This is a genomic window from Pseudomonas ulcerans (assembly GCF_036324125.1).
GTDB classification, from domain to species: Bacteria; Pseudomonadota; Gammaproteobacteria; order Pseudomonadales; family Pseudomonadaceae; genus Aquipseudomonas; species Aquipseudomonas ulcerans.
This window is the reverse complement of record NZ_JAZDQN010000036.1, coordinates 1-56,338: the sequence shown is the minus strand read 5'-3', so window position 1 is coordinate 56,338 and position 56,338 is coordinate 1. Positions and strand designations below refer to the sequence as shown.

Sequence of the window (56,338 nt, the reverse complement as noted above, 5' to 3'; positions counted from 1 at the left end):
GATGTCCTACCTGGACTGGGCCCGCCAGGACCTCGCCGCCGCCGTCGACCTGCTGGCCACGGACCAGTTGCCACTGTACTGGGTCGGTCACTCCTTCGGTGGCCACGCCATCGGCCTGCTTCCCGAGCCCTCGGCCATCACCGCCTGCTACAGCTTCGGCAGCGGTGCCGGCTGGGCCGGCTGGATGCCGCCGGGCGAAGCACTCAAGGTACGCCTGCTATGGAACTGCGTCCTGCCGGCGATCGTCGCCGCCAAGGGCTACATGGCCTGGAGCGTGCTGGGGATGGGCGACGACCTGCCGCTGGGGGTGTATCGCGACTGGAAGCGTTGGTGCCGCTACCCGCACTACTACTTCGACGATCCGGACATGCAGCCCCTGCACGAGGCCTACGCCAGGGTGCGCATGCCCTGCGTCTTCGCCACGGCGCTGGACGATCCCTGGGCCCCGCCCCGCTCGCGGGACGCCTTCGTCAAGGCGTATCGCAATGCCCCGCTGACCCTGCGTGACCTGCGCCCGGCGACAGGACGCGGGCTGGGGCACATGGGCTATTTCCGCGAAGGCGCCGAGCCGCTGTGGGACGACGCGCTGGGCTGGCTGCTGGGTCACGGCTAGACGATTCACCCGGCAAACACGATCCCCGAGCGCGCCGCTGCATTGCGGATATGCTCCTGCATGGCCTTCTGCGCCGCCCCCGGGGCATGCCGGGCCAGGGCGCGGAGGATCTTGCGGTGTTCCTGCCAGGTTTCCATCGCCCGCTCGGGGCGGATGAACGGCAGCTTCTGGCTTTCGATGAAGATCGCTTCGCTGGCCGTGATCACGTGCAGCATCGCCCGGTTGCCAGCGGCTTCGAGCAGGCGCCGGTGGAAAGCGAAGTCCAGCCGCGCCGCCGCCTCGAAGTTGCCCGCGCGCAGCTCCACGCGCATGGCTTCGACATTGGCCGCGAGTTCGTCGAGATCGTCGGCGGTCAGCGCGCTGGCCGCCTGGCCGGCAGCGAAGCCTTCCAGCACGTAGCGCAACTGGAAGGTGTCCGCTGCGCCGATCTGCGCGGCGAAAGGCCAGCTGAACCAGGACGCATCCGTCGCCGCCTCGACCTTGGCCGACTGGACGAACACGCCCTTGCCCGGCTGCACGGTGATCACCCCCAGCGCACTGAGGGATGACAACGCCTCGCGCAACGAAGCGCGGCTGACACCGAGACGCTCGGCCAGGTCACGCTGCGATGGCAGCGCGTCGCCCGCCTGGTAGCCGCCCTCGCGGATCAGGCGCTGGATGGCCTGCTGGGCCTGTTCGGGGACGGCACTTCGGATGGGGGCTTCGAGCATGTGTTCAGACCGGTCGGAACGAAGGATTCGCTGTTTTACGTCCTTTTCCGCACGTCGCGCAAGTGCGGCCCCAAACTGGCGCAAGCCCCGTAAACATTGCCTTTTTTCGGCGCAGAAGCAGCCATTGCGACGGACACGGACAGGCCAACTGTTCAGACCAGTAATACCGCTCAAACACGCGGATGGCGGCCGTTTTCCAGGATATTTCCGCTTGTGGCACGCCCGCTGCAATGGCTTCCGGCATCCGTTTCAGTCCATCGATCCGCCATGAGGTCACCACCATGCGTAAACTGCGTACCCTTCTGCTGGCCACCCTCCTCTGCGGCGGCGCCCTCAGCGCCCAGGCCGACGTGCTCGGCGACATCAGCCAGCGCGGCGTGCTCAAGGTCGCCGTGCCCCAGGACTTCCCGCCCTTCGGTTCGGTCGGCCCGGACCTCAAGCCCCGCGGCCTGGACATCGACACCGCGCAACTGCTCGCCGACAAGCTCGGCGTCAAGCTGGCCGTGACTCCGGTCAACAGCACCAACCGCATCCCCTTCCTCACCACCGGCAAGGTCGACCTGGTGATCTCCAGCCTGGGCAAGAACCCCGAGCGCGAGCAGGTGGTGGACTTCTCCCTGCCCTACGCGCCGTTCTACCTGGCGGTGTTCGGTCCCGAAGCGAGCCCGGTCGACAGCGTCCAGGCCCTGGCCGGCAAGACCATCAGCGTCACCCGTGGCGCCATCGAGGACATGGCCTTGACCGCCGTGGCGCCCGAAGGCACCACGATCAAGCGCTTCGAGGACAACAATTCGACCATCGCCGCCTACCTGTCCGGCCAGGTCGACCTGATCGCCAGCGGCAGCGTGGTAATGGCGGCCATCGCCGAGAAGAACCCAAAGAAAGTCCCGGTGCTCAAGGTCAAGCTCAAGGACTCGCCGGTGTACGTCGGCATGGCCAAGGAACAGCCGGCGCTGCGCGAGAAGGTCAACGCCATCCTCGCCGAAGCCCGCAGCGACGGCAGCCTGAACCGCAACGCCGAGAAATGGCTGAAGCAGCCGCTGCCTGCCGATTTCCAGTGAGCCTGCGCGCATGGCCTATCAATTCGATTTCGCCGCCGTCCTGAGCCAGGGCGACCTGCTGCTCAAGGGCGCGCTGTTCACTCTGGAACTGACCCTGATCGGCACCCTGGTCGGGGTGGCCGTGGGCATCCTCGGCGCGGTGGCCCGCGCCTGGCAACTGCGGCCGTTCAACTGGCTGTTCGCGGTCTACGTGGAGCTGATCCGCAACACGCCGTTCATCGTCCAGCTGTTCTTCATCTTCTTCGGCCTGCCGGCCCTGGGCCTGCGCATGAGCGAATGGCAGGCGGCGGTACTGGCCATGGTGATCAACCTCGGCGCCTACTCCACCGAGATCATTCGCGCCGGCATCCAGGCCATCCCGCGAGGGCAACTGGAGGCCGCCGCGGCGCTGGCCCTGAGCCGCGCCGAGACCTTCCGCCACGTGATCCTGCGCCCGGCCCTGGCGCGGGTGTGGCCGGCACTGTCGAGCCAGATCGTGATCGTCATGCTCGGCTCGGCGGTGTGTTCGCAGATCGCCACCGAGGAACTGTCGTTCGCCGCCAATTTCATCCAGTCGCGCAACTTCCGCGCGTTCGAGACCTACCTGCTGACCACCCTGGTCTACCTGGCGATGGCCATCGCCGTGCGCCAGCTCCTGAACCTGCTGGGTCGCCACCTGATCCTGAGGAGAGGCTGATGGACTTCACCCTGTGGGACATCGTCCGCAACCTGCTCACCGGCCTGCAGTGGACCCTGCTGCTGTCGCTGGTGGCCTTCGCCTGCGGCGGCCTTGGCGGGCTGCTGGTACTGCTGGCGCGGATTTCCGACAACGCCGCGCTGCGCGGTTTCGCCCGCTGCTTCATCGAGCTGTTCCAGGGCACGCCGCTGCTGATGCAACTCTTCATGGTGTTCTTCGGCATCGCCCTGTTCGGCATCGACGTCTCGGCGTGGATGGCGGCGGCGCTGGCCCTGACCCTGTTCACCAGCGCCTTCCTCGCCGAAATCTGGCGCGGCTGCGTGGAGTCGATCCCGCGCGGCCAGTGGGAGGCCGGGTCGAGCCTGGCACTGAACCGCTACGAGCAACTGCGCCACGTGATCCTGCCCCAGGCCCTGCGCATCGCCGTGGCGCCGACCGTGGGTTTCTCGGTGCAGGTGGTCAAGGGCACCGCGGTGACCTCGATCATCGGCTTCACCGAACTGACCAAGACCGGCGGCATGCTGGCCAACGCCACCTTCGAACCCTTCCTGATCTACGGCCTGGTCGCCCTGGGCTACTTCATTCTGTGTTTTCCACTGTCGCTGGGTGCCCGTTACCTGGAGAGGAGGCTGCATGCCGCTGGTTAGAGTGTCTGCGTTGCACAAGTACTACGGAAACAACCATGTCCTGAAGGGCGTCGACCTGAGCATCGAGCAAGGCGAGGTGGTGGCGATCATCGGCCGCAGCGGCTCGGGCAAGAGCACCTTGCTGCGCACCCTCAACGGCCTGGAATCGATCAACGACGGGGTGATCGAAGTCGACGGCGAATACCTCGACGCCGCCCGTGCCGACCTGCGCTCGCTGCGGCAGAAAGTCGGGATGATCTTCCAGCAGTTCAACCTGTTCCCGCACCTGAGCATCGGCGAGAACGTCATGCTCGCCCCGCAGCTGGTGAAGAAGACGTCGAAGGCGCAAGCGCGCGAACTGGCGCAGCGGATGCTGACCCGGGTCGGCCTTGGCGAGCGCTTCGACGCCTACCCCGACCAGCTCTCCGGCGGCCAGCAGCAACGGGTGGCGATCGCCCGCGCCCTGGCGATGTCGCCGAAGGTGCTGCTGTGCGACGAGATCACCTCGGCGCTCGACCCGGAACTGGTCTACGAAGTGCTCGCCGTGGTGCGCGAGCTGGCCCGGGAAGGCATGACCCTGGTGATGGTCACCCACGAGATGCGCTTCGCCCGCGAAGTCGGCGACAAGCTGGTGTTCATGCACCAGGGCAAGGTGCATGAGATGGGCGATCCGAAAGTGCTGTTCGATGCGCCGCAGACGCCGGAGCTGGCGAACTTCATTGGTAGCGTGGCATAGGGCCGGGTCATCGCTCAGCTCAGGCCTGCTTCAAGGCCCCTTCCTCCAGGGTCTTCCACAACCGGCGCATGGTCGGGTTCTGGTTGGCATGGGCGCAGTACGAGCGGATCTCCAGGCGCGTACTCCAGTCCTCGCCGCCGGCGCGGACCAGCCGGCCGCGCTCCAGCTCCTCGGCCACCGCGCTCTGCGGCAGCCAGGCCACGCCATGGCCATCCACGGCCATGCGCATCAGCAGCATCGCCATGTCCGCCTCGTAGCAACGCTCCAGCACGCAAGCGCTCGGGCCGTTCTTGATGACGATGTCGGCCACCCGGCCAAGGAAGGTGGTGGCGGTATACGCCAGATGCGGCACCGGCCGCGCCGAGCTGCCCGGCAGGCGGAAGCGCGGCTTGCCGGTCGCGTCCGGGGCGCACAGCGGCAGGAACACATCGTGGCCGAGCGTCAGGCTGCCGAAGCGTGCGGTGTCCATCAGGATCGGCGCCAGCGGGTGGTGATAGACGATCATCAGGTCGCAGCTGCCCTCCTCCAGGGCAATCACCGCGTCATGGATGTTGGCCGCCACCACCCGCGCGCTGAACTGGCCATTGCGTGACTGGAACTGGCCGAGCCATTGCGGCAGGAAGGTCATCGACAGGCTGTGCCCGGCGGTCACCTGGATCGAACGCCCGGGCATGCGCTCCACGTCGCGCAACGCCGCGCGCAGCCGGAGCAGGCCAGCCAGGGCCTCTCGGCCTTCATCGCAGAAGATCCGCCCGGCGGCGGTCAACTGCACCGGATAGGTGCCCCGGTCCACCAGTTCCACCCCGACCCATTCCTCCAGTGAACGAATGCGCCGCGACAGCGCCGACTGGGTGATGCAGCGCACCTCGGCAGCTCGGGAAAAGTTCTTCCACTCGGCCACCGCCAGCAGATCGTCCAGCCATTTGATTTGCATATCGCCACCTCGCTGCGTGGCGGCAGTGTACTGCGCGTCCAGCCCGGTTCCGCAGCCTTTTCCACAAACTATTCCAAAAGCGCATGGGGCCATCGGGATTACTCATCAAGCCGCGGCAGCCGCGTCCCTAGAATCCGGCCAATCCCGTTTCACCCCCGCACAACAACAAGAGGATCGCCCCGTGAAGAACACCCGACTTCCCCGTCGCATCGCCTATGGCATCGCCCTCGGCGTGCTCACCGGCTGGGCCTGCCATCATTTCGCAGGGAGCGAACAGCAGGCGAAGGACATCGCCGCGTACTTTTCCATGGTCACCGACATCTTCCTGCGCCTGATCAAGATGATCATCGCGCCGCTGGTGTTCGCCACCCTGGTCGGCGGCATCGCCAGCCTGGGCGACTCGCGCTCGGTGGGACGCATCGGCCTGCGTGCCATGGCCTGGTTCGTCAGCGCCTCGGTGGTGTCGCTGCTCATCGGCATGGGCCTGGTCAACCTGTTCCAGCCCGGCGCCGGGCTGAACATGGACATCAGCCAGCACGCCGCCGCGCCACTGGCAGTCAACACCGGTGATTTCAGCCTCAAGGTGTTCATCAGCCACGTGTTCCCGCGCAGCTTCGCCGAGGCCATGGCCAACAACGAGATCCTGCAGATCGTGGTGTTCTCGCTGTTCTTCGGCTTCGCCCTGGCAGCGGTGAAACGCGCGGGCTACAACGGCATCAGCCAGGCCGTGGACGAACTGGCCAAGGTCATGTTCCGCGTCACCGACTACGTCATGGCCCTGGCGCCGATCGGCGTGTTCGCCGCCATCGCCTCGGCCATCACCGTGCAGGGCCTGGTCCTGCTGCTGGACTTCGGCAAGCTGATCGCCCAGTTCTACCTGGGTATCGCTCTGCTCTGGCTGGTGTTGTTCGGCGCCGGCTACCTGTTCCTCGGACGCAGCGTGCTGACCCTCGGCAAGCTGATCCGCGAGCCGGTATTGCTGGCCTTCTCCACCGCCAGCAGCGAGTCCGCCTACCCCAAGACCATGGAAGCCCTGGAGAAATTCGGCGCGCCGAAACGAGTGTCGAGTTTCGTCCTGCCGCTGGGTTATTCGTTCAACCTCGATGGCTCGATGATGTACCAGGCCTTCGCCATCCTGTTCATCGCCCAGGCCTACAACATCGACCTGAGCTTCACCCAGCAGTTGCTGATCCTGCTGACCCTGATGATCACCAGCAAGGGCATGGCCGGCGTGGCCCGGGCCTCGGTGGTGGTGGTCGCCGCGACCCTGCCGATGTTCAACCTGCCGGAAGCCGGACTGCTGCTGATCCTTGGCATCGACCAGTTCCTCGACATGGCTCGCACAGCCACCAACGTGGTCGGCAACAGCATCGCCACCGCCGTGGTCGCCAAGGCCGAGGCCGGGCAGCCCGAAGACGAACACGAGCCTGTCCGCCAGCCCTCGCCATCGCTTGCCTGAGGAACCGACCATGACTTCTGCCCCACGCAAACTCGGCATCGTCGGCGGTCTCGGCGCGCTGGCCGGCGGCGACCTGTTCTACAAGCTGCTGCGCTCGCGCGCCGTGCTCGACGCGCAGGACCGCTACCACTTCCTGTTCGAGCAGCACCCGTTTCGCGACCTGGAGCTGCCGCTGGATCGCGAGGCGAACATGACGGCACGCAAGTTCTATGTGTTTCAGGTCTGCCGTTCGTTCGAGACCAACGGCGTCGACGCGGTGCTGCTACCGTGCTTCGCCAGCCATACCTTCCGCGAAGAGGTCCAGGCAGAACTGGGCATTCCGGTGCTGGACATGCTGGATGCCCTGGCCCTGCACCTGCAGCACTGCGTCGAGCCGGGGACGCCGCTGGGGGTGATCGCCTCGGACTTCGTGCGCCACTCCGGCCTGCTGGAACGCTACCTGGGCGCGCACTACCCGCTGGTCTATCCCGACGACGCCGGACAGCAGGCGCTGATGCAGGCGATGTACGCTGCGGGCGGCGTCAAGGATGGGCATCTCCAGGGCCTGCCGCTGGAAACGCTGTACCAGGTCAGCCTGGCGCTGCAGGCCGAAGGCGCGCAATGGATCGTGCCAGGCCTGACCGAGCTGTCGCTGGTGTGTACCGCCTTGCAGCAGCGCGGCATCGCCGTGCTGGATATCAACGACATCTATTCCAGCTTCGCTACCCGCCGCCCCGGGCAGGCACAACGGCCCGCGTTCAAGCTGGGCATCGTCGGTGGGGTCGGGCCGGCGGCGACCGTGGATTTCATGGGCAAGGTGGTCGCCAGCACCCCGGCCGGCAAGGATCAGGACCACCTGAAGATGGTGGTGGAACAGAACCCGCAGATCCCCGACCGCACGGCCAGCCTGCTGCACGCCGAGACCGATCCGACCCTGGCCCTGTACGCCACCTGCAAGCGCCTGGAAAGCGCCGGGGCCCATGCCATCGCCATTCCCTGCAACACCGCGCATGCATTCGTGGAGCGGATCCAGGGGCATCTGCGGGTGCCGATCGTCAACATGCTCCACGAGACCCTGGCGCATATCCGCGAACACTACGGTACGCAGCGCCAGATCGGCCTGCTGGCAACCTCCGGCACGGTGCACAGCCAGGTCTACCACCAGGCCGCCGCGCAACTGGGCCTGCAACTGATCGCTCCCGGCCACGACTACCAGGCCCTGGTCATGCAGGCGATCTACGGCGAGCGGGGGATCAAGGCCGGCTTCACCGAGGGCATCTGCCGCGAGCAGTTGCTGGTGGCCGCCGAGCACCTCTGCGACCTCGGTGCCGGCGTGCTGATCCTCGGCTGCACCGAACTGCCGCTGGTGCTGGACCATTGCGAGGCATTCGCCCTGGGCGAGCATCGGGTGCCGCTGGTCGACCCGACCACCGTGCTCGCCCGCCGCTGCGTGGCCCTGGCGCTGCCCTAGCGCAGCTCCGGCCAGGTCGTCAGCACATCGACCCCGTCCTCGGTCACCACCACCATGTGCTCCCACTGCGCCGACAGCGAGCTGTCGCGGGTCACCACGGTCCAGCGGTCGGCCAGGGTCTGGGTCTGGCGCTTGCCGGCGTTGAGCATGGGCTCGATGGTGAAGATCATTCCCGGCTTGAGCTTCATGCCGTAGCCGGGCTGGCCGAAGTGCAGGACCTGCGGCTCGTCGTGGTAGATGCGGCCGATGCCATGGCCGCAGTACTCGCGCACCACGCTGAAGCCGGCACCCTCGCCCACCGACTGGATGGCATGGCCGATATCGCCGAGGGTCGCTCCCGGTTTCACCGCTCGAATGCCTGCCCACATGGCGTCGAAGGTCACGTCCACCAGGCGCTGCGCCTCGGCGCTGACCTGGCCGACGCAGTACATGCGGCTGGTGTCGCCGAACCAGCCGTCCTTGATCACCGCGGTGTCGATATTGACGATATCGCCGTCCTTGAGCACCCGCCCCGAGGGTATGCCGTGGCACACCACTTCGTTGACCGAGACGCAGAGGGTCTTGGGAAAACCGTGGTAGCCGACGTTGGCCGGGGTGGCCTTCTGCTCGTTGACGATGTAGTCGTGGCAGATGCGGTCCAGCTCATCGGTGCTGACACCGGGCTTTACGTACGGGGCGATCATCGCCAGCACGTCGGCGGCCAGTTCAGCGGCGACGCGGGCCTGGGCGATCTGTTCTTTCGAGTGCAGGGTCACGCCTTTCAATGCTGGGCCTCCATGGCAAGGGCGATGGGCGTGCCTTCGAGGGCGCAGACGCGCTTCAGGTCGAGGCCACCCTGTTGCTCGGCCTGGATCAGCAGGCGGCAGATTTCATTGTGGTTCAGGTCGGGATGCAGCTCGGCGAGCATGCCGATGCGCATCCAGTGTTCAGCCTGGGCGTTGATCGAGCGGCTCAGCGCGTTACTGGCGACGCGAAGGCTCTCATGCATCGATTCCGAGATCTTTACGATACCCATGGAAAGTTCCTATACGAAACGCAGACGATTCGTATATTAACCGAAAACTTGCGCTGGGTAACATTTCCCGCTTGATCCGCTGTACGGCGGTTGACTGGAAAAGCACAGTTTCACGCTTACGCTTGGTCAAAGCCAAAGCGAAAACATCAGGGAAGTCAGACACGTGCCATCGATCTACCAGCTCAAACCACGTTTCCAGGCGCTGCTGCGACCTGGCGTCACCCGCCTGCATGCGCGCGGCGTCACCGCCAACCAGGTGACCCTCTTCGCCGCCCTCGTCTCCGTCCTGCTCGGCCTGCTCCTGGCCTGGGGCGCCAGCCATGCCTGGCTGTTCGCCCTGCTGCCCCTGTGGATGCTGCTGCGCATGGCGCTGAACGCCGTCGACGGCATGCTCGCCCGCGAGTTCGGCCAGCAGTCGCGCCTGGGCGCCTACCTCAACGAACTCTGCGACGTGATCGCCGATACCGCGCTGTACCTGCCCTTCGCCCTGCTTGCCGGGGTCTCGCCGCTGCTGGTGGTGCTGGTTGTGGTCGCCGCGCTGGTCAGTGAGTACGCCGGGGTCATGGGCCCGCTGGCCGGCGCCTCGCGGCGCTACGACGGGCCCATGGGCAAGAGCGACCGGGCCTTCGTCTTCGGCGCCCTCGGCCTGGGAGTGGCCTTCGCCCTGCCCGCCGCCTGGATCAATGGCGCGTTGCTGGTGGTCCTCCTGCTTTGCCTCTATACCCTCTACAACCGGGTGCGCCGCGGTCTGGCCGAAACCCGCTGATTTCCCTCGCCGGATAAGGAATCGTCCCATGCGCCAGGCGCAATCCCTGCATTTCACCACCCATGACGGTGTCGAGCTGTTCTACCGCCACTGGCCCGCGCAACGGGAGCCGGGGCAGGAAAAACGCGCCTTGGTGCTGTTCCACCGCGGCCACGAGCACGGCGGGCGCATGGCCCACCTGGTGGACGAGCTGAACCTGCCCGACCACGATTTCTTCGCCTGGGACGCCCGCGGCCACGGCCAGTCCCCCGGTACCCGCGGCGACAGCCCGGGCTTCGCCCACAGCGTGCGCGACGTACAGACCTTCATCGACCACATCGGCACCCAGCATGGCGTTCCCGAGCAGGACATCGCCGTGGTGGCGCAGAGCGTCGGCGCCGTGCTGGTGGCAACCTGGGCCCACGATTACGCGCCGCAGGTGCGCTGCCTGGTGCTCGCCTCGCCGGCCTTCGACATCAAGCTCTACGTGCCTTTCGCCCGCCCCGGCCTGAAGCTGCTGCGGGCCTGGCGCGGCAACTTCTTCGTCAACAGCTACGTCAAGCCGCAACTGCTCACCCATGATGCGGAACGGGTGGTGTCCTACCGCAGCGACCCGCTGATCACCCGGCCGATCTCGGTGAACATGCTGCTCGGCCTGTACGACGCCGCCGACCGCGTGGTGGCCGATGCCCAGGCCATCCAGGTCCCCACCCAGGTGCTGATTTCCGGGTCCGACTTCGTCGTCCGGCGCAAGCCGCAGGAGCAGTTCTTCGAGCGCCTCGGCACCCTGCACAAGGAAAAGCACATCCTTCCGGGGTTCTTCCACGACACCCTGGGCGAGCGCGACCGCAGCCATGCCCTGACACGGATCCGCCGCTTCATCGGCGAGTGCTTCGCCCACGCACCACAGCGCCCCTCCCTGCTCGACGCCGACCGCCACGGCGCCAGTTGCGCCGAAGCCGAGAGCCTGGCCGCGCCCCTGCCGAAATACTCGCCGGCCAACCTCTACTGGCAGGCCACCCGCGCCTCGCTGCGCCTGGGTCGACAGTTCTCCGAGGGCATCAAGCTGGGCTTCGACACCGGCTTCGATTCCGGCAGCACCCTGGACTACGTCTACCGCAACGAAGCCACCGGCAAGGGCGGCTTCGGCAAGGCGGTCGACCGCAACTACCTGGATGCCATCGGCTGGCGCGGTATCCGCCAGCGCAAGCTGCACGCCGAAGAACTGCTGCGCCTGGCCATCGCGCGCCTGCGCGAGCAAGGCCGGCCGGTACATATCGTCGATATCGCCGCTGGTCACGGCCGCTACATCCTCGAAGCCTTGCAGGGCCTGGAACAGCGTCCCGACTCCATCCTGCTGCGCGACTACAGCGAGCTCAACGTCGACCAGGGCAGCGCCCTGATCGCGGAAAAAGGCCTCGCCGACATCGCCCGTTTCGTCCGCGGCGATGCCTTCGACCGCGCCTCCCTCGCGGCCCTCGATCCACGCCCGACCCTGGCCGTGGTGTCCGGCCTGTATGAGCTGTTCCCCGACAACGACCTGCTCCGCGCCTCCCTCGGCGGCCTGGCCGATGCCGTGGAGGATGGCGGCTACCTGGTCTACACCGGGCAGCCGTGGCACCCGCAACTGGAGATGATCGCCCGCGCCCTGACCAGCCACCGCGGTGGCGAGGCCTGGGTCATGCGCCGCCGCAGCCAGGCGGAAATGGACCAGTTGGTGGCGGCCGCAGGCTTCCGCAAGCTGGAGCAGCGCATCGACGAGTGGGGCATCTTCAGCGTCAGCCTCGCCCGGCGGGTGCGCTGATGCACCCGCCACGGGAAGCCGGGCTGATCCGCCGGGGCGTGCTCTGGCTGCTCCTGCTCGGGCCGCTGTTCTTTCTCAGCTACGGCCTGAGCAACAGCTTCACCGCACAACGCGACGATGTCGGCAGCCTGGTGTTCGCCTGGGAAAGCGCCATTCCCCTGTTGCCGTGGAGCATCGTGCCGTACTGGTCGATCGACCTGTTGTACGGCCTGTCCTTCCTGTTGCCGCGCACGCGCCGGGAAATGGACCTGCATGCCCTGCGCCTGCTCAGCGCACAGCTGATCTGCGTGGCCTGCTTCCTGCTCTGGCCGCTGCGTTTCACCTTCGAGCGGCCCGGCCTGGACGGCGTGTTCGGCTGGCTGTTCGACGTGCTGATGGGCTTCGACAAGCCCTACAACCAGGCGCCTTCGCTGCATATCGCCCTGCTGGTGATCGTCTGGGCGATGTTCGCCCGGCACACCGGCGGCCGCGGGCTGCGCCTGCTGATGCACGGCTGGATGGCGCTGATCGGCCTGTCGGTCCTGACCACCTGGCAGCATCACTTCATCGACCTGCCCACCGGTGCCCTCGCCGGTTTCCTGTGCCTGTGGCTGTGGCCACGGGAAGGGCTTTCGCCGTTGCGCCTGGCACGCCCGCCCGCCTCGGCGCGACGCTACCACCTGGCTGCACGCTACGCCGTGGGTGCCGGGGTGCTTGCCGCCGTGGCCTTCACCCTCAAGGGCGCCTGGCTCTGGCTGCTCTGGCCCGGCGTGGCGCTGCTGCTGGTGGCGCTGAACTACGGGCTGTTCGGTGCCGACGGCTTCCAGAAAGGCGCCGATGGCCGCCAGTCCTGCGCCGTGCGCTGGCTGCTGGCGCCTTACCTCGCGGCGGCCTGGATCAACTCGCGGCTGTGGACCCGCCGGCATCCCCAGGCCGATGAGGTCTGCGACGGCGTCTTTCTCGGGCGTCTGCCTGCGCGAGGCGAGGCGATCGATTTCGCCAGCATCCTCGACCTGTGCGCGGAACTGCCAATGCAACCCGCCCCCGACCAGCATTACCGCAGCCTGCCGTGCCTGGACCTGGTGGTGCCGGACCAGGAGCGCTGCCGTGAAGCGGCCAACTCCATCGAAACCCTGCGCGGTCACGGCCCCTTGCTGGTCTGCTGCGCCCTCGGCTACTCGCGCAGCGCCAGCGTGGTGGCGGCCTGGCTGGTCCTGAGCGGACGCTGCGCCACGGTCGACGCCGCCGAAGCCGTGATCCGTCGCGCCCGCCCCGGCGTGGTGCTGTACCCCGCCCACCGCCGCCTGCTGGAACAACTGCCCACGGGAACCTGTCCATGAGCGAAGAACCGCAACTGGCCCTGACCGCGCGCCTGCTGCAACGAGGCCGACAGATCGAGCGCCTGTCCGACGGCATCAGCCTGGTCGCCCTGCTGGCCGGCCTGGCGCCGCTGTTCGTCGCCGCCCGCCACCCCGTGCTGACCGGCATGCTCTGCGCGCTGCTGCTGATCCTTGGCCTGGCGCAGAAGTACCATGCCCTGCGGGTGGCGCTGGATGCCGAGCTGATCGGCGCCCTGGCAGGCGATGCCGGACGCCTCAGCAGCCGCACCCGCGCCCTCGACCAGTCGCTCTACGAACTGGGCCTGAAACCCGCCGGCCGTGAACGCGACTGGCTGTCGCGCTGCCGTGGTGCCCTGCGCCTGCTGCGCTGGCAGGCTGTGTGCCTCATCCTGCAGGTGGCCCTGGCGCTGTTCGGCCTGCTGCTTCTACCCTGGCTTCCATTGGCTGCATAAGGACCCGTTCATGCTCGCCACCCTCACCGCCTTCCTCATCACCTCCTTCGCCCGCCTGGTCACCGGCGCCCGCGCCCTGTGGCTGGGCTGCAGCCCTCTGCCGATCCAGCGCCTGTACTACGCCAACCACAGCAGCCACGGCGATTTCGTGCTGATCTGGGCCGCGCTGCCGGACACCCTGCGGCGGCGCACCCGCCCGGTGGCCGGAGCCGACTACTGGCTCAAGCCGGGCATCCGCAGCTTCCTGATCCAGAAAGTGTTCAACGGCGTGCTGCTGGACCGCCAGCGCAGCGAGCCGCAAGCCGACCCGCTGCAGCCGGTGAAGGAGGCCCTGGCCGCCGGCGACTCGCTGATCTTCTTCCCCGAAGGCACGCGCAATCTCGGCGACGAGCCGCTGCTGCCGTTCAAGAGCGGCCTGTTCCACCTCGCCGCCTCGCGCCCGCAGATCGAGGTGGTGCCGGTCTGGATCGCCAACCTCAACCGGGTCATGCCCAAGGGCCGCACCCTGCCGCTGCCACTGCTGTGCACCCTGAGCTTCGGCGAGCCGCTGCACCTGCAGGCCGACGAGAGCAAGCAGGCCTTCATCGACCGTGCGACCCAGGCCCTGCTGGCCCTGGCCCCGAAGGAGTCCTGACATGGAACAGAGCACCTGGCCCCTGTTCGCCGGCATCGGCGCCCTGCTGCTGCTCGCCAGCATCGTCGGACGCGCGCTGAAATGGCGTGCCGGCCCCGGCCCGCACGCGGTGATCGACAACCTCAACGCACGCATCGATGCCTGGTGGGTGATGGTCCTGGTCATCGGCCTGGCCTTCATCTTCGGCAAGACCGGAGTGATCGTGCTGTTCTACCTGGTGTCGTTCTACGCCCTGCGCGAGTTCATCACCCTCACCCCGACCCGGCGCGGCGACTACCCGGCGCTGGTCCTGGCCTTCTACGTGGCGCTGCCGGTGCAGTACCTGCTGATCGGCTTCGACTGGTACGGGCTGTTCAGCATCTTCATCCCGGTGTACCTGTTCCTGCTCCTGCCGATCCTCGCCAGCTTCGGCGGCGACACCACGCGCTTCCTCGAACGGGCGTCGAAGGTGCAGTGGGGGCTGATGATCGCGGTGTATTGCCTGTCCTCGGTGCCGGCGCTGATGACCCTGGACATCCCCGGCTACGAGGGCCGCAACCTGCTGCTGATCGCCTGGCTGATCCTCGTGGTGCAGATCAGCGACGTGCTCCAGTACGTCTGCGGCAAGCTGTTCGGCAAGCGCAAGGTGGCGCCGTCGCTGTCGCCGTCCAAGACCCTCGAAGGCCTGGTGGGCGGCGTGGCCCTGGCCACCCTGGTGGGTGCGGCGCTGTACTGGATCACCCCGTTCAACCCCTGGCAGGCGGCGCTGATGGCACTGGTGGTGAACGTGATGGGCTTCTTCGGCGGCCTGGTGATGTCGGCGATCAAGCGCGACCGCGGGGTGAAGGACTGGGGCCACATGATCGAAGGCCATGGCGGCATGCTCGATCGCATGGACTCGGTGTGCTTCGCCGCACCGATCTTCTTTCACTTCGTCCGCTACTGGTGGGCCTGAGGCGGACGAAGTGGCAAGCTCGATCAAGTGCTTGGCAGAGGAAGGCAAGCGGCGACCCGGGTAACCGTGTCCAATGGGCAGCCCGCATTCCCAACGCCGGGATGGGCCACAAGAGCCAGCCACTGGCCGGTATCGCCTGCGTGCCAACATCCCGATAATTGCCGCGCCCCGCCAAGAGGGCGTCCGCCACCAGGAGTACCGTCATGGGCAAACTTGCTCTGGCTGCCAAGATCACCCACGTTCCTTCCATGTACCTGTCCGAACTGCCCGGCCCGCGCCAGGGCTATCGCCAGGCCGCGATCGATGGCCACAAGGAGATTTCCCGCCGCTGCCGCGAGCTGGGGGTCGACACCCTGGTGGTCTTCGACACCCACTGGCTGGTCAACGCCAACTACCACATCAACTGCAACCCTCACTTCAAGGGCACCTACACCAGCAACGAGCTGCCGCACTTCATCGCCAACATGGACTACGAAGTGCCGGGCAATGCCGAGCTGGGCAAGCTGATGGCCGCCGAAGCCAATCGCTACGGGGTCGAGACCATGGCCCATGACGCCACCAGCCTCGGCCCGGAGTACGGCACCCTGGTACCGATGCGCTACATGAACGAAGACCAGCATTTCAAGGTGGTCTCGGTCTCGGCGCTGTGCACCTCGCACTTCCTCAACGACAGCGCACGCCTGGGCTGGGCCCTGCGCAAGGCGGTGGAAGACCACTACGACGGCACCGTGGCCTTCCTCGCCAGCGGCTCGCTGTCGCACCGCTTCGCCCAGAACGGCCAGGCACCGCAATTTGCCGACAAGGTCTGGAGCCCGTTCCTGGAAACCCTCGACCACCGCGTGGTGCAGATGTGGGAAAACGGCGAGTGGGATGACTTCTGCACCATGCTGCCGGAGTACGCGGTGAAGGGTCACGGCGAAGGCTTCATGCATGACACCGCGATGCTGCTGGGCGCGCTGGGCTGGTCGAAGTACGACGGCAAGGCCGAGGTGGTGACGCCTTACTTCGGTTCGTCGGCGACCGGGCAGATCAACGCGATCTTCCCGGTGACGCCGCAGGACGGCTCGGCGATTCCGGAAGCGCAAGCCTCGGCGGGGCAATTGGCGGCGGTCGGCCGGCTGTAATTTCTTCTCCCGGCCACACCCCCTGTGGGAGCGGGTTTACCCGCGATAGCGGCGGTGAATTCACTACCGTAATCGCGGGTAAACCCGCTCCCACAGGGTCGGTGTAAACCATTCCTTCTTTACCCCCTCCCCCTGGCAGCCCCGATCAAATCCGACAGCAGGCTGAGTCAAGAACCTACCGCTCGTTAGGCATTTAATGCAAAGTGTAACAAGCGCTACGGTCGCCCTCGCCAACGTCCAATTATTCAGGCCGCCACCATGATCAACGTCGAAACCCCCACCTACTACTCCGCCACCAAGAAGTACAACCTCGCCTTCCCCACCCTGGAAAACGATATCGAAGCCGATGTCGTGGTGATCGGCGGCGGTTTCTCGGGGATCAACACCGCCCTGGAACTGGCCGAGAAAGGCATCACCAATATCGTGGTGCTGGAAGCGCGCTACCTGGGCTTCGGCGGCACCGGACGCAACGGTGGGCAGATCATGGCCGGCATCGGCCACGACCTGGAGAAGATCAAGAGCAGCGTCGGTGAACAGGGCCTGCAGCAGATCTTCGAGATCGCCGAAATGGGCGCCGGGATCATCAAGGAGCGCATCGCCAAGTACGCCATCGACGCCGACTTCTGCCACGGCTACGGCTACATGGGCTTCAACGCCCGCCAGGAAAAGACCCTGCGCACCTGGGAAAAGGAATTCAAGAAGGTCAACACGAAGGACGAAATCCGTTTCCTCGGCGGCTCCGAGGTCAAGCAGATCATCGGCTCCGACGCCTACAGCAGCGCCCTGCTGCACATGGGTGGCGGCCACGTGCATTCACTCAACCTGCTGCTCGGCGAAGCCCAGGCCCTGGTCGGCCACGGCGCGCGCATCTTCGAACACAGCGCGGCCCTGGAGGTGAGCTACGGCGACACCATCACCGTGCGCACCGGGCGCGGCTCGGTGAAGGCCAGCAAGCTGCTGTGGGCCTGCGACAGCTTCCTCAACAAGCTGGAACCGGAACTGCACAGCCGCACCATCAACACCTTCGCCTTCCAGTTGATGACCGAGCCGCTGTCCGATGAACTGATCCAGCGCATCAGCCCGATCCGCGGTGCCTACAGCGATATCCGCCCGGTGATCGACTACTATCGCGTGACCAACGAGAACCGCCTGCTGTTCGGCGCCGCCACGCCCTTCGTCGAGCACATCCCCAACGACCTCAAGGCCTGGAACCGCGCCCTGATGCTGAAGATCTTCCCGTACCTCAAGGACGTGAAGATCGACCTGGCCTGGGGCGGCCCGATGGCCACCAGCGCCAACCTGTTCCCGCAGATCGGCACCCTCAGCGGGCGGCGCAACGCCTTCTACGTGCAGGGCTACTCAGGCTTCGGCGTGACCCCGAGCCACATCATCTGCAAGATCCTCGCCGAGGGCATGGCCGAAGGCTCCAGCCGCTACGACCTGATCAGCTCGGTGAAGCACGCGAAGATCATCGGCAAGGACAACTTCCGCCCGGCGATCCTCACCGCAGCCAAGACCCTGCACCAGCTGTCCGGGTTCTTCAACGGCCGGCGCTAGGCGGCACGGATCAGCAGCAGCCAGTCGGTCACCTGCACCACCCGGATCGGCAGGCTCTGCTGGAGGATCTCCAGGGTCTGCCGGCTGTCGTCGAGGGGAAAGCGGCCACTGACCCGCAGGCCGGCAACCTCGGGCTCAAGCCGTACCCAGCCCTTGCGATAGCCGCGCAAGGCCTCCACCAGATTGCCCAGGGGCTCGTTGTGCGCCACCAGCCAGCCTTGCAGCCAGGCGGTTTCCATGGCGCCCATGGGGGTCTGTTCAAGCACCCCGCCAGGACTGAACCAGGTCACCCGCCCTGCCGGCAGTGCCTGCGCGGTGGCGGCGGCCGGCAACAGGCGCGCGCCTTCGCGCAGGGTTACCACCCGCGAACGCCCCGGCAACTCGCGCAAGGTCAATTGCCCACCGTCGCTGAGCAAGGTACCGGAGGCGGTATGGATCGACAGCGGTCGGCGGACCAGGGGCGCAACCTCGATCAACATTTCACCCTCGTGCAAGCGCAGGCGCCGCTGTTCGCCGTCGAACCACAGCGACACCCGGCTGCGCGCATTGAGCTGCAACTGGCTGCCGTCGCTCAGCCGCCAGCTGCCGCGCTCGGCAGTGCTGGTGCGGTACTCGACGCCATCGCCCATGCCCTCGCCGCCCAGCCAGCCGGCACCGCCCACCAGCAGGCCTATCCCCAAGGCCGTGCGCAGGAAGGCGCGGCGGCCGTCGGGCTGCTCCAGGCTGCGCAACAGCGGCTGGCTGGCCCGGCCGCGCCAGGGCGACTGCTGGAACTGCGCCAGCCCCGCCAGCAGGCGCTGGTACACCTGGCGATGATGCGTGGAACGGTTGCGCCAACGCTCCAGCTCGGCCTGCTGCGCGGCATCGAAATCGCCGGATTGCAGGCGCACCATCCAGTCGATGGCCTCCTCCGCCACCGGATCGTCGAGCCGCTGCTCTTTCATCCTTCCAGTCCTCGATAACAGCAGCGCAGCGCCTGCGCCATCAGTTGATGGATGCGCCCGAGGGACAGTCCCAGGCGTTGCTGGATCTGCACGTAGGTCAAGCCCTCCAGCTGGCTCAGCACGAATACCGTGCGAGCCTGGCTGGACAGGCCATCGAGCAGGCGATCGATGGCCACCAGGCTCTCCACCAGCATCAGTTGCTCGTGAGGCGATGGCTGCAACTCCTCGGGCACCAGGGCCAGGGCTTGCAGATAGGCCTTTTCCAGATCGCGACGGCGCCAGGTCTCGTACATCAGGCGCTGCGCGATGGTGGTCAGCAGGGCCCTGGGCTCGCGGATGGCGCCGGGGTCGGGGAGCATCCACAGGCGCAGGAAGGTCTCGGCGGCGATGTCCTCGGCGCTGTGGCTGCAGCCGGTGCGAAACGCCAGGCGGCCGCGCAGCCACAGGTAGTGCTGCTGGAAAAGACGGGTAACGGTCTGCTGCTTGGGCAGGTTGTTCATGTCCATGGGTCTGACAATCTTCTGCGGGACTGCGCACGCCATCGGACTAGAAGGTGGTGGCCGGTCGAGTGATCGGTTGACTGCTTCCCTGGCAGTTGGCTTGAGTGTGCCCCAGGGGATTCACGCTGAAAAAGAATAAAAAATGTTACAAATAGACCTGTCGTGCATATGCATTTTCACCCGACGAGGCTCATCCGCCAGCAAAGCCGGCTCCGCCAAGAATGGTCGCCAGCCAGCTCGCCAGACGCTCTGCCAGAGCCGGCTTTGCTGGTGGATGAGCCCGGTACCGCCCTGCCGCTATTGCACGGCCAAGGCCCCGCGTTCCTGTTCGCGCAGCGGCCGTACCAGCCAGCTGATCACCAGGGTCAGCAGCAGGATCACCGCCGCCAGGAACCACAGCACGCCATGGAAGGCGCCGTCGTAGCCGCCACGGAACAGTTCGCCCAGCGACTGCGCCTCGGCCACGCCCTGGAGGATGCTGTCGAGGTTGCCGGCCGCCACGCTGTCGAGCCAGTGGCGCACGGTCGCGGCATCCGTGCTGAAGGCCGCCAGCCCGGAACGCAGGCGGCCGTCGAGCAGGGTCGCCAGCAGCGAGCCGTACACCGCCACGGCAATCGCCTCGCTGCCGAGGCGGAAGGTGTTGAGCAGGCCGGCGGCCATGCCGGCTTTCTGCTCGGGCACGGTGCGCAGCGCCAGGCCGTCCACCAGGCCGGCCGACAGGCCCATGCCCGCCCCCACCAGCAACAACGGCGCCGCCAGTTGCCAGAGCGTGGCGTGCACCTGGGCCACCAGGGCCAGGCTGGCCACGCCAGTGAGCAAGGCCAGCAGGCTGGCCTTGAGAATGCCCACCGCCGATACGCCGCGGGCCGCCCACTTGCCGGCCAGGATCGGGCAGAACAGCATCGGCACGGTCAGCAGCAGCATGGCCAGGCCGGCCTGGGTCGGGCTCAGGCGCAGTACGCCGAACAGGTAGCTGGGCAGGTAGGTGAGCAAGGTGACGAAGCCGAACGACGCCGCCACCGTCACCAGCGCCAGGCCCACGAACGGCCCGCTGGTGAGCAGCGACAGGTCGAGCATCGGTTGCCGATGACGACGTTCCTGCCAGGTGAACGCCGCCAGCAACAGCACCGCCAGCGCCACCAGGCCGAGCACGCCCGGACTCGACCAGCCCCACTGCGATCCCTGGACGATGGCGACCATCAACGCCAGCAGGGCCAGGACGAACAGCGCCGTGCCGCCCAGGTCGAAGCGCGCCTGGTGCTCGGCGAGCTGCCCGTCACGGCTGATCAGCGGCGTGCCGAGCAGCACTAGGACCAGGGTCAGGGTGTGCGCCCAGAAGATCGCCCGCCAGCCGACGCTCTCGATCAGCAGCCCGGACAGGGTCGGGCCGAGGCTGACGCCCAGGCCGGCGACCGTGCCGAACAGGGCGAAGGCCCGCAGCCGCGCGGCGCCGTCGAAATGAGTGGAGAGGATGGCGATGCCGCAGGAGAAGATCGCTGCCGCGCCGATCCCCGCCAGCGCCCGGCCCAGGTCCAGGACCCAGGCGTCGGTGGCCAGGGCCGAGATCACCGAGGCCAGCACGTACAGCACGGCGCCGACCACAAAGCAGCGCTTGCGCCCCAGGCGATCCGCCAGCGCGCCCCAGGCCAGGGTGAAGCAGGCAAAGGCCAGGTTGAAGGCATTGACCACCCACTGCAGGTGGGTCAGCGAGGCCTGGATATCGCTGCCGATGGCCGGCAGCGCCAGCGCCGTGCCGGAGATGGAACTGGGCACGACGAAGATCGCCAGGAGGATGGTGCCCAGCAGGGCATTGTCGGAAAGCTTGGTGGTCATGGGGTCGTCCTTGGTTCGACAGGGGTGAAGCCGCGCACCGGCAGTCGGGTCGGGCGGCGCAGGATGATGCCCTCGACCCACGGCAACTGCTCCGCCGGCAGGTCCAGGCGCAGGTCCGGCAGGCGCTCGACGAGAATCTGCAGCACCGTGGTGATCTCCAGCCGGGCCAGGGCGGCACCCATGCAGTTGTGCATGCCGTAGCCGAACTGCAGGTGGCGGCCGTCATCGCGGTCGAGGCGGATCGCCAGCGGCTCGGGGAACACCTCGGGGTCGCGGTTGGCGGCGAAGGCATCGGCGTAGATCACGCTGCCGGCGGGGATCACCCCCCAGGGTCCTTCCAGGTCGGTGCTGGCCAGGCGCGGGAAGGTCGAGATGGTGCCCAGCGGCAGCAGGCGCAGCAGTTCCTCCACCGCCGACGGGATCAGCTGCGGCTCGTCCACCAGGCGGCGGTACAGCGCCGGCTGGGCCAGCAGCACGTAGACCGCCTTGGTCAGCACGCTGAGGATGTTCTGGTCGCCGCCGATCAGCACGCCCAGCAGGATGCCCACCAGTTCCTTGTCGCTCAGGCCCGGCTCGCTGTCGTGGCGGGCCGCGACGAAGCGCTGGATCAGCCCGTCCGGCAGGGTCGGCCGGGCCCCGGTGACCAGGTCGGTGAGGTAGTCATAGACGCCCCAGAACTGCCGCAGCAGCTCCGGCACGTCGGCGTCGGAGGCGATCTGCACGGTGTGGCTCAGCGGCCGGTAGTAGTCGCGGTCGGCCAGGGGGATGCCGAGCAATTGGCAATCCACGGTGGACGGCACCTGCTCCAGCACCAGGCTGAACAGGTCGGCACCACGGGCCTGGCGCTGCAGCAGGTCGATGCGCTCATGGGTGACCCGCTCCACCGCCTCGCGCAGCAGGGCCACGCCGCTGGGGCTGAAGTCCCGCGCCACTACCTTGCGCAGGCGGCCGTGGTCGGGGATATCGTTGTTCAGCAGCAGTTCCGGCGGAGTGATGGTGGGCAGGAAGCTCGGCCCGTCCTCTTCGTTGCAGGGGGCGCGAATGGCCCGGTTGTCCAGCAGCAGCGCCTGCACCTCGGCGTGCCGGACCAGGTGGATGGCAGTGTGTCCGCTGGGCAGGCGGATGCGCTTGAAACCGCCTTCGGCGGGCAGTTCCTCATAGGCCGGCGCTGCATCCAGATACGGAATGTGGGCCACGTTGATATCGGCGAGCCGGGCGCTGCCGGGCAAGGTATCCAGGGCGATGTTCATCAGGCGGGTTCTCCTTGGGCGACCGGGTGCCCCGCCGCCAGCGCGACTACGCCGGTGAGCCGGGCGATATCGGCCAGGGCCTGGGGGTTGCTGCGAAAGTGCACGGTCTGCCAGCCACTCGCGGCGGCGGCGGCGACGTTCTCGGCGAGGTCGTCGATCAGCAAGTTGGCGGCGGCCGGCAGCCCGGCGCGCTGCAGGGCGATCTCGAAGAAGCGCGCATCAGGCTTGCGGCAGCCTTCCTTGCTGGAATCGACGATCAGGTCGGCGACCTCCTCCAGGCCGACGATGGGCCGCCAATGCGGCTCCCACTCGACGACGTTGTTGGTCAGGATGCCGATGGCAAACCCCGCCTGATGCAGGCTGCGGGCGGCCTCGACCATGGCGGCATTGGCCTGCACGCCGGCGAACCACTGCTCGCCGAAGCGCCGCAGGCGGGCCCGGGAAATGTCCGCCGGTGGCGACTGGCGTTGCAGCGCCAGCCCGACCCGCCGGCCCCATTCATCCTCGCTGAGCAGGGCATTCTCGATCGGCGCCAGGGGCGGCACGCCCAGTTCGGCGGCAACCTCGGCGATCGCCTGTTGCAGCACCGCCGGGGCCAGGCCGGTCTTCACCTGGTACTGCTCGAACAACGCCGGGATGGGCGGCGACAGCACGCCGCCGAAGTCGAACCAGACCCGCTGGATGGCACTCATCAGGCACCTCCCACGGCAGCCAGGGCCGCCGGCTGGACCAATCGCTGCAACTCGACTTCGGCACTGGCCAGCTCGGCCCCACCCTGCTCCACCGTCAGCGCCAGCAGCACACGCCCGTCCTCGCCGAGCCGGAGGCTGCCCAGATGCGCCTTGACCCGCGTCGCCAGGCCGAACTCGCCAAAGCGGGCGAACACCACCTTGGCCCGGCCCAGCAGCAGTTCGTCCGGGGCCAGCCCGGCCTGGCGCTTGGCCGCCAGCAGGGCGATCTGGCGGAAGCCTTCGAGCAGCAGCATGCCGGGGATATGGTCCAGCGGATGGTCGAAGATCGCCGGATTGGCCTGGTCGACGATCAGGCTACCCACCAGCTGACCGTCCTCCACTTCGATCTCGCGACCGAGCACCACGTTGTTCAGCCAGTGCCGACCAACCTGGAACGGTGCCAGCGGCGCCGGCAACTGCGCTTTCGCATCAGCTTGCGGGGCGACGGCGGCAATGGCGCGGTTGCGCATCTTGTGCCAGGCGGCATCGGGCATCCAGCGGATCGCCATGCGCTCGTGGCGCGCCGCGACACGGCCATTGAGGCTCAGGGACATGTCCAGGGTCACGCCGCTGCGCTGGCCGTGGCGCACGTACTCGTCCACCACCCGCACCTCGATCAGCGCCGAGGCCGGACGCACACCCACCACCAGGGCTTCGCGCTCGACGATCCAGGTGTCGCTGTCCAGGTAGATGAACTTGTCGTTGGCACTCACGTCGAGGAACGCGTGGGACACATAGATCGACGCCTGGCGGAACACTTCCAGCAGCAACAGGGTGTCGTAGTGGGCGTCGCGATGGGTGTGCTCGCTGAAGTAGCTGTGGGTCCGCGGCAACTGCGCCAGGCAGCGGAAATGACCGTCGGCGACACGCTGGGCGCCGGTCAGGAACACTTCGCTGACCGCCGCGCGGTGCACCATGCCGCGGGGCACGGTGTTCTCTTCGACATTGGCGGCGAGGACCACGGCCGGGTCCAGTGCGATGGAGTCGGGATGCTGCAAGCTCGTCATGAATCAGGCCTCGTCAGGTTGTACGCAAGGGGGTGGATCTGTTCTTGCTGTGCAACGGGCAGGCGGTTTTTTCAGTGGTGCTACAGACCGATTGGTTACGTGCTTATAGCTGAAAGACACGCAAAAAAAGCTGGTTATAACCTCCAAACAACAAGTTCTAATCCCGCCACTGAAAATCCCGGGGCTCCATCGCTCAAGGTCGGAAACAACAGCCAACACCTGTTCGCACCGCCTCGATCCGGAGCCTTCCATGTCCCGACGCTTTACCCTCACCCCACTGGCCTGCGCCCTGGCCCTGCACCTCCTGCCCGTCAGCGCCATGGCCGAGACCACCTTGCCGGCCAGCCAGCAACAGCAGGTCGACTACGACATCCCCGCCGGCAGCCTCGAAGACGTGCTGCTGGCGATCTCGCAACGCAGCGGCAACGCCATCGCCTATGACCAGGAGCAGGTCATCGGCCTGCACGGCCCGGCCATTCGCGGCCGTCTCACCCGCCAGCAGGCGCTGGACACCGCCCTGCGCGGCAGCGGCCTGGGCTACAGCAGCACGCCGAGCGGCGCGGTGCGCATCCATCGCCAGGCCGATGCCACCCCCGCCAGCGCGCCCCTGACCCCGGCTGCCGCGCCACGCCTCGGCGCGGTGCAGGTGATCGGCACCCGGCGCAGCGATGTCGGCGCCCTGCAAGGCGCCGCGCCGGTGGACATCATCGGTAGCGACGAACTGCGCCGCACCGGCCAGGACAGCCTGGCCAGGGCCCTGGAAAACCTCGTGCCGTCGGTTACCTACCCGCAGATCAACGGCACCGATGGCGTTTCCGCGCAGCGCCCGGTGCTGCTGCGCGGGCTGGCCGCCGACCAGGTGCTGGTGCTGGTCAACGGCAAGCGCCGCCACGCCTCGGCTTTCGTCAACACAAAGGCCACCCTCGGCCGCGGCTCGCAGGCGGTGGACCTGGCGACCATCCCGGTGTCGGCCATCGACCATATCGAACTGCTGCGCGACGGCGCTTCGGCGCAATACGGCTCCGACGCCATCGCCGGGGTGATCAACATCGTGCTCAAGGACCAGGACCACGGCGGCGAAGCCCAGGCCAGCGTCGGCCAATACACCAAGGGCGACGGTTTCAGCCGCTCGCTGTCCGGCTGGAAAGGCTTCAGCCTGCCCGGCGACGGCTACCTGACCTTCAGCGCCGAAGGCGTGGAAAGCGAACGCACCTCCACCGCCGGCGCCGACCTGCGCCAGTTCTACCCGGCCGGCGACGCCCGCGAAGCCGAGGCCGACCGACACTGGCGCTACGGCTCGCCCGGGCTGGGCGACTGGAAGATCGGCGTCAACGCCGGCACCTTCCTCGACGACACCACCGAGCTGTACGGCTTCGCCACCTACCAGGACCGCACCGCCGAGTCCCAGGCCGTGTTCCGCCGGCCGATCGACGCCAACAACATCACCAGCGTCTACCCCGACGGCTTCCTGCCGCTGCTCGACGTGCGCTCGCGCGACGGCGCCGCCACCAGCGGGATCAAGTTCGAGGATGCCCTGCTCGGCCGCTTCGACCTCAGCGCCAGCTATGGCCGCAACCGCATCGACTACCACCTCGGCGACTCGATCAACGCCAGCCTCGGCGCCGGCAGCCCGCGCAGCTTCGACGCCGGCGCGCTGGTCAACGACCAGGCGCAGCTGAGTCTCGACCACGTCAAGGAATTCGCCGTGGGCTACGGCGCCGGTCCCCTGGTGTTTTCCAGCGGCCTGGCCTGGCGCCGCGAGGGCTACGAGGTGATCGCCGGCGACACCGCGTCGTGGGTCCAGGGCAGCGTGCTGCCGACTCGCGCCGGGGGGGGCCAGGGGTTTCCCGGTACCCAGCCAGGCGATGAAGGCAGCTATTCGCGCAAGGTCTTCGGCGGCTACCTGGGCCTCGAACAGCAACTGACCGACGCCCTGCAACTGGGCGTGGCGGCGCGCAGCGAGCATTACGACGACTTCGGCACCACCACCACCGGCAAATTCTCGCTGCGCTACGACTTCACCGAGCGCTTCGGCTTGCGCTCGACCCTGAGCAGCGGCTACCGCGCGCCAACCCTGGGACAGATCGGCACGTCGGCGACCCAGACCGAATTCGTCGCCGGCGATCCCACCGCCTACCAGGTCGGCACCGTCAGCGTCGATACCGCAGTGGCCCGCGCCCTCGGTGCCAGTGACCTGAAACCGGAAAAATCCACCAACTTCTCGGTGGGCCTGGTCTGGCAGCCGGTGGACGATGCCAGCCTGACCCTCGACGCCTACCAGATCCGCATCAAGGACCGCATCGCCCTGTCGGAAACCCTGCGCGGCGCCACGGTCAGCCAGATCCTCGCCAGCCAGGGCTACGGCAACTATTCCGGGGTGAGCTTCTTCACCAACGCCCTCGACACCCGCACCCATGGCGTGGACCTGATCGGCCGCTACCGCCTGGGCCTGAGCGAGGTCGGCGAACTGACCTTCAGCGGCGGCTTCAACTGGAGCAAGACCCAGGTCACCGACATCAAGGACAACCCCGGCCCGCTGGCCGGCACCGGCATCGTCCTGATCAACCGCGAAGCGCTGAGCTACGTACAGAGCGCCAGCCCGCAAAACAAGCTGGTGCTCGGCGTCGACTGGCGCCAGGGGCCCTGGTCGGCCAACTTCACCAGCCTGCGCTATGGCCGCTACACCCTCGACTCCAACGCCGGACCACAGTCCGACCAGACCTTCGCCAGCCAGTGGGTAAGCAACGCCAGCCTGTCCTGGGATGCCGATCCGACCCTCACCCTCACCGTCGGCGCCAACAACCTGTTCGACAGCTACCCCGACAAGATCGACGTCGCCAACCGCTTCGTCGGCGGTCGCGTGCAGTACCAGAGCATCTCGCCGGCCGGCGCCGAGGGCGCCTTCTACTACCTCAAGGCCAACTACCGCTTCTGATCCGCCACCCGCACAGGAAAACCGCCATGACCACCCTGATCGATCCTCGCGATCCGTTGTTCATCGTCCAGCAGTTCGAAAAGGACTTCGCCAGCGCCCGCCAGTTGCTGCTGCACCACCAGGCGCTGTCGGCCAACCAGGCCGGCAATATCAGCCTGCGCCTGCCGGGCGAGGAGCAGCTGCTGATCGCCACCCTCAACGGCCCCGACGCCGGCACTGCGGCGCTGCTCGACTTCGACCTGCAACGCAGCCAGGGCAGCCTCACCGAGAACCTGCGGGAAGTCGCCGCGCTGCATGTGGCGATCTACCGCGAGCGGCCACAGGTACGCTCGGTGATCCACACCCATTCGCCGTACCTCAGCGCCTTCGCCATCGCCGGCCGGCCGCTGCGCCCGCATGCCAGCCAACTGCTCGGCGTGCTCGACGAAGACCAGGAAATTCCCCTCACCGCCTGGGGCCCGCGCTACTCGGCGGAACCGGTGGTCGCCGCGCTGCGTGAACACCCCCGCGCCCCTGCCGCGCTGCTGGCCAACCACGGCCCGTTCGCCTGGAGCGAGCGCGACCTGCTGGCCACCACCCGACTGCTGATCAACCTGGAAGAGTCGGCCCACCTGACCTGGCTCGCCGCCCAGTTGGGCACGCCGCAGCCGTTCCCGGCCGGCGCCGCAGCCTTGTCGCGCCAGGGCTGGGTGGCGCCATGAAGCGCATCCTGTGCCTGGCGGCGCTGCTGCTCAGCGCCGGCGCCAGCGCCGAGCCATTGCTGGAACGGGCGGTGGCGCGTGGCGTGCTCAACGTGTGCAGCGGCGACGAGTTCCCGCCGTTCCGCTTCCTCGATCCGCAGGGCCGTCCCGCCGGGTTGATCCCCGACCTGATCGGCGACCTGCACCAGCAGCTCTCCGCCCGCGTCGGCAAGGACCTGGAACTGCGCCTGGTGCAGGTCAACCCGGTCAACCGCATCCTGTTCCTGCAACAGGGCCGCTGCGACCTGCTGGTGACCTCGATGCTCGATACCCCGGCACGGCGCCAGCAGGTGGACTTCGCCAGCCCCGGCTTCTACAGCTCCGCCGCCACCGTGTTCGCGCCCAAGGCCACGCCGCTCACGGACTGGCAGCAGTTGCGCGGCAAGACCCTCTGCGCGCCGGCCACCAGCGTCTGGGTGCGCCCCCTGGAGGAACGCTACGGGGTGCATTTCGCCTCGTTCAACGGCAGTGCCGAGGTGCGCAAGGCGGTGGCCGACCAGCGCTGCCTCGGCGCCCTGGGCGACGACGTGCTGTACCAGGCCCTGGCCGCCACGCCGGGCTGGCAAGACTACGAGGTCAAGCTGCCGGGGCAGGACCCGGCGCCCTGGGGCATCGCCCTGCGCAAGGAGCAGCCGACGCTGCTCGCTGCGCTGTCGCAGATCGTCGAGGGCTGGCACGCCGAAGGCCTGGTCATCGCCCTGGAACAGCGCTACGGCCTGGCGCCCAACCCCTGGCTCGCCGCCCAGCACCAGCGGGCCCTGCGCCCGGTGGCCGCCCATGACTGACGGGCAACTGCAAGCCTGGCTGGAAGGCCATGGCCTGGTCCTCAGCGTGCTCTGGGACCCGATCGACCGCAGCCGCCTGCTCGAAGGCCTGGGCCTCACCCTGGGCATGGCACTGGCCTGTGGTGCCATTTCATTGCTGATCGGTGCCCTCGGCGTAGCCGCCCAGTACAGTGCCCGGCCCTGGCTGCGCGGGCTGGTCAACGGCTACGTGGCGCTGTGGCGCAGCACGCCGTTGCTGGTGCAACTGTTCTTTCTCTACTTCGGCATCGGCGCCCTGCTGCCGCTGACCACCGGCGCCGACGGCAGCCCGGTGCGCCTGCTCGGCGGCACCGGCTGGGCAATCATCGCCATCGCCCTGTACAGCGGCGCCTTCCAGGTCGAAGCCCTGCGCGCCGGTATCGACGCGGTGCCCCGGGGCCTGCGCGAAAGCGCAACCGCCCTGGGCCTGCACGGCGTACCGCTGTGGCGCCATATCCTCCTGCCGCTGGCCCTGCGCAACAGCCTGCCGGCCCTGGGCAACAACCTGGTGCAGACCCTCAAGGCAACCTCGGTGGCCTACGCGGTGGCCGCGCCGGAACTGCTCTACGCCGCCAACCGCATCTGGTCGGACCGTTTCAACGTCGGCGAAATGATGCAGGTGCTGCTGCTTACCTGGCTGCTGCTGATCGGCACCTGCACCTGGCTGCTCGGCCGCCTGGAAGCGCACCTGCGCCTGCCCGGACGCGGAGGCGCCGATGCTCGCTGACGACTCGCTGCCCTGGCTGCTGTGGCAGTGGCTGCCGTCCCTGGGCCGCGGTTTTGCCCTGAACGTCGCCATGGGTTTGCTGGCGATGGCCGTGGCCACCCTGGTCGGCGCCCTGCTCGGCTTCGCCCAGGTGCTGGCCCCGGCGGCCCTGGCACGCCTGGCCGGGCGCCTCGGCCGTGGCCTGCGCAACCTGCCGTGGCTGGTGGTGATGTTCTACGTCGCCTACCTGCTGCCCTACGAAGTGCAGGTGGCCGGGCACTGGCTGCAGCTGGCCGACTGGCTCAAGGTCGCCCTCGGCCTGGCGCTGCCGGCCAGCGGCTATGTCGCCGAAATGCTCCGCGGCGCCTTGCAGGCGGTGCCGGCCGGGCAGTGGGAAGCGGCCCAGGCCCTCGGTCTGTCACGGCTCCAGGCGCTGCGCTGGGTGATCCTGCCGCAGTCGCTGCGCAGCCTGCTGCCGCCGTGGATGAACCTGTTCTGCACCCTGTGCATGTCCACCTCGCTGGGCAGCCTGCTGGGGGTCGAGGAACTGATGAGCGTGCTGCAAAGCCACCTGTCCGGCCAGTTGCGCCCGGACGTGCTGCTGCCCGCCTACGCCCTGGCCTTCGCCGCCTTCTTCGTTTTCATCTACCCGCTGGCCCGCTGGGCCCGCCACCTGGAGCTGCGATGGAGCCATTGAACGACTGGCGCGACGACACCCGCCTGACCCACGCCGGGCGCGACCCGGCCAGCCACGGCGGCACGGTGAACACACCGCTGTACCGCGCCTCGACCTTTGTCTGGCCGAACGCCCGGACCCTGCCGGACTACCTGCAACGGGCCGACGACCCGCACCTGCGCGAGCATATCTACGGGCGCAACGGCAACCCCACCACCGCCGCCTTCGAGGATGCGGTGGCCGCCCTGGAGGGCGGCTTCCGCAGCCTGGTGATGCCCTCCGGGCTGGCGGCCATCGCCGGGGCGGTGCTGGCCCTGGTCAAGGCCGGCGACCACGTGCTGGTCACCGACAACTGCTACGGCAACGCCCGCCAGCTGTTCGAGCGGGTGCTGCCGGAGACGGGCGTGGAGGTGGAATTCTTCCCGCCGCTGCTGGGCAGCGACATCGCCGCGCTGATGCGCGCCGAGACCCGCCTGGTCTACGCCGAGGCGCCGGGGTCGAACACCTTCGAGGTGCAGGACATCCCGGCCCTGGCCCGGGTCGCCCACGCCCACGGCGCCCTGCTGGTGATGGACAACACCTGGGCCACGCCGCTGTTCTTCAAGCCCTTCGTGCATGGCGTGGACGTGTCGATCCAGGCCGCGACCAAGTACCTGGTCGGCCACAGCGACGCCATGCTCGGCGTCATCACCACCAGCGAGGCGCTGTACAGCCAGGTGCGCGAGCGGGTGCGCCTGCTCGGCTACATCGCCGGCAGCGACGACGCCTGGCTCGGCCTGCGTGGCCTGCGCACCCTTGGCGTGCGCCTGCGCCAGCACCAGCGCTCGGCCCTGGCCGTGGCGCGCTGGCTCACCGCGCGCCCGGAAGTGCTGAAGGTGCTGCACCCGGCGCTGCCCGACTGCCCCGGCCACGCCCTGTTCCAGCGCGACTTCCTCGGCGCCTCCGGGCTGTTCGGCGTGGTCCTGCGCCCGGTGCCGGAAGCCGCCCTGCACGCCTTCCTCGATGGCCTCCAGCTGTTCGCCCAGGGCGCCAGCTGGGGCGGCTTCGAAAGCCTGATCCGCATCGCCCATGGCCGCCGCCGTTTCCCCGGCGCGCTGCCGGACGGCCCGCTGCTGCGCCTGCATGTCGGCCTGGAAGCGGTCGAGGACCTGATCGCCGACCTCGACCGCGGCTTTGCCCGGCTACGTACCTGATACCCAACCTGAGCATGGAGAACCCTGATGAGTGAACCCCTGACGACCTTCTACAGCATCTGCCCGCTGCTGGTGGCCTCCAACCTGGCCGTGGAACTGGGCTGGCTCGACGAGGAATTCGAGCGCGTCGGCGCCACGCCGCGCTACCTGCGCTCGCTGCCCGACAACCAGGGCTGGCTGAGCCATTTCAACCATGGCCAGCCCGGCCTGATCCGCGACGGCGGCGCCACCCCGGCGCTGTGGGCGCGAGCCGACCAGGCCGACACCCTGCTGCTGGCAACCACCGCGACGCAGCGCGCCGGGCAGATCCTGGTACGCGCCGACGGGCGCATCCGCCAGGTCGCCGACCTGTTCGGCAAGCGCATCGGCGTACCGGTGAGCCGCAACAGCCAGCGCATCGACGTGCTCAAGGTGGTGGCCGAGCAGGGTATCGCCAGTGCCCTGGAACTGGCCGGCCTGCAGGCGGGCCAGGTGCGCCTGGTGCCGATCGAGGACGAAGGCGACCCCCACGACCTGCAACCGGCCCGCCGCCCGGCCGCGCTGTGGGCGCAACTGCGCAACCTGCACAGCGGCCCCGGCGCCGAGCTGCAGGCCTTGCTCGATGGCCGGGTGGACGCCCTGCACGTGAGCTACGGGCACGTGCCGAAACTCCTCGCCAGTGGACGCTTCACCGTGATCGAGGACCTGGAGCGCCACCCGGACTGGACCCTGAAGAACCAGAACGGCCCCTACGTCACCACCGTCGACCGGGCCTTCGCCGAGTCCAATCCCGAGGTGGTGGTGGCCTTCCTCCGTGCAGCGATCCGCGCCGGGCGCTGGATCGAGCAGTTCCCCGAGGCGGCGGCCACGCTGCTGACCCGGGTCACCTTCCTGCCGGGGGCCGACTTCATCGCCGACAGCCTGCGTGGCCGCGAACTGGTCCCCAGCCTGGCGCCGCGCAACCTCGCCGCGCTGGAGCTGAAGAAGCAGTTCCTGGTGAAACACGGCTACCTGCAGCAGGACTTCGACCTGCAGGCCTGGGCCGCCCCCGACTACCTCGCCCAGGCCCTCGCCGGGCTGTGATGGACTTGACTCGCCAAGGATCGCTCATGAACCCCAGTTTTTCCCGCAAGCACCTGCCCGGCCTGCTGTTCGGCGGCCTGCTCGCCGCACCGGCCTTTGCCGACGAGCCGACCCTGGACAAGGTCCAGGTAGTCGGCGCCCGTGTTACCGAAGCCAGCGCCGCCATCGGCGAAGACCGCATCAGCAACACCCTGGCCATCTCCCACGAGGCGCTGCTATCGGCGCCGGCCGGCACCTCCGGGCTGAAGATGCTCGAAGCCCTGCCCGGCTTCAACGTTCAGGTCAACGACGCCCTCGGCCTGTACGAGTTCGGCAACTCGGTGTTCGTCCGTGCCTTCAACCTGCAACAGATCGGTTTCTCCATCGACGGCGTGCCGCTGGGCCGCAGCGACCAGTTCGGCGGCAGCCCGATCTATCGCTACGTCGACAACGAGAACACCCAGCGGGTCACCGCCTCCACCGGCGCCGGCGACGTCACCCAGTCCGGCTATGCCTCCCTCGGTCCCTATGTCGACTACCAGACCAGCGACCCGGCCCGCGAGCCCGGCGCCAGCCTGTCCTACACCCTGGGCAGCGACAGCCTGCGGCGCAGCTTCCTGCGCGTGGAAACCGGCGAGTACCAAGGGCTGTCGGCCTACGTCAGCCGCTCGAAGATCGACGGCGACCTGTGGCGCGGCCCCGGCACCATCGACCGCGAGCACCTGGAGGCCAAGGTCCGCTACCGCTTCGGCGAGGGCAACAGCCTGTGGTTGCGGGCGGTGCACAACGCCTTCCATGACTTCGACTCGCCCTACGTCAGCCTGGCCCAGTACCACGGCACCGCCAACGATGCCTTTGGCCGATCCGGACGCGACTTCCCCTACCTCGACTACCTGCCCGACCTGCCGGAAACCGTGCCGGGGGTGCAGTACAGCAACAGCGGCTACAACCAGTACTACAAGCAGGCGATCAACCAGCGCCGCGACACCCTCTACAGCCTCGGCGGCCAGTTCCGCCTGAGTGACAGCCTCAGCCAGTACGCCACGCTCTACTACGAGGGCAAGCGCGGCTACGGCGTGTCGCCGGAGGCCTACGCCACCTCGCTGGCGCTGCACAACGCCGAGGCCAACGTGCCCGGCCTGTTCGATCCCAAGGGCGTGCAGTACGGCCTGTCGGCCCTGAGCGGGCATCGCTACGGCGGCCGCACCGGCCTGCAATGGGACATCGGCAACCACCGCCTGGAAGCCGGCATATGGGCCGAGAAGGACGTGTTCAACCGCCTGCAGGCGCGCTACAACCTCAGCGACGGCAGCCCGGCGGGCGAGCCGTTGCTGAACGAGCCGGTGCACCGGCAAGGCGACTTCACCTCCACCCGCGACTCGCTGCAACTGCACCTGAAGGACACCTGGGCGCTGCTCGACGATCGCCTGCTGGTGCAATACGGTTTCAAGAGCCTGCAACTGGACTACCGCATCGAAGGCCAGCGCAACGCCGGGGACTACATCGCCGGGCGCGACCCGCGACTGTCCACCACCTGGCGCGACGGCTTCCTGCCGCAGCTCGGGGTGGTCTACAACCTCACCGACAGTGCCCAGTTGTTCGCCTCGTACTCGGAGAACATGGCCCTGCCCCGCGGTGCCGATGACATCTACCGTGCCGCCAGCCCACAGGCGCCGGCACCGGAAGCCGAACGGGCGAAAAACTACGAGCTGGGCTGGCGCCTCAACCGGCCGACCTTCAACGCCGCCTGGGCGCTGTACCGCAGCGACTTCGACAACCGCCTGCAAGCCTTCGCGTCACCAGTGCCAGGCAGCAGCCAGGTGGAGACCTTCTACCAGAACGTCGGCAAGGCCCAGGCCTACGGCACCGAGCTGAGCGGGCAGTGGAAACCCCGTGCCCTCGGCGGCCAGGTGGTGTTCAACGGCGCCCTGACCTACAACCGCGCGCAGTTCCAGGACGACGCCGCGGGCCTGGCCCTGAGCGGCAACGACCTGCCCGACAGCCCGCGCTGGCTGGCCCAGACCGGGGTCACCTGGGAGATTGCGCCGTGGGCGATCGTCAACGTCTCGGCGCGCTACATCGGCGAGCGCTACAGCAACTTCACCAATACCGAGCAGGTGCCCGGCTACACCCTGTACAACGCCTACCTCGACCTGGGCGGCGAGGCCTGGGGCGGCGGCGGGCTGAAAAGCGTCAAGCTGCGCTTCAACGTCGACAACCTCTTCGACAAGCACTACCTGGGCTACATCCTCACCAGCACCAGCGGCCCGGCGGTGTTCCGCCCCGGCTCGCCGCGCACCTTCCAGACCACCCTCAGCCTCGACTTCTGACCCCTGCGGCCGCGCCGACGGGCGCGGCCCCGACCTGCGGAGCCCATTCATGAAACCTCTACTCCTGAGCCTTGCCCTGGTCAGCCTCGGCCTCCAGGCCAACGCCGACGTCACCCCGCAGACCCTGGCCTTGCACCAGCGCCTGCTGGTGCTCGACAGCCACCTCGACACGCCGCTGCAACTGACCCGCCCCGGCTGGGACATCGACCAGCGCCACGACTTCCACAGCGACGGCAGCCAGGTGGACCTGCCACGGATGCGCGAGGGCGGCCTGGACGGCGGTTTCTTCGCCATCTACACGCCCCAGGGCCCGCGCGACGAGGCCGGGCTGGCCCAGGCCAGCGCCTACGGCCTGGCGACCCTGCAGCGCATCCGCGACATGATCGACCGCCAGCCCGGGCAATTCGCCCTCGCCCGCAACGCCGACGACGCCCGGCGCATCGCCGCCAGCGGCAAGCGGGTGGTATTCATCAGCATGGAAAACGCCGAGCCGCTGGCCGCCGACCCCGGGCTGCTGCGCACCTACCAGCGCCAGGGCCTGAGCATGCTCGGCCTGGTGCATTTCGCCAGCAACAGCTTCGCCGACTCGGCCACAGCCCTGCCGGAGTGGCAGGGCCTGAACGACAAGGGCCGGGCCCTGGTGCGCGAGGCCAACCGGCTGGGCATCCTGCTGGACGTGTCGCATGCCTCGGACCGGGTGTTCGACCAGGTGCTGGCGCTGTCCAGTGCGCCGATCGTCGCGTCGCACTCCAGCAGCCGTGCGGTCAATGCCCATCCGCGCAACCTCGACGACCAGCGCCTGCGCCAGCTGGCCGCCAGGGGCGGCGTGGTGCAGGTCACCGCCTACAGCGACTACCTGATCCCCTTGACCCCCAATCCCGAGCGCAACAAGGCGCTTGCGGCATTCGGCGCACGCTTTCGCAATATCGCCGCGCTGGGCCCGGAACAGGCGCGGGAGCTGTTCGCCGAACGTGCAGCGATCGACCGTCGCTACCCGCAGCCACGGGCCGACCTCGACGTGTTCATGAAACACCTGCTGCATGTACTGGATGTGGTCGGGCCCCGGCACGTGGGCATCGGTGCGGACTGGGATGGCGGTGGCGGCGTGACCGGGCTGGAGGATGTCAGTCAGCTGCCGAAGGTCAGCCAGCGCCTGCTGGACGCCGGCTACAGCGAAGAGGACCTGGCCGCGATCTGGGGTGGGAACCTGCTGCGGGCGTTGCAGGCGGCGCAGGATGGCGCACGCCCTGGCAACCCCGGCTGACAGGCTGGCCTCAGCTGGACAGCTGGTTGGTGAACTGCCCCACCGCGTTGACCACCTTCTTCGCCCCGTCCTGGATTTCCACGATCACGCTGCCGGCCTGTGCCGACAGCTCCAGGCCCTGCTCGGCGTGCTGCTTGCCCTGCTCGATGATGCGCACGGCTTCCTCGGCGAGCTTCTGGTTCTGGGTCACCACGTCGACGATTTCCTCGGTGGCCTTGGTCGTGCGCGAGGCCAGCAGGCGCACCTCATCGGCGACCACCGCAAAGCCACGCCCCTGCTCGCCGGCCCGCGCCGCCTCGATGGCCGCGTTGAGCGCCAGCAGGTTGGTCTGGTCGGCAATGCCGCCGATGCTCTTGACGATGCTGCCCACCAGCTGCGACTGCTTGTCCAGCGCAGCGATGCCCTCCACCGCCGCTGCCATCTGCACCGCCAGGCCCTGGATCACGTCCACGGTTTCCTGGATCACCACGCTGCCACGCCGCGCACTGTCATCGGTGTGCTGCGAGGTGGTGAAGGCGATCTCGGCCGCGTGGGACACGGCGATCTCGCGGTTGACCTGGTCGGTGATCACCGTGGCGAACTTGACGATCTTGTACAGCCGCCCATGGGCATCGGAGATCGGGTTGTAGGTGGCTTCCAGCCAGACCACCCGGCCATGGCTGTCGATGCGCTTGAAGCGGTCGGCGATGAATTCGCCACGGCGCAGCTTGTCCCAGAACCGCTCGTACTGGGGCGAGGTGTGTTCCGCCGTCTCGCAGAATACCCGGTGATGCTTGCCCTTGAGGTCCGCGAGGCTGTAGCCCATGGCCTGCAGGAAGCGCTCGTTGGCATTCAGCACGTTGCCCTGCAGGTCGAACTCGACCACCGCCGTGGAGCGTTGCAGGGCCTCGATCAGGTTTTCCCGCTCGCGCGAGGTTTCGATGGTGCGGGTCAGGTCGTTGGCGTACAGCGACACATAGGTTACCTGGCCGTGCTTGTCGCGGATCGGCTGCACGATCGCCCGCAGCCAGGCCTCCTGGCCGTTGCCGCGCTTGAGCTGCAAGGCCCCGGCCCAGTGCTCGCCGCCCTGGATCGCGCGCTTCATCAGCTTGAAGTGATTAGTGTCCTGGGCGTAGTCCGGCACCAGGCCGAAGAGCAACTTGCGCTCCACGGCCCCTGCGGAATATTGCAGTTCAGCGAGGAAATTGCCGTTGGCCGAGGTGATCTCGCCCTGGGACGTCAGCTTCAGCACCAGCATTTCGTCGTCCAGGCTCTGCTTCACCTGTTCGAGCGACGACAGCCGGTCCTCTGCTTCTTCAAGCGCCTTCTTGAGCCGCCGGTATGCGGGGAACATGGGGGAATCCTCCAGGAATAGGAAAATCGACAGGCAGCTTGCCCGAACAATGCGTCAATACTTCATCATCCAGGCTTCCAGCTCCTGCGGCGCCAACGGCTTGGACAGGAGATAGCCCTGGGCCACGTGATAGCCCTGGTCCTTCAGAATGCGGAACTGACCCTGCTCCTCGACACCTTCGGCCACCACCTTGAGGCGCAGGCTGTCGCCAATGCGCATCACGGCATCGCTCAGGGCGCGGCTGGTTTCGTCCGCTTCCAGGTCAAGAATGAAACTGCGGTCCAGCTTCAACTCCTGTATCGGCAGCTTGCGCAGATAACTCAAGCTCGAATAACCGGTACCGAAATCGTCCATGGCCAGCTTGATGCCCTGGGAGTTGAGGTCGTGCAGCACCTTGATGGTCCCGGGGTTGGTGTCCAGCAGCAGGTTTTCGGTCAGTTCGATGGTCAGGTCGCGGGCTTCCAGGCCGTGCTGGTCGAGCACGTCGCTGATCATCCCGGCGAGGTCCAGGTTGTGGAAGTTGCTCGGCGACAGGTTCACCGACACCGACGGAATGCTCAGGCCCTTGCCCCGCCACTCCGCCAGTTGCCGGCAGGCTTCGCGCACCGCCCAGTGGCCCAGCTCGGTGATCAGGCCACACTCTTCGGCAAGCGGAATGAAGCGCGCCGGCGAGACCACGCCGAAATCCGCGTGGGTCCAGCGCGCCAGGGCCTCGACGCCGTACACCTGGCCATCGTCGATGTTTACCTGGGGCTGGTAGTGCAACTGCAGCGAACCCTGCTCGATGGCTTCGCGCAAGGCGCTTTCCAGGGCCTGGCGCTCCTGGGCCAGTTCGTTCAGTTCGTGGCTGAAGAAGCTGAAACGCCCGCGTCCGGAATGCTTGGCCTGGTACATGGCCATGTCGGCGCGGTGGATCAGCGTGCTCATGTCGTGACCGTCCCGCGGGTAGAGGCTGACTCCGATGCTGGCCGACGGCGAGAAACACGAGCCGGCGATCTGGCACGGCTGGGAAATCGCCTGGCGGATCTCCTCGATGGCATCGTTGACCCGCTGGCTGTCACACTCCGGCAACACCACCACGAACTCGTCGCCGGACAGGCGCCCGACGATATCGGCGCTGTCGCTAAGGCGCTGGGCGATCAGCTTGAGCAGTTCGTCACCGGCCGGATGGCCGAGGGAATCGTTGATCTGCTTGAAACGGTCGAGGTCGATGAACAGCACCGCCAGCGCCGACCTGGTGCGCCGCGCCTCGATCAGCGCGTGGTCGGCCTTGGCGTGCAGCAGGCTGCGGTTGGGCAGGCGCGTCAGGCTGTCGTAGAAGGCCAGCTGGCGGATGCTCTCGCGGTTGACCTCGCGTTCCATGGCCAGGGCGCACAAGGGGGTGATCACTTCGACGATCTGCTGTTGCAGGGTCGACGGCGCGCGGTGGTCGTCGTAGTAGAAGGACAGCACGCCGATGGGCACGCCCTTGGAGTCCTTGATCGGGATCGCCCAGACGCTGCGGATGCCCAGCTCCAGGCCTTCTTCGCGAATGCTGGCCCAGTGCGGATCGCTGCCGATGTCGCTGGCGTAGACCATCTCGCCGCGGCAGGCGGCCACGCTGGACGCGCCGACGCAGTCGCGGATCGAGCGGCCTTCGAGCATCTCGCCATAGCGCTCGGAAAACCCGGGCGCTGCCAGCGGGTGCAGGGTGCCGTCCGCGCCGATCTGGATCACCGCCGCACGCAGCTCCGGGGACATGCGCTCGATTTCCTTGCACAGCAGGTCCATCACCGATTCCAGCGGCATCTCCCGGACCATGGCGTCGAGGATGCAGTGCTGCAGGACCTGGTGGATCTTCGAGGCGGTGATGTCGGTGAGCACCGTCACCGTCTGCGCCAGCTCGCCATTGGCGCCGAACACCGGGTTGATCGCGACGTTGCACCAGATCCGCTCGCCGCCTTTTACCTGCAACAGCTCTTCGAGGCGGAACGATCGCCCGCCGCTCAGGCCGCGACGCAACTCGGCCATGCGTTCCAGCGGCAGGTTCGGCACCAGCAACCCCGCCGGCAGGCAGCGCTCGATCTCGTCCAGGCTGTAGCCGAACAGGTTCTCGAAGCCCTTGTTGACGTAGACCACCTTGCCGGCGCCGTCGGTGATGAAGATGGCGTTGTCGGTCTGGTCGGCGACCAGCGCCAGCAGCTTGGCGCGCTTGCGCTCGCGGCGTTGCTCGGTGACGTCCTTGAGGAAGGCGGTGTAGAGGATCTGCCCGCCGGTTTCCACCCGCGAGATCGACATCGAGCCCCAGCGCTGGGTGCCGTCCTTCTTGTGGATCGGCACGTCGCGGGTGGTGCCGACGATCTTGTTGAGGCCGGTGCGGCGATTGGCATCGACATAACCGTCATGCCGGCCACGAATGGTTTCCGGCACCAGCATGCTGACATTCCTGCCCAGCACTTCTTCGCGATCGAATCCCCACAACTTTTCCGCAGCGGCATTGAACAGCACCACCTGATTATGGCTGTCGATGACAACCACACTATCGATGGCTTGTTCCAGGGTTTGAACGAAAAGATCAGACAGGTTCTGGGTAATGGGCATCAACTCAATCCGGAAAAAGCGCAGGTTGACAGTGGCGAACGCAAGCCGCGCCGTTGCAATGGGTAATTGCGGCAGGGGCCTGGTTTCAATGATCGGGAGGCACCGGATGGGTGCGGGCGCTAGCTTACGCTCAATAATGGCGCGTAGCCATTATTGACGGGTGATTCTTTCGCTATTTCTTCAAACAATTGAAAAAACAGAGAAATAATTAAATATCCGGAGAAAGGATGACGCACATCAATAAACAGACTTTTATATGTGCTACTGGAAAGATAGATAGCTATCTTTTGAAAATTACATGGCGCACAAATAATTAAAGTCTCTGTTATCGACGCGGACTCACAAGTCCGCGTCGCTCTGCGGATCAGCGGTCCTGCAGCATCGACTGGATCTGCTGGGTCGCCTGCCGGGTACTGTCGGCAAGCTTCTTCACTTCCTCGGCCACCACCGAGAACCCGCGCCCCACTTCCCCGGCCCGCGCCGCCTCGATGGCGGCATTCAGCGCCAGCAGGTTGGTCTGCTCGGCGATGCTCTTGATCACCCCCACCACCGTGGCGATCTGCGCGTAGGTGGTCTGGTTCTGCGAGAGCATCTGTTCATGGCTGGCCTGGGCGCTGCGTTCGTCGCTGATGTCGCGCACGGCGCCGATCACCCGGGTCAGCACGCCACGCTCGTCGCGCACGGCACAGCCCCGTTCGCGGCACCAGATATAGCCGCGGGTCTTGTGGCGCATGCGGTATTCGAAGACGTACTCGCCGCTGGCGCCGGGCTTGAGGATCTCGCGGTCGAAGATCGCCATGATCTGCGGCAGGTCGTCGGGGTGGGTGATGCTGACCTGGGCGTCCCAGCCATCCGGCAACTCGCTGGCGCCGTAGCCCATCACCGCACGGAACTGGTTGGAAATGCGCATGTGGCTGTCGGGGTGCTGCAGGTCGCCGCCGACCACCTTGATGTCCCAGGTGCCCTCGGTGATCGTCGATTCAAGCTGCGCCCAGATCGCCGCCTGCTGGCGCTGGGCTTCCAGTTGTTGCTGCATCTCGCCGAGCATTGCCTGCAGGTCGGCGCAGCGCTGTTCCAGGCGCGCGGACTCAGCCTGGGCGGCATCGCCCTGGCGGCGCGCCTGCTCGATCTGCGTGCTGAGGTCGCCCGCCTGGGCACGGGCTTCGTCGAGCTGGCGGCGGTCGGCCTGGCGATCCATCGCCAACCCGCGCAAGGCGGCGAGCAACGCCGGGTGGCGCTGCAGTTGCGGTGTTTCGACATCGCCCCACAGCTGGCCCTGGCTGATCCGCGCCAGCAGCGACTCCAGTTCCTGCACCCAATGATCGTTCCTGAAAAACATCAGCGCACACCGTTCGGCAGTGAAAAACAGCGAGTTGAACGGAAAAGCGCCGACTACGTCTTGCATCCGGGTGCCGGGCACTTGACCGTCGCTGCCAGCCCCTGGCACGCAGATCCATGCCGGCGACAGGCAAAGGCAAGACGTTCCCTGCGCAAGCCGGTAGAGTCAGGCACGGGGCTCGCTGGCGGCGGCCCCGTTCTTTCTCCGGCACATGGCGTTCCCGATCGTGAAAGCTGCACAACCGAACCGCTGGCCCCCGGTCCTGCGGGCCTTGCATCACCGCAATTTCCGGCTGTATTTCATCGGCCACGCGATTTCCACCCTGGGCACCTGGGTGCAGACCGTGGCCTTGTCCTGGCTGGTCTATCGCCTGACCGGCTCGGCCGCGCTGCTCGGCCTCACCACCTGCGCCACGCTCCTGCCGCAACTGCTGGTGGGGCCGATCGCCGGCGCCTGGATCGACCGCCACGACAAGCGCCGCCTGCTGATGAAGGTCGAAGGCCTGCTCGGCGTGCAGGCCCTGGTGCTGGCGGTGCTGACCTGGCTGGAGCTGATCAACCCGACCCTGATCGTCCTGCTCGCCGCCAGCCTCGGCATCCTCAATGCGGTGGACACGCCGCTGCGCCAGTCGCTGCTCAGCCGCCTGGTGGACGACCGCGACGACCTGGCCAACGCCCTCGCCCTCAACGCCATGCTGTTCACCTGCTCGCGCTTCATCGGCCCGCCGCTGGCCGGGCTGCTTCTGGCAGTGACCGGCGAGGCGCTGTGCTTCGCCCTCAATGCGCTGTCCTATGGCGGCCTGATCCTCGGCCTGCTGGCGGTGCGCCTGGCGCCAGGGGAAAAGGCCAGCGGCAACATGCGCCACCTGTTTCGCGAAGGCCTCGATCACGTATGGCATTCGCCATCGCTGCGCGGGCTGATCCTCGGCGTACTGGTGGTCAACCTCACCGCCTCCACCTATGCCGTGCTGCTGCCGGTGTTCGCCCACGACATCTTCGCCGGCGACGCGCGCACCCTCGGCTGGCTGTGGGGCGCCGCCGGGCTGGGCTCGCTGCTGTCCACGGTGCTGCTGGCCGGGCAACAAGGCGCCGACCGGCTGCGCGGCCTGATCCTGTTTTCCGCCATCGCCAGCGCCCTCGGCCTGCTGCTGTTCGCCAGCAGCCGCAGCCTGCCGCTGTCGCTGCTGGCCATGCTGATCCTCGGCTTCGGCGTCACCATCAACAACGTCGGCACCAACATCCTCCTGCAAAGCCAGGCGCCGGAAGCGCTGCGCGGCCGGGTGGTGTCGATCTACACCTCGACCCGCTTCGGCTTCGACGCCATCGGCGGCCTGCTCGCCGGGCTGCTGGCTGCCCGTCTTGGCGGGCCCTGGGCGATGTCCGTCGCCGCCGTCCTGCTCGCGCTGTACTGCCTGTGGCAAGTGGCGCTGCGGGTGCGCGCCATCCCTGAACCTGCCGTGGAGGAATCCGCCCGATGACCACCCTGCTGCGTCAGCAACCGACCATCACCCTGCGCCTGGCCATGCAGGCCCTCGGCGCCGCTGTCGAATTCGCCGAGCAGGCCGGCCTGAGGGTCAGCCTGGCGATCCTCGACGCCAGCGGCCAGATGATCCATAGCGCGCACATGGACGGCGCGCCGCGGCCGTCCCAGGCCATCGCCCTGAACAAGGCGCTGGCCGCCGCCGGTTTCGGCGTGTCGACCTCGGCCTGGGAGGAGCGCCTGCAGAAAGCCTCGGCGGCGGTCCGCGAAGGCTTGCCGTTGCAGCCGAACCTGGCCCTGTTCGGCGGTGGCGAGCCGTTCCTGCATGACGGCCAGGTGATCGGCGCCATCGGTGTGTCCGGCGCCTCGGAAGCCATGGATGCCGAGTGCGCCCGCGCCGCCGTGGCCAGGGTCGACGCACTGCTGGGCGCGCCATGAACAGCGCGCAGGAGCTGGGGCGCTACTGCCTGCACGCCTTCAGCCAGCAGGTGCCGGCGAGCCTGGCGGCGTTCTACCGGATCGACGAGCAGATGCAGGCCTGCGACTTCGAATTGCTGGGCATGCAGGCGCCCATGCACCACCGCTACCTGGAGCATTACCGCCATCTCGACCCGCTCAAGCCGGACAACTGCAAGGCCATCGGCCTGCCGGTGGTATCGCTGCGCCAGGGCCTGGCGCACCACGATGCGGCCCATGGACGGGAATACCTGGGCTTTCTCGACCAGCACCGGGTGGTGGACGTGGTGGAGATCATGGCCTGGGTGGACGGGCGCCTGGCGGCGGGGGTTTCGTTGCTGCGCGACGGCTCGCTGGGGGCGTTCAGCGCGACGGAGCTGGAGCGCCTGTTGCCGTTGCATGGCTTGATGCAGATGGCGGCGCGGCAATTGCCGGCGCCCACCGCGGACCGCCTTGCCGGGCTGACACCGCGGGAACGGGAGATTGCCCTGCTGCTGCAAGGCGGGGCCTGCAACAAGACCCTGGCGCGGGAACTGGGGCTGGGGCTGCCGACGGTGAAGACCCACCTGATCAATCTGTTCAGGAAGGTGGGGGTGAGGAACCGGACGGAATTGGTGGGGGCGTTGTTTCTGTAGTGCCTGCAAGAGCCGACAAGGTAATGCGGACCCGCTCTCATAGAACACCATATAACTTATTGATTTAGCTGGACCTTGTGGGAGCGGGTTTACCCGCGATTGCGATAGTGAATCCACCGATGCCATCGCGGGTAAACCCGCTCCCACAGAGTCCGCGTCGCTCTTGGACCTGTTCTCTGCACGACAGCGCAGCCTGAAAGGCAGGGCGGACTCCCACAGGGCCCGCGCTGCCCTTCCGAGATGTGTGGATTTCCACGGTCGTCTAAGCTACGCCCAACCCGAAACCACGGAAGGCACGATGAACCCACTCCCCTACCAAGGCGGCTGCCTCTGCGGCTGGATCCGCTACAGCGCCCAGGCCCCCGCCGGCAACCCGCACACCTGCTCCTGCCGCTATTGCCAGCAGCACACCGGCGCCCTGACCGCGCTCTGGATCGAATTCCCCCGGGACAAGGTGGAATGGACCGGCGAAGGCGGCGAGCCCGCACTGTACCGCTCCTCGGACTATTCCAGCCGCGCCTTCTGCCCGCGCTGCGGCAGTTCCCTCGGCGCCATCGACGACGCGCCGACCATCGCCCTGCTGGCAGGCACCCTGGACGACCCGCACCGCGACGAACTCACGCCCGTATCCCACGCCTTCGCCGACGGCCAGCCCGCCTGGTCGCGGAGCTGATCAACGGGTCTCCATCATCCGCACCAGCGGCGCGTACTCCGCCCGCCCGACCGGGGCGATGGCGCTGGCATCCTGGGACGCAAGGAAGGCCGCCAGCCCCTCCTGGTTCTCCAGCATCGCCGCGCGGATCCGCGCCTTGTACCCGGCGCACAGGTTGCCGCGGAACACATAGGGGTCGTAGTAGATGCGCTCCGAGCGCCACAGCACGTTGAAGGTATCCCGCGCGATCCTGCCGCTGTTCAGGTAGGCATCGGCGCGCACGCTGGCGACGAAGGCGGCGTCCACCCGGCCTTCCAGCAGCGCGTCCAGCGACTTGTCATGGGAACCGCTGTAGGCCACCGAACCGAAGAAGCGTGCCAGCGGCTGTCCGACCCGGGCGGCGAACTCGACGTTGGGCACCACGCTGCCCGAGGTGCTGGCCGGATCGCTCAGGGCCACCCGCGTGCCCCGCAGCGACTCAAGATCCTCCGCCACCCCGCGCCGCGCCAGGAGCAAGGCCTGGTAGTGATGCCCGGCCGGGGTGAAATAGCCTTTCCTGATCGCCAGCACGGCGAACGGCTCGATGCTCGGGTCGCGCTGCTGCGCCAGGACGTAGGCCGCCGGCCCCAGCCAGGCGACGTCGACGCCGCCGGACACCACGGCATCCACCACGCTTTCATAGGACGAAGCCGGGACGATCGACACCGGAACCCCCAGGGCCTTGTGCAGGCGCTCCAGCAACGGCTGGTAGTCCTGCATCAGCACTTCCATGCTCTTTTTCGGAATCACCGCGATACGCAACGCCGGTTGCCGGCATTCGGCGGCCGCCGGCAAGCCGAGCAGCATCAGGCAGAACAGGCAGATCAGTGCTCGCATGCAGTTTCCGTCGCGTCGATGAAGGGTGGGTATTCTTCGAGCTGGGCCACGGTCAGCGGACGGCTGAAGTGGTAGCCCTGGGCAAAGTCGCAGCCGGCCAGGCGCAGGTAGACCACCTGCTCGCGGGTTTCCACGCCCTCGGCCACCACTTCCAGGCCCAGGCGCTTGGCGAGGATGATGGTGGACACCACGATGGGGCTGTCGTCGTGGCTGTTGGAGAGCTGGGCGATCAGGGTGCGGTCGATCTTCAGGCGGTTGATCGGCAACGCCTGCAGGTGGGAGAAGCCGGAATAGCCCTGGCCGAAATCGTCCAGGCTGATGCTCAGCCCGGCATCACGCAGGGCCTGCAGGTGCTTGATGCCCTGGCCTTCGTCGTCGAGCACCGTGGTTTCGGTGATTTCCAGCTCCAGGAAGCGCGGCTCCACGCCATGCTGGCGCAGCTCGTCCAGCAGCCGGGAACTGAAGTCCGGCTGGCGCAACTGCAAGGGCGAGACATTGATCGCCAGCCCGGACTGGATCCCCCGGGCCTGCCAGTCCACCAGTGCCTCGCAGCCCAGGCGCAACACTTCCCAGCCCAGGTCGACGATGAAGCCGCTGCGCTCGGCAAGGGAAATGAAGCGGTCGGGATAGAGCAGGCCGAACTGTGGGTGCTGCCAGCGCACCAGGGCCTCGTAGCCCTCGACGCGCATGCTGTCGAAACGCACCTTGGGCTGAAAATGCAGGACGAACTGGCGTTCCTTCAGCGCCGGACCAAAGGCCTGTTCCAGGGCGAACTCGCCGACATCGACGACATTCAGCGACGGGTCGAAGAAGCGGTACTGGCCGCGCCCGGCCTGCTTGGCCGAGTACATGGCCGCGTCGGCATGGCGGATCAGCTCGTCCACCGACACACCGTCCCGCGGGCAGATGCTCACGCCGATGCTGGGGCTGCTGTTCAGTTCATGCTGGTCCAGCGAGTAGATCGCCGACAGCTTGTTGAGCAGCATGCGCACCCACAGGTCGATCTGCTCTTCGCTGCGCGCGCCGGCCAACAGCACCACGAACTCGTCGCCGCCGAAACGCGCGGCCTCGTCCCCCGGCTCCAGGGCGCGGCGGATGCGCCCGGCCACGGCCTGCAGCAACAGGTCGCCGACCTTGTGGCCGAGGGAGTCGTTGATGGATTTGAAGCGGTCCATGTCGATGAACAGGATCGCCATCAGGCGCCGCTTGCTGCGCTGCTCGGCCAGCACCCGCGCCGCGGTTTCCATGAACTGGCGGCGGTTGTGCAGGCCGCTGAGGTGATCGGTGGCCGCCGCGTGACTGCTGCGCCGGTGTTCTTCTTCCAGACGCTGGATCAGCTGCTGGTTGATCCGCTGCGCCTGCTCCAGCGCGGCAAAGGCTTCCTCGCGCTTGCCCAGCACGCGCCAGCCCCAGAACACGCCGCCGAGGATCAGCAGGGTCAGGCTCAGGTTGACCCACAACTGGCGCTCGTAGAGCACGCGCGACGGCGCGAGGATCTCGTCTTCGCGCTGGCTCACGACGATGCTGAAGCCCCGCGCCGATACCTTGCGGAACAGGCTCTGGTAACGACCGTCGAGGCTGAACTGGGCGAGCCGCCCGGAGGCCTCGATGGTGTCCGGCAGGTTCGGCATCAGCGCCTCCCCGGCCACCACCACGCCGCTGTTGCCGATGCGCAGGCGCTCGTGACCGGCGTTGTCGAGCAGGCGCATCAGGCCGCTGTTGCCCAGGTCGATATGCTGGAACAGCACCGCCAGGTAGCCGATATCCAACTGCACTAAAAGAATGCTTTCCGGCTGGCCGCGGGACGGTTCGGTCAGCGGCAGGAGGAACGGCAGGCGCCAGTTGATCTCGGCGGTTTCCCGGGCCGCGGCATCCAGCGGCGGCAGGAACGGCTTGAAGCCGTAGCGACCGATATGCTCGCGCAGGGCCGACAGCCACGCCTCGGGCAACTGCTGCGGTTCATCGCTGTGGCTGGCGGACAGCAGGTCGCCATCGAAGCGGTACAGGCTCATGCGCTTGAGCACCGGGTCTTCGGCGAGCATGCGTACCAGGCTCCAGCGTCCTGGCCCGCTGTCGCGCATGTCGGCCTGGGCGGCGCGGCCGATGGTCTGCGCGCGGTCCACCAGCTGGCTGAGATTCTCCGCCGCCATGGTGGCCAGGTTGAGGTGCTCCGAAGCCTTGGCCGCCAGGGCTTCCTGCTCCGAGGTGGCGCGCTGCTGGAAGTACGAGATCCAGACGAACGACAGGATCGCCAGCGCCGAGGACAGCAGGAGAAACTGCAGAACGTTGAACGAAGACAAGGACCGGCGGATCACCACGATTCATTCCTGCCGCTAGGTGATGGCACATTAATACCAATTCATGACAGACAGATGACTGGTATGCCAACCCCGCCTCAACCATCCGGTTGATACCGCCCGGCCCCGGCTCGCGTCACCATCGTGGCTCCCAACAACAAGTACGGAGCCACCCCCATGACCACCCAAACCGACTGGATCACCGTAGGCGCCCTGGCCGAAGGCTTCGCGCCCGAGGCCTTCATCCTGCCGCAACTGGCCGAGCTGGCCGGCCGCCAGCTGACCCTGCATTTCGCCAACGGCTGGGTCATCGAGCACCGCTTCGACGCCGAGCAACTGCACTGGCACGCCGCCGACGGCCACTCCAGCGGCAGCGCGCCGTACCGCGCCACCTCGGTGCGCCCGGGCATCTACCTGGTGGACTTCCTCAAGACCGAACAGGGCCAGACCTGGTCGATCACCCTGATCATCGACACCCTGAGCCAGTCCTTCACCGCCGTAATCGGCAACATGCCGTCCGAGCAGGAGACCCAGCAAGGCATCTACCACCGCGCCCTGTCCGGCAAGAACCTGACCTGCGTCGAAGCACAGTTCCTCCACGGCAGCCTGGACAAGCCCTGGCAGGAAGGCGCCTGCCCGCACGCACCGACCGCCGAGCTGGTGGGCATCCGCAACCGCTACCGCTACAGCCCGACCGAGGAATACGAGCACATCTACCTCAACGAGAACTACTACACCTGGCAGTGCCTGAAGGGCGTCGAACAAGGCCTGTGCGATACCGACCGCTGCCATTACTACAAGATCGCCGACGAGCTGTACCTGTTCGTCTGGCGCGAAAAGATCATCCCGACCCTGGGCCTGGTGATGATCGACCTGCGCGAGCACCGCAGCGACGGCAAGATCTTCGGCTATGCCGAGGGCAGCTTCGACGCCTTCAGCAACTTCCCGGTGTCCTCGTACTGCAACCTGATCAACACCACGGTCCACGAAGCATGAAGCGCACCGTGCTGATCACCGGTGCCGGCAGCGGCATCGGCGCGGCCTGCGCCAGGCGCCTGGCCGCCCTGGGTGACAACCTGGTGTTGGTCGGCCGGCGGCGCGCAGCGCTGGAACAGGTGGCAGCCGGGACCGACGCCCTGGTGCTGGCCGGCGATGCCGCCGACAGCGCCACCTGGGCCGGCTTCGTCGAGCAGATCCGCGCCCGCTTCGGCGGACTCGACGCGCTGGTCTGCTGCGCCGGCGGCCATGGCCTGGGCAGCGCCCTGGAGACCAGCGACGAGGCCTGGGAAGCCGCCATGCGCGGCAACCTGCACAGCGCCTTCCACAGCGCCCGCGCCTGCCTGCCGCTGCTGGTGGAGCGGCGCGGCAGCATCGTCCTGCTGGGCTCCATCGCCTCGCTGGCGGCGGGGCCCGAGGTGTGCGGCTACACCACGGCCAAGCATGCGCTGGTCGGCCTCAATCGTTCGCTGGCCCGGGACTTCGGGCCGCAGGGCGTGCGCGTCAACTGCGTGTGTCCGGGCTGGGTGCGCACGCCCATGGCCGACGAGGAAATGCAGCCGTTGATGCAGCACTACGGCGAAGACCTCGACGCCGCCTACCGCCGGGTCACCGCCGACGTACCGCTGCGCCGCCCGGCCACGGCGGACGAGATCGCCGCGCTGTGCCAGTTCCTCATCAGTGCCGAGGCATCGATCGTCACCGGCGCGGTGATCGCCGCCGATGGTGGCTCGACCATCGTCGACGTGCCGACCCTGGCCTATACCCGCCTGGAGAACCCGTCATGAATGCTCGCTTCGATTTCAGCGGCCAGCACGTGCTGGTCACCGGCGGCGCCCAGGGCATCGGCCGGGCCATCGTCGAGGGCTTCGCCCGCGCCGGGGCCTCGGTGCTGATCGCCGACCTCAACCTGGAAGGCGCCCAGGCCCTGGTGGACCAGCTCAAGGGCGAGGGCCACCAGGCCAGTGCCAGCGGCATCGACCTCGCCGACCGCGAGGCTGTCGCCACGCTGCTGGCCGGGCTGCCGCGCCTCGATGTGCTGGTGCACAACGCCGCGTACTTCCCGCTGACGCCGTTCGAACGGATCGACGAAGCGCTGCTGCGGCGCACCCTGGACGTCAACCTGTCGGCGCTGTTCTGGCTGACCCAGGGCGCCCTGCCGCTGTTCCGTCGCCAGGGGCGCGGCAACGTGCTGGTCACTTCCTCGGTGACCGGACCACGGGTGGCCTACCCGGGGCTCAGCCACTACGCCGCGTCCAAGGCCGGGGTCAACGGCTTCATCCGCAGCGCCGCGCTGGAACTGGCGGGCCATGGCGTGCGGGTCAACGGCGTCGAGCCGGGCATGATCCGCACCCCGGCCATGGACAACCTCGGCGACGCCAGCCTCAACGCCCGGATCGCCAACAGCGTGCCGCTGGGCCGTCTCGGCGAACCGCAGGACATCGCCGCCGCCATGCTCTTCCTCGCCTCGGACAACGCCGCCTACATCACCGGCCAGACCCTGATCGTCGATGGTGGCGCCACCCTGCCGGAAACCCTCGCCACCCTGGAGAGTAATGGCTGATTGCTGGCCATTGCGATCAAGAACGCTGGCAGCCACGAACAAGACTTGCCGTGGTTGCCGGCGCCCTAATAGCCCCTCGCTACAGCACAACTGCCAACAAGAAATGGGGGAATACCAATGGACAAGCAACATCGCCTGTTACCGCTGGCCCGGGCCATCGGCCTGAGCCTGGTCACTCTGGCAGCGGCCCAGCCGGCGCTGGCCTACGAGCTGTACGCGGACGACGACACCCACCTCAACGCCGACATGCTCGCGGTATGGGGCATGTTCAACAGCCGCAAGAACTACGACGGCACCACGGGCGGTTCCACCTGGCGCGAAGGTTTCATCAAGTACGGCATCAGCGGCGACCAGGGTCTTGGCGGCGCCGGCACCCTCTACGGCACCTTCAACCTGGTCAGCTCGGCCACCTGGGGTGACGGCGATGCTGCCGGCAACACCGACGGTTCCGAGCGCACCACCAAGATCGAGGACGCCTTCCTCGGCTGGCGCTCCGGCGACCTGTTCCCGGCCCTGGGCAAGGATGGCGTGGACTTCTCCGCCGGGCGCCAGGTGGTCAAGATCGGCAGCGGCTTCCTGATCAACGACGACGGTCCCAACCTCGGCAAGGGCCCGGCCGACGGCGCGCTGAACCGTGGCGGCGCCTACTACCTGGCGGCCCGCCACGCCTTCGACCGCACCGCGGTGCTCAAGCTCGGTGGCCAGGAGGGCCTGCACGGCAGCGTGCTGTGGCTGAAATCGGACAACCGCGCCCAGGCCGAAACCGAACTGGCCGCCGGCACCCTGGACTACACCACCGACGCCGGCACCCTGGGCCTGACCTGGGTCCACGGCCTCGACGTCACCGACCAGTGGGCCAGCGACTTCCAGAAAGAGCGCGAGAACATGGACGTCTACAGCCTGCGCGGCGAAGGCAGTGCCGGCATCGAGAATGCCAGCTTCGCCTTCGAATACGCCTGGCAGGACAAGGACGCCGGGCCGGAGAAGGCCTGGTACGCCGAGGCGGGCTACACCTTCGCCGATGTCGCCTGGTCGCCCAAGGTCACCTACCGCTACACCCGCTACTCCCAGGGCTGGGATTCGCTGTTCACCGGCCTGAGCACCGGCTATGGCACCTGGTTCCAGGGCGAAGTGGCGGCCAACTATTCCGGGCCGTTCAACAGCAATACCGGGATTCACCACGTGGGCCTGAAGGCCACGCCGCTGGAGAACCTGACGGTGGGCGCGCTGTACTTCGACTTCAACACCCTGCGCACCCGCGACACCCTGAACCTGGATGCGCGGGAACTGGACTTCTACGTGGAGTGGGCGGTGAACGAGCACCTGATCATCAGCCCGCTGGTGGGCCTGTACCAACCGAAGAAGGACGAGAGCAACGGCGGCAACCAGGTGGGGGGCAATGGCACCAATGTGTACAGCCAGCTGACGGTGGCCGTGCCGTTCTGATCATCTGACTTTTCAGGCTGCGCTGTCGCGCAGAGAGCAGATCCAGGAGCGACACGGACTCTGTGGGAGCGGGTTTACCCGCGATTACGATGGTGGCATCACCGACGCAATCGCGGGTGAACCCGCTCCCACAAGTCCCCGGTAAATCAATAAGTCATGCGGTGCTATATGAGAGCCGGCGCCCAGCGGTTTACCTGTCCCTCAGCGCACCCCATCCCCCACCACACCGCGCCCAGCACACCCCAGCCCGGTATTCGTCTCGACGTCGCCATCCCCGCTGATGTACCCATGCCGGGTCAGGTTCGGCATCAGCAGCGAAGCGATGAAGGTCACGCAGAGCACCGCCACCACATAGAAGAAGAAATAGGTTTCCACCCCCTGGGCACGAAACGACAGCGCCACGTACTCCGCAGTCCCGCCGAACGCCGCGTTACCCACCGCATAAGGAAAACCGACCCCCAGCGCGCGCACCGCCGGCGGGAACAGCTCGGCTTTGACGATCCCGGCGATCGGCGTATAGAACGACGCCACCGCCAGCCCGGCGAACACCAGCAGGAACGCCACGAAGGCATTGCTCACCGACTGCAAGGCCAGCAGCAGCGGGATCACCAGCAGCATCGCCAGCCCCGAGAACAACAGCATGTGCATCTTGATCCCGACCCGGTCGGCCAGGAGGCCGAGCAGCGGCTGCAGGAGCATGAAGCCGATCAGCGCGGCGGTCATGATGAAGCTCACCGTCTCCGGGCTGAAGCCGCTGGAGATCACCAGGAACTTCTGCATGTAGGTGGTGAAGGTATAGAAGTACAACGAACCGCCGATGGTGAAGGCCAGCACCAGCGCCACCGCGCGCTTGTGGCGGAACATGCCGCGCAGCGAGCCGGCTTCCTTGCGGCGCATGTCCTGCTTCGATGCGGTCTCGCGCATCGAGCGCCGCAGGTAGACCACGACCACCGCACTCACCGCACCGATGAAGAACGGAATGCGCCAGCCCCACTCGCGCAACTGCTCGTCGCTCAGGGTCTGCTGCAGGATGACCACGGTCATCAACGCCAGCAGTTGCCCGGCGATGATGGTGAAGTACTGGAACGAACCATAGAAGCAACGCCGCCCGGGGGTGGCGATCTCGCTGATATAGGTGGCGCCGGTGCCGTACTCGGCGCCCACCGACAGGCCCTGGATCAGCCGGGCGACCACCAGCAGCACCGGCGCGGCGATGCCGATGCTGTCGTAGGTGGGCATCAGGGCGATGAGCAGCGAGCCGCCGCACATCATGAACACCGAGATGATCATCGACACCTTGCGCCCCCGGGTATCGGCGATCCAGCCGAAGATCCAGCCGCCCAGCGGACGCATGAAGAAGCCCACGGCGAACACTCCGGCTGTGGCCAGCAGTTGCGTGGTGGTGTCGCCCTTGGGGAAGAACGCGGCGGCGAAGTAGATCGCCGTGTAGGCATAGATGAAGAAGTCGTACCACTCCACCAGGTTGCCCGAACAGGCACCGAGGATGGCCTTGACGCGTTGGGATTGCGTGAGATCTGCGCCGCGAGCGGCGGATTGCGGAGACGATGCGGACATGGTTTCACCCTTGAATCTTGTTCTTGTAGGGCGCCGGAAAGGGGGTGACCGGCACTGGATTCACGCTACCGCAGGCCGGGTGGGACCATAAGACCGGACACCGGCCTAACTGATATGCCGAAATTTTATGGAACGGCTGCAGGCCGCGGCCTGCCTGGGTTTCGCGGCACCGGCCGAGACTTCTGGGAGAGCCCAGGCGCTTCCTCGGTGAAACAATCTGTATACACTTGCCGACAGCTGCTTCCCCGTGAAACCTGACTGGCCTGCCAATGGACGTCGTTCAACTCAAGACCCTGATCCACGTTGCCGAACTCGGCAGCCTGAGCAAGGCGTCCGATCGCCTGCACATCGCCCAGCCGGCCCTCAGCCGGCAGATCCGCATGCTGGAAAAGGAACTGGGGGCCTACCTGTTCGAGCGTCACGGACGCGGCATGGTGATCACCGAGGTCGGCCGCGAAGTGCTGGCCCATGCCACGCGGATCATGGAAGAGATGGAGTCGATCCGCAGTTCGGTGGTCGGCGGGCGTACCAACTTCCGCGGCACCGTGGTGATCGGCACCACGCCGACCGTGGCCGAGATCATCACCGTGCCGCTGGTACGCAAGATCCGCGACGCCCAGCCCAGCCTCGCCGTGCGCTTTTCCTCGGCCTACAGCGGCTACCTGCTGGACTGGCTGCAGCGCGGCGAGCTGGAGCTGGCGATCACCTATGACCCGCAGCCGCTGCACACCCTGCGCATCGTCCCGGTGATGATGGAAAACCTGCTGCTGGTGGGCCCGCCCGAGGCCGGCCTGCGCCTGGACTCCCCGGTGCGCTTCGCCACCCTCGCCGAGCACGAGCTGGTAGTGCCCAGCGCCCGCCACGGCCTGCGGGTGATCCTCGACAACTGCGCGCGGGAGGTCGGGGTGAAGCTGACCAGCAGCGTCGAGGCCGACTCCTTCGGCGCCATGATCGACCTGGTGCGCAACGGCTTCGGCCTCACCGCCCTGCCCCTTGCCTCGATCTGGAACCAGGTGGAGAACGGCAGCCTGTGCGCCGCGCCGCTGGTGGACCCGGTGCCGATGCGCAAGCTGGTCCAGGTGTTCCCCGCCGATCGCCGGGTGGCACCGGCTGCGCGCTTCGTCGCCGAGGCCTTCATCGAGATCGCCGCCGACCTGGTGGAGCGGCGTATCTGGGCCGGGCACATGCTGTAGCGTCCGGCTGCTTTTCTCTTTTCCGTTTTCAGGAGTACCCCGCTTGTCCCGCGACAACCTTCCCCTGGTGATGCTGCCCGGCCTGCTCAACGACCATCGCCTGTGGGCGCACCAGCAAGCCGCGTTCGCAGCCGATCGCCCGGTATCGATCCCCGACCTGAGCCAGGACACCGCCATCGCCGCCATGGCCGAGCGAGTGCTGGACCAGGCGCCGCCGCGCTTCGCCCTGGCCGCGCTGTCCATGGGTGGCTACGTGGCCTTCGAGATCCTCAAGCGTGCCCCCGAGCGGGTCGCGCGCCTGGCCTTGCTCGACACCATGGCCCGCCCCGACGAAGCGGCCCGGGCCCGGGTCCGCCGTGGTCTGCTGGAGCTGGCCAGCCTGGGCAAGTTCAAGGGCGTCACCCCGCAACTGCTGCCGCGCCTGATGCATGCCCGCAGCCTTGATACCACGGTGCCCGAGGTGGTGATGGCGATGGCCGACGCCATTGGCCGCGAAGGCTTCATCCGCCAGCAGCAAGCGATCATCGACCGCGCCGACTACCGTCCGGTGCTGGAGACGATCCGCGTGCCGACCCTGGTGCTGTTCGGCGCGCAGGACGAGATCACTCCGCTGGCCGAGGCCCGGCTGATCCACGCCGGCATCGCCGGCGCGCACCTGGAGGTGCTCGATGAATGCGGCCACCTGCCGCCGCTGGAGCACCCCGAGCGCACCACCGAACTGCTCGGCCGCTGGCTGGATGGCGCCTTCGACGCCTGACTCCCGTTTTCCCCGCTCGTTCCGGATGTCCTCGTGAAAGACCCTGCTGTTCTCCCCGGCCTGCCCGGAATCTTCGTCCTCGGCCTGTTGCAGATCCTGGTCTGGGGCGGCTCGTTCTTCCTCATGGCGGTGATGGCCGCGCCGATCGTCGCCGACACCGGCTGGGCCAGTCCCTGGGTGTACGGCGCGCTGTCGCTGGCGTTGCTGGTCTCGGCCGTGCTCGCGCCGTCCACCAGCCGCCTGGTCGCCCGTTTCGGCGGCCGCCCCGTGCTGGCCAGCAGCGGTTTGGCGGTGGCGGCCGGGCTGCTGTTGATGGCGGCGGCACACTCGCTGCCCTGGTTTCTCGCGGCGTGGGTGGTGATCGGCATCGGCATGGCCCTTGGGCTGTACGAAGCGCTGTTCGCCACCCTCGGCGCGCTCTACGGCGCCAGGGCGGCCAGTGCGATCACCGGCATCACCCTGATCTCCGGCTTCGCCTCGACCCTGACCTGGCCGCTGGTGGCGTGGCTGATCAGCCATCTGGGCTGGCGCATGACCTGCGTGGCCTATGCCGTGGTGTTGATCCTCAGCGTCGCGCCGCTGTACCGCCGGGTGTTGCCGGCGGGGGTGGGGATCAGCATCGGCAGCACGGCCCGGCAGGCCGGCGAAGACCGCGTCGATCCGCGGGTGTACTGGCTACTCACGGCGATCTTCGCCATTGGTGCGGTGCTGATGACGGCAGTGTCGGTGCACCTGGTGTCGATCCTCCAGGGCCAGGGCCACAGCCTGGCGGCGGCCATCGGCTTCGCGGCGGTACTTGGCCCGGCCCAGGTGGGTTCGCGGATCGTGCAGATGTTCGCCAGCAAGCGACATCCTGTGTGGACCACGCTGATTTCCGTGGTGCTGGTGGCGGCGGGGTTGCTGCTGGTGACGCTGATGCCGCTGGCGACGGCGCTGGGGCTTGTGCTGTATGGCTTCGGCAATGGCCTGCGGGCCATCGTGCGTGGGTTGCTGCCGCTGGCGTTGATGTCGCCGGCCAACTATGTGCTGTTGATGGGGCGGATGTCGCTGCCCTCGCTGATCGGCCAGGCGGCGACGCCGTTGCTCGGTGGCTGGCTGTTGCAGGTGGCCGGGCCGGGCGCGGTGCTGGGGGCGATGAGCGGGTTGGCGGTGGTGAATCTGGTGTTGGTGGGGTTGTTGATCCGGGTGCTGTGAGGGGGTTGCTTGCGATTGCTGGTGCTGGTGCTGGTGCTGGTGCTGGTGCTGCGAGCATATCCGGTCGCGGCGGTGACACCACCGACGCCTTCCGCCTTTACGGCGGCTTACTTTTTTCTTGGAAAAAGTAAGCAAAACCGCTCGCTCCCACATCAGGCCCTACG

The 56,338-nt window shown here is 67.4% G+C and carries 50 protein-coding genes and 3 pseudogenes (1 of these 53 cut by a window edge); 35 read left to right on the top strand and 18 right to left on the bottom strand.

What is annotated here, in order from left to right:
• Positions 1-613 carry the 3' portion of an alpha/beta hydrolase family protein gene (locus V0R59_RS24655; RefSeq protein ID WP_330077205.1) on the top strand. Its footprint begins 224 nt before the window's first position, so 613 of the gene's 837 nt are visible here — the last part of the coding sequence; its start codon lies off the left edge, out of view; it ends in the stop codon at positions 611-613.
• A 5-nt stretch (positions 614-618) separates the two neighbouring features.
• Here V0R59_RS24655 and V0R59_RS24650 read toward each other — a convergent pair whose 3' ends face one another.
• Positions 619-1,323 (bottom strand): FadR/GntR family transcriptional regulator, encoded by a 705-nt coding sequence (locus tag V0R59_RS24650; protein ID WP_330077206.1) that lies wholly within the window; start codon positions 1,321-1,323, stop codon positions 619-621.
• Between the two features lie 281 nt (positions 1,324-1,604).
• Here V0R59_RS24650 and V0R59_RS24645 point away from each other — a divergent pair, with 281 nt between their 5' ends.
• The 4 genes from V0R59_RS24645 to V0R59_RS24630 are packed head-to-tail and all read left to right on the top strand — an operon-like array spanning position 1,605 to position 4,422.
• The gene (locus V0R59_RS24645; RefSeq protein WP_330077207.1) at positions 1,605-2,384 is read left to right on the top strand and encodes a transporter substrate-binding domain-containing protein; all 780 of its coding nucleotides are present in this window, start codon (positions 1,605-1,607) and stop codon (positions 2,382-2,384) included.
• 10 nt (positions 2,385-2,394) lie between these two features.
• Positions 2,395-3,060, top strand: coding sequence for an amino acid ABC transporter permease (locus V0R59_RS24640; protein WP_330077208.1), 666 nt, complete (start codon positions 2,395-2,397; stop codon positions 3,058-3,060).
• The gene (locus V0R59_RS24635) at positions 3,057-3,707 is read left to right on the top strand and encodes an amino acid ABC transporter permease (protein WP_330077252.1); all 651 of its coding nucleotides are present in this window, start codon (positions 3,057-3,059) and stop codon (positions 3,705-3,707) included. The genes V0R59_RS24640 and V0R59_RS24635 overlap by 4 nt, the downstream gene beginning before the upstream one ends.
• On the top strand, positions 3,694-4,422 hold the full coding sequence (locus V0R59_RS24630; protein ID WP_330077209.1) for an amino acid ABC transporter ATP-binding protein: 729 nt from the start codon (positions 3,694-3,696) through the stop codon (positions 4,420-4,422). The genes V0R59_RS24635 and V0R59_RS24630 overlap by 14 nt, the downstream gene beginning before the upstream one ends.
• Before the next feature lie 19 nt (positions 4,423-4,441).
• On the opposite strand, the gene V0R59_RS24625 is transcribed toward V0R59_RS24630, so the two are convergent.
• On the bottom strand, positions 4,442-5,356 hold the full coding sequence (locus tag V0R59_RS24625; RefSeq protein ID WP_330077210.1) for a LysR substrate-binding domain-containing protein: 915 nt from the start codon (positions 5,354-5,356) through the stop codon (positions 4,442-4,444).
• Positions 5,357-5,537: 181 nt separating this feature from the next.
• On the opposite strand from V0R59_RS24625, the gene V0R59_RS24620 reads away from it, so the two are divergent.
• Positions 5,538-6,815 carry a dicarboxylate/amino acid:cation symporter gene (locus tag V0R59_RS24620; RefSeq protein WP_330077211.1) on the top strand — a complete coding sequence of 426 codons (1,278 nt, stop codon included), beginning with the start codon at positions 5,538-5,540 and terminating at the stop codon, positions 6,813-6,815.
• A gap of 10 nt (positions 6,816-6,825) precedes the next feature.
• Positions 6,826-8,265, top strand: a complete 1,440-nt coding sequence (gene cuyB, locus V0R59_RS24615) for a cysteate racemase (RefSeq protein ID WP_330077212.1) — start codon at positions 6,826-6,828, stop codon at positions 8,263-8,265.
• Here cuyB and map read toward each other — a convergent pair.
• Both map and V0R59_RS24605 read right to left on the bottom strand, forming a co-directional pair.
• On the bottom strand, positions 8,262-9,029 hold the full coding sequence (map, locus tag V0R59_RS24610) for a type I methionyl aminopeptidase (protein ID WP_330077213.1): 768 nt from the start codon (positions 9,027-9,029) through the stop codon (positions 8,262-8,264). The genes cuyB and map overlap by 4 nt on opposite strands.
• Positions 9,026-9,280, bottom strand: coding sequence for a ParD-like family protein (locus V0R59_RS24605; protein WP_042130507.1), 255 nt, complete (start codon positions 9,278-9,280; stop codon positions 9,026-9,028). Before V0R59_RS24605 ends, map begins: the two co-directional genes overlap by 4 nt.
• 163 nt (positions 9,281-9,443) lie before the next feature.
• On the opposite strand from V0R59_RS24605, the gene V0R59_RS24600 reads away from it, so the two are divergent.
• From V0R59_RS24600 to V0R59_RS24565, 8 genes are all read left to right on the top strand, one after another.
• Positions 9,444-10,046, top strand: coding sequence for a CDP-alcohol phosphatidyltransferase family protein (locus V0R59_RS24600; protein ID WP_330077214.1), 603 nt, complete (start codon positions 9,444-9,446; stop codon positions 10,044-10,046).
• Between the two features lie 28 nt (positions 10,047-10,074).
• Positions 10,075-11,829 (top strand): bifunctional alpha/beta hydrolase/class I SAM-dependent methyltransferase, encoded by a 1,755-nt coding sequence (locus V0R59_RS24595; protein ID WP_330077215.1) that lies wholly within the window; start codon positions 10,075-10,077, stop codon positions 11,827-11,829.
• A complete protein-coding gene (locus V0R59_RS24590) occupies positions 11,829-13,148 on the top strand; it encodes a phosphatase PAP2/dual specificity phosphatase family protein (protein ID WP_330077216.1) in 1,320 nt (439 codons plus the stop codon). Before V0R59_RS24595 ends, V0R59_RS24590 begins: the two co-directional genes overlap by 1 nt.
• Positions 13,145-13,600, top strand: a complete 456-nt coding sequence (locus tag V0R59_RS24585; RefSeq protein ID WP_330077217.1) for a hypothetical protein — start codon at positions 13,145-13,147, stop codon at positions 13,598-13,600. Before V0R59_RS24590 ends, V0R59_RS24585 begins: the two co-directional genes overlap by 4 nt.
• A 10-nt stretch (positions 13,601-13,610) precedes the next feature.
• Entirely contained in the window at positions 13,611-14,234 is a 624-nt protein-coding gene (locus V0R59_RS24580; protein ID WP_330077218.1) for a lysophospholipid acyltransferase family protein, read from the top strand.
• A 1-nt stretch (position 14,235) separates the two neighbouring features.
• Positions 14,236-15,168, top strand: coding sequence for a phosphatidate cytidylyltransferase (locus V0R59_RS24575; RefSeq protein ID WP_330077219.1), 933 nt, complete (start codon positions 14,236-14,238; stop codon positions 15,166-15,168).
• A 203-nt stretch (positions 15,169-15,371) separates the two neighbouring features.
• Positions 15,372-16,292, top strand: a complete 921-nt coding sequence (gene hpaD / locus V0R59_RS24570; RefSeq protein WP_330077220.1) for a 3,4-dihydroxyphenylacetate 2,3-dioxygenase — start codon at positions 15,372-15,374, stop codon at positions 16,290-16,292.
• Between the two features lie 258 nt (positions 16,293-16,550).
• Positions 16,551-17,849: an NAD(P)/FAD-dependent oxidoreductase gene (locus V0R59_RS24565; RefSeq protein ID WP_330077221.1), complete on the top strand. Its 1,299-nt coding sequence runs from the start codon at positions 16,551-16,553 to the stop codon at positions 17,847-17,849.
• On the opposite strand, the gene V0R59_RS24560 is transcribed toward V0R59_RS24565, so the two are convergent.
• The 6 genes from V0R59_RS24560 to V0R59_RS24535 all read right to left on the bottom strand — a co-directional run bounded on the left by V0R59_RS24560 (position 17,846) and on the right by V0R59_RS24535 (position 24,114).
• Positions 17,846-18,793 carry a FecR family protein gene (locus V0R59_RS24560; RefSeq protein ID WP_330077222.1) on the bottom strand — a complete coding sequence of 316 codons (948 nt, stop codon included), beginning with the start codon at positions 18,791-18,793 and terminating at the stop codon, positions 17,846-17,848. The two genes, V0R59_RS24565 and V0R59_RS24560, sit on opposite strands and share 4 nt — an antisense overlap.
• On the bottom strand, positions 18,790-19,299 hold the full coding sequence (locus V0R59_RS24555) for a sigma-70 family RNA polymerase sigma factor (RefSeq protein ID WP_330077223.1): 510 nt from the start codon (positions 19,297-19,299) through the stop codon (positions 18,790-18,792). The genes V0R59_RS24560 and V0R59_RS24555 overlap by 4 nt, the downstream gene beginning before the upstream one ends.
• A 291-nt stretch (positions 19,300-19,590) precedes the next feature.
• A complete protein-coding gene (locus V0R59_RS24550; RefSeq protein ID WP_330077224.1) occupies positions 19,591-21,126 on the bottom strand; it encodes an MFS transporter in 1,536 nt (511 codons plus the stop codon).
• Positions 21,123-22,376: a cytochrome P450 gene (locus V0R59_RS24545; protein WP_330077225.1), complete on the bottom strand. Its 1,254-nt coding sequence runs from the start codon at positions 22,374-22,376 to the stop codon at positions 21,123-21,125. The genes V0R59_RS24550 and V0R59_RS24545 overlap by 4 nt, the downstream gene beginning before the upstream one ends.
• Positions 22,376-23,068, bottom strand: coding sequence for an HAD family hydrolase (locus V0R59_RS24540; protein WP_330077226.1), 693 nt, complete (start codon positions 23,066-23,068; stop codon positions 22,376-22,378). Before V0R59_RS24540 ends, V0R59_RS24545 begins: the two co-directional genes overlap by 1 nt.
• A complete protein-coding gene (locus V0R59_RS24535) occupies positions 23,068-24,114 on the bottom strand; it encodes a ScbA/BarX family gamma-butyrolactone biosynthesis protein (RefSeq protein ID WP_330077227.1) in 1,047 nt (348 codons plus the stop codon). Before V0R59_RS24535 ends, V0R59_RS24540 begins: the two co-directional genes overlap by 1 nt.
• 250 nt (positions 24,115-24,364) lie before the next feature.
• Here V0R59_RS24535 and V0R59_RS24530 point away from each other — a divergent pair, with 250 nt between their 5' ends.
• Genes V0R59_RS24530 through V0R59_RS24490 form a run of 9 tightly spaced genes read left to right on the top strand, consistent with a single transcriptional unit; the run spans position 24,365 to position 35,802 of the window.
• Positions 24,365-27,049 carry a TonB-dependent receptor gene (locus V0R59_RS24530; protein WP_330077228.1) on the top strand — a complete coding sequence of 895 codons (2,685 nt, stop codon included), beginning with the start codon at positions 24,365-24,367 and terminating at the stop codon, positions 27,047-27,049.
• Between the two features lie 26 nt (positions 27,050-27,075).
• Entirely contained in the window at positions 27,076-27,750 is a 675-nt protein-coding gene (locus V0R59_RS24525) for a class II aldolase/adducin family protein (protein WP_330077229.1), read from the top strand.
• Positions 27,747-28,574, top strand: a complete 828-nt coding sequence (locus V0R59_RS24520; RefSeq protein WP_330077230.1) for a transporter substrate-binding domain-containing protein — start codon at positions 27,747-27,749, stop codon at positions 28,572-28,574. Before V0R59_RS24525 ends, V0R59_RS24520 begins: the two co-directional genes overlap by 4 nt.
• A complete protein-coding gene (locus V0R59_RS24515) occupies positions 28,567-29,319 on the top strand; it encodes an amino acid ABC transporter permease (RefSeq protein WP_330077231.1) in 753 nt (250 codons plus the stop codon). Before V0R59_RS24520 ends, V0R59_RS24515 begins: the two co-directional genes overlap by 8 nt.
• The gene (locus V0R59_RS24510) at positions 29,309-29,995 is read left to right on the top strand and encodes an ABC transporter permease subunit (protein WP_330077232.1); all 687 of its coding nucleotides are present in this window, start codon (positions 29,309-29,311) and stop codon (positions 29,993-29,995) included. Before V0R59_RS24515 ends, V0R59_RS24510 begins: the two co-directional genes overlap by 11 nt.
• Complete coding sequence (metC, locus tag V0R59_RS24505) at positions 29,983-31,167, top strand: cystathionine beta-lyase (RefSeq protein ID WP_330077233.1); 1,185 nt, start codon at positions 29,983-29,985, stop codon at positions 31,165-31,167. The genes V0R59_RS24510 and metC overlap by 13 nt, the downstream gene beginning before the upstream one ends.
• A gap of 27 nt (positions 31,168-31,194) precedes the next feature.
• Complete coding sequence (locus V0R59_RS24500; RefSeq protein WP_330077234.1) at positions 31,195-32,229, top strand: ABC transporter substrate-binding protein; 1,035 nt, start codon at positions 31,195-31,197, stop codon at positions 32,227-32,229.
• Positions 32,230-32,255: 26 nt separating this feature from the next.
• The gene (locus V0R59_RS24495) at positions 32,256-34,538 is read left to right on the top strand and encodes a TonB-dependent receptor (RefSeq protein ID WP_330077235.1); all 2,283 of its coding nucleotides are present in this window, start codon (positions 32,256-32,258) and stop codon (positions 34,536-34,538) included.
• A gap of 49 nt (positions 34,539-34,587) precedes the next feature.
• Entirely contained in the window at positions 34,588-35,802 is a 1,215-nt protein-coding gene (locus V0R59_RS24490) for a dipeptidase (protein ID WP_330077236.1), read from the top strand.
• Positions 35,803-35,812: 10 nt separating this feature from the next.
• On the opposite strand, the gene V0R59_RS32065 is transcribed toward V0R59_RS24490, so the two are convergent.
• The 5 genes and pseudogenes from V0R59_RS32065 to V0R59_RS32050 form a co-directional block, all read right to left on the bottom strand.
• Complete coding sequence (locus V0R59_RS32065; RefSeq protein WP_375547409.1) at positions 35,813-36,223, bottom strand: methyl-accepting chemotaxis protein; 411 nt, start codon at positions 36,221-36,223, stop codon at positions 35,813-35,815.
• 135 nt (positions 36,224-36,358) lie between these two features.
• Positions 36,359-37,135 (bottom strand): annotated as a pseudogene (locus V0R59_RS32060) (PAS domain-containing protein); the annotation flags it as partial.
• Between the two features lie 54 nt (positions 37,136-37,189).
• Entirely contained in the window at positions 37,190-39,715 is a 2,526-nt protein-coding gene (locus V0R59_RS24480; protein WP_330077238.1) for an EAL domain-containing protein, read from the bottom strand.
• Between the two features lie 373 nt (positions 39,716-40,088).
• A pseudogene (locus V0R59_RS32055) lies at positions 40,089-40,355 on the bottom strand (methyl-accepting chemotaxis protein); the annotation flags it as partial.
• Positions 40,356-40,367: 12 nt separating this feature from the next.
• A pseudogene (locus V0R59_RS32050) lies at positions 40,368-40,625 on the bottom strand (PAS domain-containing protein); the annotation flags it as partial.
• A gap of 655 nt (positions 40,626-41,280) precedes the next feature.
• Between V0R59_RS32050 and V0R59_RS24470 the strand changes: the two are divergent.
• The 4 genes from V0R59_RS24470 (at position 41,281) to V0R59_RS24455 (ending at position 44,297) form a co-directional block, all read left to right on the top strand.
• The gene (locus V0R59_RS24470) at positions 41,281-42,531 is read left to right on the top strand and encodes an MFS transporter (protein ID WP_375547408.1); all 1,251 of its coding nucleotides are present in this window, start codon (positions 41,281-41,283) and stop codon (positions 42,529-42,531) included.
• Entirely contained in the window at positions 42,528-42,971 is a 444-nt protein-coding gene (locus tag V0R59_RS24465) for a GlcG/HbpS family heme-binding protein (protein ID WP_330077241.1), read from the top strand. The genes V0R59_RS24470 and V0R59_RS24465 overlap by 4 nt, the downstream gene beginning before the upstream one ends.
• Positions 42,968-43,624 (top strand): helix-turn-helix transcriptional regulator, encoded by a 657-nt coding sequence (locus tag V0R59_RS24460; RefSeq protein WP_330077242.1) that lies wholly within the window; start codon positions 42,968-42,970, stop codon positions 43,622-43,624. Before V0R59_RS24465 ends, V0R59_RS24460 begins: the two co-directional genes overlap by 4 nt.
• A gap of 298 nt (positions 43,625-43,922) precedes the next feature.
• Entirely contained in the window at positions 43,923-44,297 is a 375-nt protein-coding gene (locus tag V0R59_RS24455) for a GFA family protein (protein ID WP_330077243.1), read from the top strand.
• On the opposite strand, the gene V0R59_RS24450 is transcribed toward V0R59_RS24455, so the two are convergent.
• Positions 44,298-45,152 carry a phosphate/phosphite/phosphonate ABC transporter substrate-binding protein gene (locus V0R59_RS24450; protein WP_330077244.1) on the bottom strand — a complete coding sequence of 285 codons (855 nt, stop codon included), beginning with the start codon at positions 45,150-45,152 and terminating at the stop codon, positions 44,298-44,300.
• On the bottom strand, positions 45,140-47,467 hold the full coding sequence (locus V0R59_RS24445) for a putative bifunctional diguanylate cyclase/phosphodiesterase (RefSeq protein ID WP_330077253.1): 2,328 nt from the start codon (positions 47,465-47,467) through the stop codon (positions 45,140-45,142). The genes V0R59_RS24450 and V0R59_RS24445 overlap by 13 nt, the downstream gene beginning before the upstream one ends.
• A gap of 159 nt (positions 47,468-47,626) precedes the next feature.
• On the opposite strand from V0R59_RS24445, the gene V0R59_RS24440 reads away from it, so the two are divergent.
• From V0R59_RS24440 to V0R59_RS24425, 4 genes are all read left to right on the top strand, one after another.
• Positions 47,627-48,445: a molybdenum cofactor biosynthesis F family protein gene (locus V0R59_RS24440; RefSeq protein ID WP_330077245.1), complete on the top strand. Its 819-nt coding sequence runs from the start codon at positions 47,627-47,629 to the stop codon at positions 48,443-48,445.
• Positions 48,442-49,233 (top strand): SDR family NAD(P)-dependent oxidoreductase, encoded by a 792-nt coding sequence (locus tag V0R59_RS24435; protein ID WP_330077246.1) that lies wholly within the window; start codon positions 48,442-48,444, stop codon positions 49,231-49,233. The genes V0R59_RS24440 and V0R59_RS24435 overlap by 4 nt, the downstream gene beginning before the upstream one ends.
• Entirely contained in the window at positions 49,230-50,009 is a 780-nt protein-coding gene (locus tag V0R59_RS24430; protein WP_330077247.1) for an SDR family oxidoreductase, read from the top strand. Before V0R59_RS24435 ends, V0R59_RS24430 begins: the two co-directional genes overlap by 4 nt.
• Positions 50,010-50,126: 117 nt before the next feature.
• Positions 50,127-51,455: an alginate export family protein gene (locus V0R59_RS24425; RefSeq protein WP_330077248.1), complete on the top strand. Its 1,329-nt coding sequence runs from the start codon at positions 50,127-50,129 to the stop codon at positions 51,453-51,455.
• A gap of 201 nt (positions 51,456-51,656) precedes the next feature.
• On the opposite strand, the gene V0R59_RS24420 is transcribed toward V0R59_RS24425, so the two are convergent.
• Complete coding sequence (locus V0R59_RS24420) at positions 51,657-53,030, bottom strand: MFS family transporter (protein ID WP_330077249.1); 1,374 nt, start codon at positions 53,028-53,030, stop codon at positions 51,657-51,659.
• Between the two features lie 269 nt (positions 53,031-53,299).
• On the opposite strand from V0R59_RS24420, the gene V0R59_RS24415 reads away from it, so the two are divergent.
• The 3 genes from V0R59_RS24415 (at position 53,300) to V0R59_RS24405 (ending at position 56,174) form a co-directional block, all read left to right on the top strand.
• Positions 53,300-54,223, top strand: a complete 924-nt coding sequence (locus V0R59_RS24415) for a LysR family transcriptional regulator (RefSeq protein ID WP_330077250.1) — start codon at positions 53,300-53,302, stop codon at positions 54,221-54,223.
• A gap of 43 nt (positions 54,224-54,266) precedes the next feature.
• Positions 54,267-54,980, top strand: coding sequence for an alpha/beta fold hydrolase (locus V0R59_RS24410; protein ID WP_330077251.1), 714 nt, complete (start codon positions 54,267-54,269; stop codon positions 54,978-54,980).
• Positions 54,981-55,064: 84 nt separating this feature from the next.
• Positions 55,065-56,174 carry an MFS transporter gene (locus V0R59_RS24405; protein ID WP_330077254.1) on the top strand — a complete coding sequence of 370 codons (1,110 nt, stop codon included), beginning with the start codon at positions 55,065-55,067 and terminating at the stop codon, positions 56,172-56,174.
• The last annotated feature ends 164 nt before the right edge of the window (positions 56,175-56,338 follow it).

Excerpts from the sequence above, each read along its gene's own strand:
- V0R59_RS24560 (WP_330077222.1), bottom strand. The coding sequence starts at position 18,793 with ATGAAAGAGCAGCGGCTCGACGATCCGGTGGCGGAGGAGGCCATCGAC.
- V0R59_RS24530 (WP_330077228.1), top strand. The coding sequence starts at position 24,365 with ATGTCCCGACGCTTTACCCTCACCCCACTGGCCTGCGCCCTGGCCCTG.
- V0R59_RS24545 (WP_330077225.1), bottom strand. The coding sequence starts at position 22,376 with ATGAACATCGCCCTGGATACCTTGCCCGGCAGCGCCCGGCTCGCCGAT.
- V0R59_RS24555 (WP_330077223.1), bottom strand. The coding sequence starts at position 19,299 with ATGGACATGAACAACCTGCCCAAGCAGCAGACCGTTACCCGTCTTTTC.
- V0R59_RS24550 (WP_330077224.1), bottom strand. The coding sequence starts at position 21,126 with ATGACCACCAAGCTTTCCGACAATGCCCTGCTGGGCACCATCCTCCTG.
- V0R59_RS24630 (WP_330077209.1), top strand. The coding sequence starts at position 3,694 with ATGCCGCTGGTTAGAGTGTCTGCGTTGCACAAGTACTACGGAAACAAC.
- V0R59_RS24495 (WP_330077235.1), top strand. The coding sequence starts at position 32,256 with ATGAACCCCAGTTTTTCCCGCAAGCACCTGCCCGGCCTGCTGTTCGGC.
- V0R59_RS24480 (WP_330077238.1), bottom strand. The coding sequence starts at position 39,715 with ATGCCCATTACCCAGAACCTGTCTGATCTTTTCGTTCAAACCCTGGAA.
- V0R59_RS24525 (WP_330077229.1), top strand. The coding sequence starts at position 27,076 with ATGACCACCCTGATCGATCCTCGCGATCCGTTGTTCATCGTCCAGCAG.
- V0R59_RS24595 (WP_330077215.1), top strand. The coding sequence starts at position 10,075 with ATGCGCCAGGCGCAATCCCTGCATTTCACCACCCATGACGGTGTCGAG.
- V0R59_RS24460 (WP_330077242.1), top strand. The coding sequence starts at position 42,968 with ATGAACAGCGCGCAGGAGCTGGGGCGCTACTGCCTGCACGCCTTCAGC.
- V0R59_RS32065 (WP_375547409.1), bottom strand. The coding sequence starts at position 36,223 with ATGGCAGCGGCGGTGGAGGGCATCGCTGCGCTGGACAAGCAGTCGCAG.
- V0R59_RS24650 (WP_330077206.1), bottom strand. The coding sequence starts at position 1,323 with ATGCTCGAAGCCCCCATCCGAAGTGCCGTCCCCGAACAGGCCCAGCAG.
- V0R59_RS24590 (WP_330077216.1), top strand. The coding sequence starts at position 11,829 with ATGCACCCGCCACGGGAAGCCGGGCTGATCCGCCGGGGCGTGCTCTGG.
- V0R59_RS24425 (WP_330077248.1), top strand. The coding sequence starts at position 50,127 with ATGGACAAGCAACATCGCCTGTTACCGCTGGCCCGGGCCATCGGCCTG.
- V0R59_RS24490 (WP_330077236.1), top strand. The coding sequence starts at position 34,588 with ATGAAACCTCTACTCCTGAGCCTTGCCCTGGTCAGCCTCGGCCTCCAG.
- metC (WP_330077233.1), top strand. The coding sequence starts at position 29,983 with ATGGAGCCATTGAACGACTGGCGCGACGACACCCGCCTGACCCACGCC.
- V0R59_RS24580 (WP_330077218.1), top strand. The coding sequence starts at position 13,611 with ATGCTCGCCACCCTCACCGCCTTCCTCATCACCTCCTTCGCCCGCCTG.
- V0R59_RS24535 (WP_330077227.1), bottom strand. The coding sequence starts at position 24,114 with ATGACGAGCTTGCAGCATCCCGACTCCATCGCACTGGACCCGGCCGTG.
- V0R59_RS24585 (WP_330077217.1), top strand. The coding sequence starts at position 13,145 with ATGAGCGAAGAACCGCAACTGGCCCTGACCGCGCGCCTGCTGCAACGA.
- V0R59_RS24420 (WP_330077249.1), bottom strand. The coding sequence starts at position 53,030 with ATGTCCGCATCGTCTCCGCAATCCGCCGCTCGCGGCGCAGATCTCACG.
- hpaD (WP_330077220.1), top strand. The coding sequence starts at position 15,372 with ATGGGCAAACTTGCTCTGGCTGCCAAGATCACCCACGTTCCTTCCATG.
- V0R59_RS24540 (WP_330077226.1), bottom strand. The coding sequence starts at position 23,068 with ATGAGTGCCATCCAGCGGGTCTGGTTCGACTTCGGCGGCGTGCTGTCG.
- V0R59_RS24520 (WP_330077230.1), top strand. The coding sequence starts at position 27,747 with ATGAAGCGCATCCTGTGCCTGGCGGCGCTGCTGCTCAGCGCCGGCGCC.
- V0R59_RS24625 (WP_330077210.1), bottom strand. The coding sequence starts at position 5,356 with ATGCAAATCAAATGGCTGGACGATCTGCTGGCGGTGGCCGAGTGGAAG.
- V0R59_RS24565 (WP_330077221.1), top strand. The coding sequence starts at position 16,551 with ATGATCAACGTCGAAACCCCCACCTACTACTCCGCCACCAAGAAGTAC.
- V0R59_RS24515 (WP_330077231.1), top strand. The coding sequence starts at position 28,567 with ATGACTGACGGGCAACTGCAAGCCTGGCTGGAAGGCCATGGCCTGGTC.
- V0R59_RS24455 (WP_330077243.1), top strand. The coding sequence starts at position 43,923 with ATGAACCCACTCCCCTACCAAGGCGGCTGCCTCTGCGGCTGGATCCGC.
- V0R59_RS24465 (WP_330077241.1), top strand. The coding sequence starts at position 42,528 with ATGACCACCCTGCTGCGTCAGCAACCGACCATCACCCTGCGCCTGGCC.
- V0R59_RS24510 (WP_330077232.1), top strand. The coding sequence starts at position 29,309 with ATGCTCGCTGACGACTCGCTGCCCTGGCTGCTGTGGCAGTGGCTGCCG.
- cuyB (WP_330077212.1), top strand. The coding sequence starts at position 6,826 with ATGACTTCTGCCCCACGCAAACTCGGCATCGTCGGCGGTCTCGGCGCG.
- V0R59_RS24440 (WP_330077245.1), top strand. The coding sequence starts at position 47,627 with ATGACCACCCAAACCGACTGGATCACCGTAGGCGCCCTGGCCGAAGGC.
- V0R59_RS24435 (WP_330077246.1), top strand. The coding sequence starts at position 48,442 with ATGAAGCGCACCGTGCTGATCACCGGTGCCGGCAGCGGCATCGGCGCG.
- V0R59_RS24500 (WP_330077234.1), top strand. The coding sequence starts at position 31,195 with ATGAGTGAACCCCTGACGACCTTCTACAGCATCTGCCCGCTGCTGGTG.
- V0R59_RS24450 (WP_330077244.1), bottom strand. The coding sequence starts at position 45,152 with ATGCGAGCACTGATCTGCCTGTTCTGCCTGATGCTGCTCGGCTTGCCG.
- V0R59_RS24415 (WP_330077250.1), top strand. The coding sequence starts at position 53,300 with ATGGACGTCGTTCAACTCAAGACCCTGATCCACGTTGCCGAACTCGGC.
- V0R59_RS24645 (WP_330077207.1), top strand. The coding sequence starts at position 1,605 with ATGCGTAAACTGCGTACCCTTCTGCTGGCCACCCTCCTCTGCGGCGGC.
- V0R59_RS24605 (WP_042130507.1), bottom strand. The coding sequence starts at position 9,280 with ATGGGTATCGTAAAGATCTCGGAATCGATGCATGAGAGCCTTCGCGTC.
- V0R59_RS24430 (WP_330077247.1), top strand. The coding sequence starts at position 49,230 with ATGAATGCTCGCTTCGATTTCAGCGGCCAGCACGTGCTGGTCACCGGC.
- V0R59_RS24575 (WP_330077219.1), top strand. The coding sequence starts at position 14,236 with ATGGAACAGAGCACCTGGCCCCTGTTCGCCGGCATCGGCGCCCTGCTG.
- V0R59_RS24640 (WP_330077208.1), top strand. The coding sequence starts at position 2,395 with ATGGCCTATCAATTCGATTTCGCCGCCGTCCTGAGCCAGGGCGACCTG.